General features: G+C 48.9%; 58 protein-coding genes (2 of these 58 cut by a window edge). 35 read left to right on the forward strand and 23 right to left on the reverse strand.

The window, feature by feature from the left end:
- The 15 genes from ftsY to AC9UEP_RS00380 all read left to right on the forward strand — a co-directional run.
- Window positions 1-575: the 3' portion of a signal recognition particle-docking protein FtsY gene (gene ftsY, locus AC9UEP_RS00310; protein ID WP_509542952.1), read on the forward strand. Its footprint begins 262 nt before the window's first position; only the last 575 of its 837 coding nucleotides appear in the window; its start codon lies off the left edge, out of view; it ends in the stop codon at window positions 573-575.
- A 156-nt stretch (window positions 576-731) separates the two neighbouring features.
- Entirely contained in the window at window positions 732-2,036 is a 1,305-nt protein-coding gene (locus tag AC9UEP_RS00315; protein WP_509543078.1) for an ammonium transporter, read from the forward strand.
- Window positions 2,033-2,371 (forward strand): P-II family nitrogen regulator, encoded by a 339-nt coding sequence (locus AC9UEP_RS00320; protein WP_509542954.1) that lies wholly within the window; start codon window positions 2,033-2,035, stop codon window positions 2,369-2,371. The genes AC9UEP_RS00315 and AC9UEP_RS00320 overlap by 4 nt, the downstream gene beginning before the upstream one ends.
- A gap of 39 nt (window positions 2,372-2,410) precedes the next feature.
- Window positions 2,411-4,672, forward strand: coding sequence for a [protein-PII] uridylyltransferase (locus tag AC9UEP_RS00325; RefSeq protein WP_509542956.1), 2,262 nt, complete (start codon window positions 2,411-2,413; stop codon window positions 4,670-4,672).
- 12 nt (window positions 4,673-4,684) lie between these two features.
- A complete protein-coding gene (gene ffh, locus AC9UEP_RS00330) occupies window positions 4,685-6,127 on the forward strand; it encodes a signal recognition particle protein (RefSeq protein WP_509542957.1) in 1,443 nt (480 codons plus the stop codon).
- Window positions 6,128-6,267: 140 nt separating this feature from the next.
- On the forward strand, window positions 6,268-6,852 hold the full coding sequence (gene rpsP, locus AC9UEP_RS00335; protein WP_509542958.1) for a 30S ribosomal protein S16: 585 nt from the start codon (window positions 6,268-6,270) through the stop codon (window positions 6,850-6,852).
- A 2-nt stretch (window positions 6,853-6,854) separates the two neighbouring features.
- Window positions 6,855-7,094 (forward strand): RNA-binding protein, encoded by a 240-nt coding sequence (locus tag AC9UEP_RS00340; protein WP_095674948.1) that lies wholly within the window; start codon window positions 6,855-6,857, stop codon window positions 7,092-7,094.
- A gap of 11 nt (window positions 7,095-7,105) precedes the next feature.
- Entirely contained in the window at window positions 7,106-7,609 is a 504-nt protein-coding gene (rimM, locus tag AC9UEP_RS00345; RefSeq protein ID WP_509542959.1) for a ribosome maturation factor RimM, read from the forward strand.
- Window positions 7,606-8,289 (forward strand): tRNA (guanosine(37)-N1)-methyltransferase TrmD, encoded by a 684-nt coding sequence (gene trmD, locus AC9UEP_RS00350; protein ID WP_509542960.1) that lies wholly within the window; start codon window positions 7,606-7,608, stop codon window positions 8,287-8,289. The genes rimM and trmD overlap by 4 nt, the downstream gene beginning before the upstream one ends.
- Window positions 8,290-8,326: 37 nt before the next feature.
- Window positions 8,327-9,295, forward strand: coding sequence for an acyl-ACP desaturase (locus AC9UEP_RS00355; protein WP_509542961.1), 969 nt, complete (start codon window positions 8,327-8,329; stop codon window positions 9,293-9,295).
- Between the two features lie 21 nt (window positions 9,296-9,316).
- Window positions 9,317-10,732: a tRNA (N6-isopentenyl adenosine(37)-C2)-methylthiotransferase MiaB gene (gene miaB, locus AC9UEP_RS00360; protein WP_509542962.1), complete on the forward strand. Its 1,416-nt coding sequence runs from the start codon at window positions 9,317-9,319 to the stop codon at window positions 10,730-10,732.
- The gene (gene miaA / locus AC9UEP_RS00365) at window positions 10,729-11,628 is read left to right on the forward strand and encodes a tRNA (adenosine(37)-N6)-dimethylallyltransferase MiaA (RefSeq protein WP_509542963.1); all 900 of its coding nucleotides are present in this window, start codon (window positions 10,729-10,731) and stop codon (window positions 11,626-11,628) included. The genes miaB and miaA overlap by 4 nt, the downstream gene beginning before the upstream one ends.
- A 4-nt stretch (window positions 11,629-11,632) precedes the next feature.
- Window positions 11,633-12,442, forward strand: coding sequence for a diaminopimelate epimerase (gene dapF, locus AC9UEP_RS00370; protein ID WP_509542964.1), 810 nt, complete (start codon window positions 11,633-11,635; stop codon window positions 12,440-12,442).
- On the forward strand, window positions 12,439-13,923 hold the full coding sequence (gene hflX / locus AC9UEP_RS00375; RefSeq protein ID WP_509542965.1) for a GTPase HflX: 1,485 nt from the start codon (window positions 12,439-12,441) through the stop codon (window positions 13,921-13,923). The genes dapF and hflX overlap by 4 nt, the downstream gene beginning before the upstream one ends.
- Window positions 13,924-14,032: 109 nt before the next feature.
- Complete coding sequence (locus AC9UEP_RS00380) at window positions 14,033-14,329, forward strand: DUF4193 domain-containing protein (protein WP_509542966.1); 297 nt, start codon at window positions 14,033-14,035, stop codon at window positions 14,327-14,329.
- Here AC9UEP_RS00380 and AC9UEP_RS00385 read toward each other — a convergent pair.
- Window positions 14,307-14,738: a DUF3093 domain-containing protein gene (locus tag AC9UEP_RS00385; RefSeq protein ID WP_509542967.1), complete on the reverse strand. Its 432-nt coding sequence runs from the start codon at window positions 14,736-14,738 to the stop codon at window positions 14,307-14,309. The genes AC9UEP_RS00380 and AC9UEP_RS00385 overlap by 23 nt on opposite strands.
- A 42-nt stretch (window positions 14,739-14,780) precedes the next feature.
- Here AC9UEP_RS00385 and AC9UEP_RS00390 point away from each other — a divergent pair, with 42 nt between their 5' ends.
- Genes AC9UEP_RS00390 through AC9UEP_RS00400 form a run of 3 tightly spaced genes read left to right on the forward strand, consistent with a single transcriptional unit; the run spans window position 14,781 to window position 16,428 of the window.
- Entirely contained in the window at window positions 14,781-15,365 is a 585-nt protein-coding gene (locus AC9UEP_RS00390) for a PaaI family thioesterase (protein WP_509542968.1), read from the forward strand.
- On the forward strand, window positions 15,362-15,802 hold the full coding sequence (gene dut / locus AC9UEP_RS00395) for a dUTP diphosphatase (RefSeq protein WP_509542969.1): 441 nt from the start codon (window positions 15,362-15,364) through the stop codon (window positions 15,800-15,802). Before AC9UEP_RS00390 ends, dut begins: the two co-directional genes overlap by 4 nt.
- Window positions 15,802-16,428, forward strand: a complete 627-nt coding sequence (locus tag AC9UEP_RS00400) for a DUF3159 domain-containing protein (RefSeq protein ID WP_509542970.1) — start codon at window positions 15,802-15,804, stop codon at window positions 16,426-16,428. The genes dut and AC9UEP_RS00400 overlap by 1 nt, the downstream gene beginning before the upstream one ends.
- On the opposite strand, the gene AC9UEP_RS00405 is transcribed toward AC9UEP_RS00400, so the two are convergent.
- Both AC9UEP_RS00405 and AC9UEP_RS00410 read right to left on the reverse strand, forming a co-directional pair.
- Window positions 16,425-17,087: a potassium channel family protein gene (locus tag AC9UEP_RS00405; RefSeq protein WP_509542972.1), complete on the reverse strand. Its 663-nt coding sequence runs from the start codon at window positions 17,085-17,087 to the stop codon at window positions 16,425-16,427. The genes AC9UEP_RS00400 and AC9UEP_RS00405 overlap by 4 nt on opposite strands.
- Before the next feature lie 3 nt (window positions 17,088-17,090).
- Entirely contained in the window at window positions 17,091-17,750 is a 660-nt protein-coding gene (locus AC9UEP_RS00410) for a potassium channel family protein (protein ID WP_509542974.1), read from the reverse strand.
- 51 nt (window positions 17,751-17,801) lie between these two features.
- Between AC9UEP_RS00410 and AC9UEP_RS00415 the strand changes: the two genes are divergently transcribed.
- Genes AC9UEP_RS00415 through dxs form a run of 3 tightly spaced genes read left to right on the forward strand, consistent with a single transcriptional unit; the run spans window position 17,802 to window position 23,638 of the window.
- Window positions 17,802-19,016: a class I SAM-dependent RNA methyltransferase gene (locus AC9UEP_RS00415; protein ID WP_509542976.1), complete on the forward strand. Its 1,215-nt coding sequence runs from the start codon at window positions 17,802-17,804 to the stop codon at window positions 19,014-19,016.
- A 33-nt stretch (window positions 19,017-19,049) separates the two neighbouring features.
- Complete coding sequence (gene acnA / locus AC9UEP_RS00420; RefSeq protein WP_509542978.1) at window positions 19,050-21,707, forward strand: aconitate hydratase AcnA; 2,658 nt, start codon at window positions 19,050-19,052, stop codon at window positions 21,705-21,707.
- A gap of 14 nt (window positions 21,708-21,721) precedes the next feature.
- A complete protein-coding gene (gene dxs, locus AC9UEP_RS00425; protein ID WP_509542980.1) occupies window positions 21,722-23,638 on the forward strand; it encodes a 1-deoxy-D-xylulose-5-phosphate synthase in 1,917 nt (638 codons plus the stop codon).
- Here dxs and AC9UEP_RS00430 read toward each other — a convergent pair.
- From AC9UEP_RS00430 to AC9UEP_RS00450, 5 genes are read right to left on the reverse strand one after another with little or no spacing between them, the layout of a single operon-like run.
- Entirely contained in the window at window positions 23,577-25,688 is a 2,112-nt protein-coding gene (locus AC9UEP_RS00430) for a 3-hydroxyacyl-CoA dehydrogenase NAD-binding domain-containing protein (protein WP_509542982.1), read from the reverse strand. The genes dxs and AC9UEP_RS00430 overlap by 62 nt on opposite strands.
- The gene (locus AC9UEP_RS00435) at window positions 25,688-26,887 is read right to left on the reverse strand and encodes a thiolase family protein (protein ID WP_509542984.1); all 1,200 of its coding nucleotides are present in this window, start codon (window positions 26,885-26,887) and stop codon (window positions 25,688-25,690) included. Before AC9UEP_RS00435 ends, AC9UEP_RS00430 begins: the two co-directional genes overlap by 1 nt.
- Window positions 26,888-26,944: 57 nt before the next feature.
- Window positions 26,945-27,766 carry an iron uptake transporter permease EfeU gene (efeU, locus tag AC9UEP_RS00440; protein WP_509542986.1) on the reverse strand — a complete coding sequence of 274 codons (822 nt, stop codon included), beginning with the start codon at window positions 27,764-27,766 and terminating at the stop codon, window positions 26,945-26,947.
- Window positions 27,767-27,821: 55 nt separating this feature from the next.
- Window positions 27,822-29,120 carry an HRDC domain-containing protein gene (locus AC9UEP_RS00445; protein ID WP_509542988.1) on the reverse strand — a complete coding sequence of 433 codons (1,299 nt, stop codon included), beginning with the start codon at window positions 29,118-29,120 and terminating at the stop codon, window positions 27,822-27,824.
- Window positions 29,113-29,697, reverse strand: coding sequence for a DUF3000 domain-containing protein (locus AC9UEP_RS00450; protein ID WP_509542989.1), 585 nt, complete (start codon window positions 29,695-29,697; stop codon window positions 29,113-29,115). The genes AC9UEP_RS00445 and AC9UEP_RS00450 overlap by 8 nt, the downstream gene beginning before the upstream one ends.
- Window positions 29,698-29,768: 71 nt before the next feature.
- On the opposite strand from AC9UEP_RS00450, the gene AC9UEP_RS00455 reads away from it, so the two are divergent.
- On the forward strand, window positions 29,769-30,611 hold the full coding sequence (locus AC9UEP_RS00455; protein ID WP_509542991.1) for an EamA family transporter: 843 nt from the start codon (window positions 29,769-29,771) through the stop codon (window positions 30,609-30,611).
- Here AC9UEP_RS00455 and AC9UEP_RS00460 read toward each other — a convergent pair whose 3' ends face one another.
- Window positions 30,612-31,103: a dihydrofolate reductase family protein gene (locus tag AC9UEP_RS00460; protein ID WP_509542993.1), complete on the reverse strand. Its 492-nt coding sequence runs from the start codon at window positions 31,101-31,103 to the stop codon at window positions 30,612-30,614.
- 321 nt (window positions 31,104-31,424) lie between these two features.
- Here AC9UEP_RS00460 and AC9UEP_RS00465 point away from each other — a divergent pair, with 321 nt between their 5' ends.
- Entirely contained in the window at window positions 31,425-32,582 is a 1,158-nt protein-coding gene (locus tag AC9UEP_RS00465; RefSeq protein WP_509542995.1) for a glycosyltransferase family 4 protein, read from the forward strand.
- Here the strand turns inward: AC9UEP_RS00465 and AC9UEP_RS00470 are convergent.
- Genes AC9UEP_RS00470 through AC9UEP_RS00480 form a run of 3 tightly spaced genes read right to left on the reverse strand, consistent with a single transcriptional unit; the run spans window position 32,575 to window position 35,552 of the window.
- Window positions 32,575-33,192: a response regulator transcription factor gene (locus AC9UEP_RS00470; protein ID WP_509542996.1), complete on the reverse strand. Its 618-nt coding sequence runs from the start codon at window positions 33,190-33,192 to the stop codon at window positions 32,575-32,577. The two genes, AC9UEP_RS00465 and AC9UEP_RS00470, sit on opposite strands and share 8 nt — an antisense overlap.
- Window positions 33,189-33,761, reverse strand: coding sequence for a sensor histidine kinase (locus AC9UEP_RS00475; protein ID WP_509542998.1), 573 nt, complete (start codon window positions 33,759-33,761; stop codon window positions 33,189-33,191). The genes AC9UEP_RS00470 and AC9UEP_RS00475 overlap by 4 nt, the downstream gene beginning before the upstream one ends.
- A 3-nt stretch (window positions 33,762-33,764) precedes the next feature.
- Window positions 33,765-35,552, reverse strand: a complete 1,788-nt coding sequence (locus tag AC9UEP_RS00480) for an AMP-dependent synthetase/ligase (RefSeq protein ID WP_509543000.1) — start codon at window positions 35,550-35,552, stop codon at window positions 33,765-33,767.
- A 69-nt stretch (window positions 35,553-35,621) separates the two neighbouring features.
- Between AC9UEP_RS00480 and AC9UEP_RS00485 the strand changes: the two genes are divergently transcribed.
- Genes AC9UEP_RS00485 through AC9UEP_RS00495 form a run of 3 tightly spaced genes read left to right on the forward strand, consistent with a single transcriptional unit; the run spans window position 35,622 to window position 37,757 of the window.
- The gene (locus AC9UEP_RS00485) at window positions 35,622-36,056 is read left to right on the forward strand and encodes an SRPBCC family protein (RefSeq protein WP_509543002.1); all 435 of its coding nucleotides are present in this window, start codon (window positions 35,622-35,624) and stop codon (window positions 36,054-36,056) included.
- A complete protein-coding gene (locus tag AC9UEP_RS00490) occupies window positions 36,057-37,001 on the forward strand; it encodes an ROK family glucokinase (protein ID WP_509543004.1) in 945 nt (314 codons plus the stop codon).
- A gap of 54 nt (window positions 37,002-37,055) precedes the next feature.
- Window positions 37,056-37,757 carry a lysophospholipid acyltransferase family protein gene (locus tag AC9UEP_RS00495; RefSeq protein WP_509543006.1) on the forward strand — a complete coding sequence of 234 codons (702 nt, stop codon included), beginning with the start codon at window positions 37,056-37,058 and terminating at the stop codon, window positions 37,755-37,757.
- On the opposite strand, the gene AC9UEP_RS00500 is transcribed toward AC9UEP_RS00495, so the two are convergent.
- A complete protein-coding gene (locus tag AC9UEP_RS00500) occupies window positions 37,754-38,452 on the reverse strand; it encodes a PD-(D/E)XK nuclease family protein (RefSeq protein WP_509543008.1) in 699 nt (232 codons plus the stop codon). The two genes, AC9UEP_RS00495 and AC9UEP_RS00500, sit on opposite strands and share 4 nt — an antisense overlap.
- A gap of 15 nt (window positions 38,453-38,467) precedes the next feature.
- Window positions 38,468-39,109 (reverse strand): LysE family translocator, encoded by a 642-nt coding sequence (locus tag AC9UEP_RS00505; protein ID WP_509543010.1) that lies wholly within the window; start codon window positions 39,107-39,109, stop codon window positions 38,468-38,470.
- A 119-nt stretch (window positions 39,110-39,228) separates the two neighbouring features.
- On the opposite strand from AC9UEP_RS00505, the gene AC9UEP_RS00510 reads away from it, so the two are divergent.
- The 5 genes from AC9UEP_RS00510 (at window position 39,229) to AC9UEP_RS00530 (ending at window position 43,970) form a co-directional block, all read left to right on the forward strand.
- A complete protein-coding gene (locus AC9UEP_RS00510) occupies window positions 39,229-39,765 on the forward strand; it encodes a PadR family transcriptional regulator (RefSeq protein ID WP_509543011.1) in 537 nt (178 codons plus the stop codon).
- Window positions 39,762-40,859 (forward strand): inositol-3-phosphate synthase, encoded by a 1,098-nt coding sequence (locus AC9UEP_RS00515; protein WP_509543013.1) that lies wholly within the window; start codon window positions 39,762-39,764, stop codon window positions 40,857-40,859. Before AC9UEP_RS00510 ends, AC9UEP_RS00515 begins: the two co-directional genes overlap by 4 nt.
- A gap of 83 nt (window positions 40,860-40,942) precedes the next feature.
- Window positions 40,943-41,686, forward strand: a complete 744-nt coding sequence (locus tag AC9UEP_RS00520) for an enoyl-CoA hydratase-related protein (RefSeq protein ID WP_509543015.1) — start codon at window positions 40,943-40,945, stop codon at window positions 41,684-41,686.
- 9 nt (window positions 41,687-41,695) lie between these two features.
- The gene (locus AC9UEP_RS00525) at window positions 41,696-42,526 is read left to right on the forward strand and encodes an SDR family oxidoreductase (RefSeq protein ID WP_509543017.1); all 831 of its coding nucleotides are present in this window, start codon (window positions 41,696-41,698) and stop codon (window positions 42,524-42,526) included.
- Window positions 42,527-42,560: 34 nt separating this feature from the next.
- Window positions 42,561-43,970, forward strand: a complete 1,410-nt coding sequence (locus tag AC9UEP_RS00530) for a purine-cytosine permease family protein (protein WP_509543019.1) — start codon at window positions 42,561-42,563, stop codon at window positions 43,968-43,970.
- On the opposite strand, the gene AC9UEP_RS00535 is transcribed toward AC9UEP_RS00530, so the two are convergent.
- From AC9UEP_RS00535 to glnA, 3 genes are read right to left on the reverse strand one after another with little or no spacing between them, the layout of a single operon-like run.
- On the reverse strand, window positions 43,945-44,739 hold the full coding sequence (locus AC9UEP_RS00535; RefSeq protein ID WP_509543021.1) for a Na+/H+ antiporter NhaA: 795 nt from the start codon (window positions 44,737-44,739) through the stop codon (window positions 43,945-43,947). The genes AC9UEP_RS00530 and AC9UEP_RS00535 overlap by 26 nt on opposite strands.
- Before the next feature lie 29 nt (window positions 44,740-44,768).
- A complete protein-coding gene (locus AC9UEP_RS00540; protein ID WP_509543023.1) occupies window positions 44,769-45,446 on the reverse strand; it encodes a TetR/AcrR family transcriptional regulator in 678 nt (225 codons plus the stop codon).
- Window positions 45,447-45,475: 29 nt separating this feature from the next.
- A complete protein-coding gene (gene glnA, locus AC9UEP_RS00545; RefSeq protein ID WP_509543024.1) occupies window positions 45,476-46,909 on the reverse strand; it encodes a type I glutamate--ammonia ligase in 1,434 nt (477 codons plus the stop codon).
- Between the two features lie 154 nt (window positions 46,910-47,063).
- On the opposite strand from glnA, the gene AC9UEP_RS00550 reads away from it, so the two are divergent.
- Both AC9UEP_RS00550 and AC9UEP_RS00555 read left to right on the forward strand, forming a co-directional pair.
- Window positions 47,064-47,450 carry an RDD family protein gene (locus AC9UEP_RS00550; protein ID WP_509543026.1) on the forward strand — a complete coding sequence of 129 codons (387 nt, stop codon included), beginning with the start codon at window positions 47,064-47,066 and terminating at the stop codon, window positions 47,448-47,450.
- 9 nt (window positions 47,451-47,459) lie between these two features.
- A complete protein-coding gene (locus AC9UEP_RS00555) occupies window positions 47,460-48,110 on the forward strand; it encodes a UbiA family prenyltransferase (RefSeq protein ID WP_509543028.1) in 651 nt (216 codons plus the stop codon).
- Window positions 48,111-48,113: 3 nt separating this feature from the next.
- Here the strand turns inward: AC9UEP_RS00555 and AC9UEP_RS00560 are convergent, their stop codons facing one another.
- From AC9UEP_RS00560 to lipB, 4 genes are read right to left on the reverse strand one after another with little or no spacing between them, the layout of a single operon-like run.
- Window positions 48,114-48,788, reverse strand: coding sequence for a DUF4191 domain-containing protein (locus tag AC9UEP_RS00560; protein ID WP_509543030.1), 675 nt, complete (start codon window positions 48,786-48,788; stop codon window positions 48,114-48,116).
- A gap of 5 nt (window positions 48,789-48,793) precedes the next feature.
- Complete coding sequence (locus AC9UEP_RS00565) at window positions 48,794-49,492, reverse strand: lysophospholipid acyltransferase family protein (protein ID WP_509543032.1); 699 nt, start codon at window positions 49,490-49,492, stop codon at window positions 48,794-48,796.
- The gene (gene lipA / locus AC9UEP_RS00570) at window positions 49,485-50,417 is read right to left on the reverse strand and encodes a lipoyl synthase (RefSeq protein ID WP_509543034.1); all 933 of its coding nucleotides are present in this window, start codon (window positions 50,415-50,417) and stop codon (window positions 49,485-49,487) included. The genes AC9UEP_RS00565 and lipA overlap by 8 nt, the downstream gene beginning before the upstream one ends.
- Window positions 50,414-51,085 carry a lipoyl(octanoyl) transferase LipB gene (gene lipB, locus AC9UEP_RS00575; RefSeq protein WP_509543036.1) on the reverse strand — a complete coding sequence of 224 codons (672 nt, stop codon included), beginning with the start codon at window positions 51,083-51,085 and terminating at the stop codon, window positions 50,414-50,416. The genes lipA and lipB overlap by 4 nt, the downstream gene beginning before the upstream one ends.
- A gap of 75 nt (window positions 51,086-51,160) precedes the next feature.
- Between lipB and AC9UEP_RS00580 the strand changes: the two genes are divergently transcribed.
- A complete protein-coding gene (locus AC9UEP_RS00580) occupies window positions 51,161-53,314 on the forward strand; it encodes an MMPL family transporter (protein WP_509543038.1) in 2,154 nt (717 codons plus the stop codon).
- Window positions 53,315-53,328: 14 nt separating this feature from the next.
- Window positions 53,329-54,474 carry an NAD(P)/FAD-dependent oxidoreductase gene (locus AC9UEP_RS00585; protein WP_509543039.1) on the forward strand — a complete coding sequence of 382 codons (1,146 nt, stop codon included), beginning with the start codon at window positions 53,329-53,331 and terminating at the stop codon, window positions 54,472-54,474.
- Here AC9UEP_RS00585 and AC9UEP_RS00590 read toward each other — a convergent pair.
- Both AC9UEP_RS00590 and sucB read right to left on the reverse strand, forming a co-directional pair.
- A complete protein-coding gene (locus AC9UEP_RS00590) occupies window positions 54,451-55,341 on the reverse strand; it encodes a TIGR01777 family oxidoreductase (RefSeq protein ID WP_509543041.1) in 891 nt (296 codons plus the stop codon). The two genes, AC9UEP_RS00585 and AC9UEP_RS00590, sit on opposite strands and share 24 nt — an antisense overlap.
- Before the next feature lie 3 nt (window positions 55,342-55,344).
- On the reverse strand, window positions 55,345-56,730 hold the 3' portion of the coding sequence (sucB, locus tag AC9UEP_RS00595; protein WP_509543043.1) for a 2-oxoglutarate dehydrogenase, E2 component, dihydrolipoamide succinyltransferase. Its footprint extends 267 nt past the window's final position; 1,386 of the gene's 1,653 nt are visible here — the last part of the coding sequence; its start codon lies off the right edge, out of view; it ends in the stop codon at window positions 55,345-55,347.

The following is a 56,730-nucleotide window of genomic DNA, read 5'->3' on the forward strand; positions in this document are numbered from 1 at the left end:
ATGGGACTGGAAAAACTACCTCGGTTGCCAAGCTAGCAACACATCTACATTCGCAAGGCAAATCCGTACTCCTTGCCGCCGCCGATACTTTCCGTGCTGCAGCAGTTGATCAGTTACGAACGTGGGGTGAACGCATTGGTATCGAAACTATTTCAGGTAAAGAAGGCGCCGAACCAGCAGCTGTCGCCTTTGATAGCGCTAAACGCGCTTTAGAAGTGGGTGCTGGTTTTCTGCTGATAGATACCGCTGGTCGACTTCACAATAAGAGTGCGCTCATGGATGAACTGGGCAAGGTAAAGCGAGTTGTAGAAAAGGTTGCACCGATTTCTGAAGTTCTACTTGTCATTGATGCGACCACTGGCCAAAATGGTCTTGCGCAGGCAAAAGTATTTAGCGAAGCCGTAGATGTCACTGGACTGATCCTCACTAAACTCGATGGAAGTGCGCGCGGTGGGGTAGCACTGGCGATTGAGAGCGTTCTGGATATACCTATTAAGTTCATCGGAACCGGGGAAGGTGCCACCGATTTCATGCCATTTGACCCTGAGAAGTACCTAGAGGGCTTGCTCGCGTAACCCACTTGTAACAATTGGGGCGCATTTGTGACACACCCTTAACCTGCATATCCATCGGCTGTAATGCGCCGGAGGCATCTTTGCGCCATCTCAACGACGAGTATCTCAATCGTATGCAATGGATTCTGACTAGTGGAATTCGGAAATGGACTCGATATGGAAGAAGTAGTTCTTAATAGCGGTGATACCGCATGGATGCTCGCAAGTACAGCTCTTGTACTTTTGATGACTCCAGGATTGGCATTTTTCTACGGCGGAATGGTTCGTACGAAAAGCGTTCTTAACATGATGATGATGTCTATGGTGACAATCGGAATCGTGAGCGTTCTATGGGTCATCTATGGGTTCGAATTAGCCTTTGGATATAAGTCAGATTCACCGTGGTATGGTGGAATAGGACTAAGTGATCTTGGTGGGCAGGTAAATGAGCTCACCAATAACGGTGGCGTGTACCCAATTCCAGTTCTTGTCTTTGCTGCGTTCCAGTTGATGTTTGCAATCATCACTCCTGCACTTATTTCAGGTGCAATTGCTGATCGTGCAAAATTCACTTCCTGGGCAATCTTTGTCGCGATCTGGTCAACAGTCGTCTACTTCCCAGTGGCTCACTGGGTCTTCGCATTTGGAAACAAGATTGGTGACACTGTTACTAGCACCGGATATCTCGCTGGTAAGGGAATTCAAGACTTTGCTGGTGGAACTGCCGTTCACATCAATGCTGGCGCCGCAGGTTTGGCACTTGCTATCGTTCTTGGAAAGCGCATCGGGTGGTGTAAAGAATCAATGCGTCCACACTCATTGCCATTGGTAATGCTTGGCTCAGGCCTACTGTGGTTTGGTTGGTTTGGCTTTAATGCCGGATCTTCCCTTGCTGCAAACGGAATCGCAGGACTTGCTTTTATGAATACTCAGGTTGCAACTGCTGGCGCAGTCATTGGCTGGCTCTTAGTGGAAAAAATTCGAAATGGGCATGCAACATCATTGGGTGCGGCATCGGGTGCGGTTTCAGGGCTTGTAGCAATTACACCAGCGTGTGCATTTGTTGCGCCATGGGCTGCAGTAGTAATTGGCTTCATCGCCGGAATCCTCTGTTCACTTGCAGTGAGCCTGAAGTACAAGTTCGGCTTCGATGATTCACTCGATGTCGTAGGCGTTCACCTTGTCGGTGGCATCTGGGGTTCATTAGCAATCGGTCTATTCGGAACTAGCGTTGTAAATAGCATCGGATTAGACGGAATCTTCTATGGCGGCGGCACTGCGCTCCTTGGTAAGCAAGCACTGGGCGTAGGTCTAGTACTTGCATACTCATTCATTGCAACTCTGATTATCGGATATGCAATCGAAAAGACTATCGGCTTCCGTGTCACACGTGAAGTTGAAATCGAAGGCATCGACCTAAAGGAACATGCTGAATCTGCTTATGAACTAGCAAGCTCATCACGTGGAGGTGCATCACTATGAAGTTGATTACCGCAATTCTCAAACCGTTCAAGTTAGATGAAGTAAAAGATGCTCTGCAAGCTGCAGGCATTAACGGCATGACTGTCTCTGAAGCTAGTGGCTTCGGACGTCAGCGTGGTCATACCGAGGTCTATCGTGGTGCTGAATACACCGTTGATCTCGTTCCAAAAGTCCGTCTCGAAGTTCTTGTAGATGACAAGGATGCGGCATCAACCGTGGATGTCATCATCAAAGCTGCATCAACAGGATCTATCGGTGATGGAAAGGTTTGGACAACTCCAGTAGAACAGGTTGTGCGCGTTCGAACAGGAGAGCGTGGACCTGAAGCCATCTAGAGAGGTCCAAATCAAGTAACTGGAAACTAAGATTGGTCCATGGGAACAAGAGAGCGAAGAACTAGATCTAACGAGGGAGATCTTCTTCTCACATCTTTGTTCAAAGAAAGTGGCGCCAATGTTGAAGAGGTAGCTATCGCCGCGGTCGGAGGTTTCGGCCGCGGCGAACTATCTCCAGGTTCGGATTTAGATATTGTTATTCTTCATAACGGATCTCTACCTGAAGCTCAATTAGGAGAGTTAGTAAATAAGATTCTTTATCCGATTTGGGATAAAAAGATAAAGGTCGACTACTCCGTTCGTACCCGCGCGGAGGTTCGAGCTGCGGCCGGCGATGATCTGAAAGTAATTCTTGGTCTATTAGATATCAGGCTTGTCTGCGGAAGTGCTGATCTTGTTGCCGGCGTACAAATTGATGCACTGGATGAGTGGCGTAAGAATTCCAAGGGCAGACTCGTGGAGCTAGAAAGTTCTCTGACCGAACGCCATCAACGTTTTGGTGAATTGGCATATTTGCTAGAGCCTGACCTTAAAGAAGCTCGCGGTGGATTACGTGACATCACCGCACTACGTGCAATCCATAAAAGTGGCACGATTTTGATTCCGATTGAAAAGATAAGTGTTGCTGAGTCAATTCTTTCCAACGCGAGAGAGGCCCTTCACACAGTAAGTGGGCGCGATAAGGACAAGTTATTTTTCCAAGAGCAGGACGATGTGGCAGCGCTCTTGGGTTATTCTGATGCCGATGCTCTCATGAGTGAAGTTGCCCAGGCGGCTCGTTCGGTTGATTACCTTCTAGATTCAACCTGGTATCGCTTTGCGCATAAGGGAAAAGATGGCGTAGGTCGATTCTTGCGTCGCGTGCGCACCACAACAATCTCGCGGGATATCAGCGTTTCAAATAAAGAAGTAGTTATTGATCCCAACGCAGATTTTGCAGGTGATCCGGTGATTGGATTACGTGCGGCAGCATCGGCTGCTCAATTGGGACTTCCATTGTCGATGGACTCACTTGAGCGTTTATCAGAATCACTGCGAAATGGAGTGGGACACTTGCCACATCCATGGCCACGCGAGGCTCGGGAGAACCTGATTTCACTCATCGGTGCAGGCTCTGCGATGGTGCAAGTCTTCGAAGCCCTTGATCAGGAAGAAGTTTTATTTGCCTGGATTCCAGAGTGGAAATCAGTTCGCTCTCTTCCGCAGCGAAATGTTTTACATCGCCATACCGTTGATAGACATATGGTTGAGACGGCTGTTCACGCTGCAGCTCTGACTCGAAAAGTTCACCGACCCGACCTGCTTCTCTTTAGCGCACTCTTTCACGACATTGGAAAGGGAAGCGAAGAAGACCATTCCGAAAGAGGAGAAAGACTTATCGAGCCGCTTGCTTTGCGCATTGGTTTTTCTCCGGAAGACACTGCAACGATAAAGCTACTGGTCAAGCATCATCTACTTCTTTCAGCAACAGCCACACGTCGAGACCTAGATGATCCTGCAACTATCACTTTAGTCGCAGAAGTAATTCCAGATTTGCAGTCCCTTGAACTCCTGCATGCCCTCAGCATTGCCGATGGGGAGGCAACCGGGCGGGCGGCATGGACAGATTGGAAAGCCTCACTTGTTGCAGAGCTGGTAAGGCGAGTAGAGCTAGCAATTACGGATTACACAGTTGCCAAGCAGCCTGAGCTCACAGTTGCTCAGCGAGATCGAGCGGAATCGGGGGCACTCTCCGTCAGCATTGAAGATCGTGGGGATGTCTATGCCATCGAGATAGTTGTGCCAGATAGCACAGGTCTGCTCTCTATTGTTGCTGGCATACTGAACGTCATGCGCCTCGACGTTAGATCTGCACGAACCAAATCTGTTTCACAAGCCGCTGTTATGGAATGGATTGTTATCCCAGACCCTAATGCGCCTGCCTTAACGCAAGAGAAGTTGCATCAAGAACTCACCAGAGCGCTGGAGAATAAGAGTTCACTGGCAGCTCGAATTCAAGAACGCATCGACACATATGCCCAATTACCAACTATTCCGGTTCCAGCACCCGTTGTTGAAACCTTCATGGATGCGGCAACTGATGCAACTGTTATTGAGGTAAGAAGCCACGATCAACCAGCGCTACTATTTCGTATCGGTGATGCAATTACCCGAAGCAATATTGATATTCGCTCTGCCATTGTCACGACACTGGGGGCGGAAGCTATCGACACCCTCTACGTGAGCGAAATTGGGGGAGGCCCACTTAGCGCTGAACGTGCCAATGAAGTGGCGATTCGAATTCGAGCAGCCCTGAAGTAGAGTTCCCCCACTATGTTTGATTCGCTCTCATCGAGATTTGCCGGTGCATTTGGTGCACTTCGTGCAAGAGGCAAAATTTTTGAGAAAGATATCGAACTCACCACCCTAGAGATTCGCCAGGCTCTTCTTGAAGCTGATGTTGCACTAGATGTTGTGGATAGTTTTACAGCACAAGTACAGAGCAAATCATTGGAGTTACTGTCAACGCTCCAGGCAGGAACAAATCAAGCACAGGCAATCTTCGATGTCGTAAACCAGGAACTCACGGAAATTCTTGGCGGAGGAGCCCGTCGAATTCGTTTCGCAAAGAAACCTCCCACCGTCATCATGTTGGCTGGTTTACAAGGGGCCGGTAAGACGACGCTCGCTGCAAAGCTAGCAAAGTTTTATAAAGACCAAGGTGAGACACCAATTCTTGTGGCATCAGATTTGCAACGCCCAAATGCGGTAAATCAATTGCAGGTAGTTGGTGCCTCTGTTGGAGTTCCAGTATTTGCTCCGGAATCAGGAAATGGTGTGGGCAATCCCGTAACCGTTGCACGAGATGCCATTGCATTTGCAACATCAAAACTTCATAGCATGGTCATTGTTGATACCGCCGGACGTTTAGGTGTGGATCAAGAGTTGATGAATGAAGCAATCGCTATTCGTGATGCGGTCACACCGGATGAGATCCTCTTTGTTGTCGATGCCATGATTGGTCAAGACGCCGTGCGCACGGCACAAGCATTTCAAAATGGCGTTGGCTTTGATGGAGTTGTGCTCACCAAGCTTGATGGTGATGCACGTGGTGGAGCTGCACTTTCCATCACCGCACTCACTGGGCGCCCCGTCATGTTTGCATCAACTGGTGAAAAAATCAGTGATTTCGATATTTTCTATCCAGAGCGTATGGCCTCTCGCATCCTGGGCATGGGAGATGTTGCCACGCTGGCAGAGCAAGCGAAGAAAGCGTTCGATGGTGACTCTGCCAAAAAGCTCGAGGACAAGTTCTTATCGGGGGAAGATTTCACCCTCGATGATTTCCTAGAACAGCTAGAGGCAATGTCAAAGATGGGCTCGATGGGCAAGTTACTTGGAATGCTTCCAGGTTCAGGAGCCATGAAAAAACAGATCGAGAATTTCGATGAATCTGAGATCACGCGCACAAAATCGATAGTGCAATCGATGACTCCAAGAGAACGGCGAGATCTGAAAGTGCTTAATGGTTCACGTCGCGCTCGAATTGCGTTAGGTGCTGGACGCAAAGTCGCTGATGTCAATGCACTGGTAGATAAGTTCACTGCGGCGCAGAAGATGATGAAGCAGATGAGAAATGGTGGCTCTATGCCTGGCATGCCTGCTGGAATGCCGGGTCTGCCTCCGGCGCCTCGTAAGGCTGCGCCACCGGCTAAGAAGAAGTCCAAATCAGGAAATCCTGCGAAGCGTGCGCTGGAAAATGGGACGATTTCTTAATTTTGAGCGCAACTGGCAAGATTAGCAACCTGTTACAGGGCCCTCTACCCCGGTAACAATCCAATCCACAGTTGGACCACGTAGCTACGCACCCCGCTGTAGCAACTTGGTATGACACACTTTTTAGGAGCACAAGTTCTTTGTCTACAAAAATTCGTTTAATGCGCATGGGAAAAATTCGCACACCTTATTTCCGCATCGTAGTTACAGATTCACGTAAAGCACGTAATGGTCTTTCAATTGAAGAAATTGGTCGCTACGTTCCAGGTCAAGAACCATCACTGATCGAAGTTAATTCAGAGCGCGCTCTGTACTGGCTTGGTGTTGGCGCACAACCATCAGAGGCAGTAGAGGCGCTTCTGAAGGTGACCGGAGATTGGCAGAAGCACAAGGGTCTTCCAGGAACCGAAGGAACACTTCGCGTTGCAGCTCCAAAGCCACACAAGAGTGTTGCTTATGAAGCAGCTGTGAAGGCTGCCGCTGCAGAACCTGCAGAAGGTGCAACAACTATGAAGAAGAAGGCACAGGATAAGTTAGCTGCAAAGGCAAACCCTGTTGCGGCAGAGCCAGTGGCTGAAGTTGTTGCGGAAGCTCCAGCTGAAGCTGTAGTAGAAGCTCCAGCTGAAGCTGTAGTAGAAACTCCAGTTGAAGTTGTAGCCGAAGAAACTCCCGCTGCAGAAGCGATAGCAGAAGATGCTGCTGTAGCAGAAACTCCCGCTGAATAAATATGATTGACGAAGCACTCGAACATCTCGTAAAGGGAATCGTTGATAACCCTGACGATGTCAATGTGAAGGAAAAGACTCATCGTCGAGGAACAACTCTCGAAGTTCGAGTTAATCCTGAAGATATCGGCAAGGTGATTGGCCGCAATGGTCGTACAGCTAAGGCGCTACGCACAGTCGTAAGCGCGCTAGCAGGACGCACTGTTCGTGTTGATCTCATCGATACCGACGAGGTTCGCTAACTTTTACTTCCATGAAATTAAACGTGGGCCGAATTGGTAGAGCTCACGGAATTTTAGGTGAAGCGACAATCGAAGTTCGCACTGACGAAGCTGAAGATCGCTTTGCCATCGGTGCAGTCTTAGAGACAGATAGCCATGGTGAATTAACTGTGGTTTCTGCTCGCGTTCACAATGGAATTCTTCTCCTTGGCTTCCAAGGTATTGAGGACCGCAATTCGATTGAAGCGCTGCGCAATGAACTTCTCTATGCCGAAGTTGATATCCAAGCGCCTGGAATTGATGAAGATGACTATCACGTCCTACAACTTGTTGGCTGCACCGCATATCTCGTTGACGGAGATGAATTCGGAGTTGTCACCGATGTTTTGAACTTGCCGGGCCAAGATGTCTTAGCAATCAAGAGCGCCGATGGCGAAGTGCTGATTCCATTTGTCCGTCAGTTAGTTCCAGTTGTCGATATTAAGGCGCAACGAATGACGGTAATCCCACCTGATATCGATGGAAGTGTGCGATGAAAATAGATGTCATTTCCATATTTCCTGAGTATCTATCGCCGCTGAAACTATCCCTACTCGGCAAAGCTCAAAGCTCAGGTTTACTTGAGATTGAAGTGCATGATCTGCGTGCTTTGAGTACCGATAATCACAACACAGTCGATGACACTCCTTATGGAGGAGGCGCCGGCATGGTGATGTTGCCGGAAGTTTGGGGAAAGACCCTCGATCCATTAATGGTTGAGAATACAGATCTCATCATCCTCACCCCGGCAGGTCGTCGCTTTACTCAGAAGATAGCTGAAGAGTTCTCGACCGCAGCCCACTTAATATTTGCATGCGGGCGCTATGAAGGAATTGATGATCGTGTGCGTCAGTATTATTCAACGGCAGAATTCCAGAACCGCAATATTCGCATTCATGAAATCTCTATCGGTGACTATGTTCTAGGTGGGGGAGAAGTTGCATCGATGGTCATGATTGAGGCCATTACACGACTTATTCCTGGGGTACTCGGTAACCCACAGTCTTTGTCGGAAGAATCACATAATTCAGAGGGCTACCTCGAATATCCAAACTTTACCAAGCCACAAGAATGGCGAGGTATCCCGGTACCGGAGATATTACTCAGCGGAAATCACGCAGAAATTGCAAAGTGGCGAAGCCAACAGGCAGAAAAACGTGCAAAAGATAATCTTTAACTCGAAAGTAATGGCACTTCTGCCTTACTCTTAGCCCATGAGTGAAGAGTCAGCAAAGATCCAGTCTCGATTAATTCGAGACCTTGAGCCTATTGTTGCAGTTGAACTCGAGCGACATATATCAGTTCAGAAGAATTGGTACCCACATGAATATGTCCCATGGTCTGAGGGACGCGATTATGCGGGCCCACTTAATGGAGATGCCTGGGAAGCAAAAGATTCTCGCCTGACTCCCGTTGCGCAAGATTCACTCGTACTCAATTTACTGACAGAAGATAATTTGCCGAGTTATCACACCGAGATATCAATCTCGATGGGCCGTGATGGCGCATGGGGTAATTGGATCGAACGTTGGACGGCAGAAGAAGCACGCCATGCGATTGTTATTCGTGACTACCTGATGGCTACTCGAGGTGTTGACCCTTACGAACTTGAAGATCTACGGATGGCTCATATGTCACTCGGATATCAGACTCCATATGAGAACGATATGTTGCACACAATTGCCTACGTCTCCTTCCAAGAGTTAGCAACACGTATTTCACACCGCAACACTGGAAAAATTTCAGAGGATCAGATTGCGGAAGGAATGATGCAGCGAATAGCGCTGGATGAGAATCTTCACATGCTTTTCTATCGCAATACTCTTTCTGCAGCACTTGATATGGAACCTAATGCGGCAATGCGCGCCATTACAGACGTAGTAACAAATTTTGATATGCCAGGGGCAAACATGCCAGGCTTTCGACGAAAAGCGGTGCAGATTGCGTTAGCTGGAATCTATGATCTTCAGCAACACCTCGATGATGTGATTGCTCCTGTTCTACGTGCCTGGAATGTCTTTGAAAGAACCGATCTTTCCGGTGATGGAATAAAGGCTCGTGATGAACTTCAGGCCTTCATGGATGAGACATATAAAGCGGCTTCTGTATTTAATGATAAGCGCGAAGTTCACTTCGAGCGTCAAATCGCTCGTGGTATTGCACCGATTCGCATCACTAACTGACTCTGAAATAAGATAGGTGCCATGTCGCGCACATATCTAGTTGAGACCTATGGGTGTCAGATGAATGTGCATGACTCGGAACGTATCGCTGGCCTGCTAGATGAAGCCGGACATATTCCAGTGGTTCCAGGTGAGCAAGCTGACATCGTCGTATTTAATACCTGTGCGGTCCGGGAGAATGCCGACAATAAACTCTATGGAAATCTCAGCTTCCTAGCACCGATTAAGAAGAAGAATCCTGCGATGCAGATCGCTGTTGGCGGATGCTTGGCGCAGAAGGATCAATCGATAATCCTAAAAAAGGCACCCTATGTCGATGTTGTTTTTGGCACGCACAATGTGGGCTCCTTGCCACTTCTACTTGAGCGTGCGCGAATCGAAGAAGAGTCTCAGATTGAAATTCTCGAATCGCTCGAGCATTTTCCATCGACTTTACCTGCACGCAGATTCTCAGCATTCACATCGTGGGTCTCTATCTCCGTTGGTTGCAACAACACCTGCAGCTTCTGCATCGTTCCCGCGCTTCGCGGAGTAGAGAAAGATCGAGCTGCTGCAGATGTGTTGAAAGAGATGCAGATGCTGGTAGATCAAGGCGTCATTGAAATCACTCTGCTTGGGCAGAATGTAAACGCCTATGGTGTCGAGTTTGGTGACCGTGGGGCCTTTGCCAAACTCTTGCGAGATGCTGGCAAGATCCAGGGGCTAGAACGAGTTCGTTTTATGTCCCCTCATCCTCGCGACTTTACTGATGATGTCATTGAGGCGATGGCCCAGACCGAGAATGTCATGCCACATCTGCATATGCCTTTGCAATCTGGGTCAGATTCAATTTTGCAATCTATGCGCCGCTCCTATCGCACCGATAAGTATCTTGGAATTCTTGATCGCGTACGCGCATCCATCCCACAAGCAATGATTACAACTGACATCATTGTGGGTTTCCCAGGTGAGAGTGAAGTGGATTTTCAGGGAACTTTGGATATCACCACGCAGGCGCGATTTGCCGCGGCATATACATATAAGTATTCAATTCGTCCTGGTACTCCTGCCGGAGTCATGCCAAACCAAGTACCGGAAGAGATTGTGGGAGGGCGATATACCCGTTTACATGATCAACAACAGAAAATCTCACTCTCGGTCAATGAAGAATCAATCGGCTCAACACATCGCGTGCTGGTCTCGGAAGTTGAGGGTCGAAGAGATGAATCTCGCTCCCGCATGACTGGAAAGTCAGAAGATTTCAGGCTCGTGCACTTCGATAACGATACTGACGCCCGCCCTGGTGATTTTGTTGATGTTCAAATTACCGAAGCATCTGCGCACTATCTCATCGGTAGCGCGCTCTCAGTGATTCGCACACGTGGGGGAGATGCCCATGCGGCAAAGTCCGCTCCAGCTTCAACATCGCTAGGTATTCCAAAGGTTCGCACTTCGTGAAAGTGATTGTCATTTGTGGCGCCACTGCAACAGGTAAGAGTGAAATGGCGCTAGATATTGCAGCGCAGATAGGTGCTGAAATTATCAACGCCGACTCGATGCAGTTATACACGGGTATGGATATTGGTACGGCAAAACTTAGCGTTGCAGAGCGTCGCGGTATTCCTCATCACCTACTTGATGTTTTGAGCGTGAAGCAGGATTCAACTGTAGCCTGGTATCAACAGATGGCACGCGAACGAATAAGTGAGATTCATTCGCGCAATCAACATGTGGTCTTAGTTGGCGGAACCGGGCTCTATATAAAAGCTGTTCTAGATGACCTTAATTTTCCAGATACCAATCCGGAAGTGCGAGCACGGCTGGAGTCTGAGGCAGAAGATTTTGGTTCAGATTCACTGTTCACGCGTTTGCAAGAGCTAGATCCAGCAGCAGCGCTGGCCATTGATCGGGCAAATACCCGTCGGATTATTCGTGCCCTTGAAGTCATTGAAATTACTGGAAAGCCATTTACCGCAAATCTTCCACGAGCAGATAGTTCGAGATTCCCAGATGCGCTGCAGTTTGGCCTGGTCATGGAGCGCGAACATCTTGGAGAGAGGATTGATCTTCGGGTTGAGAAAATGTGGGAGCAAGGTTTCCTCGCAGAAGTTGATGCACTCATTTCAGATGGAATTCTGGAAGGGTCAACTGCCCAACGTGCGTTGGGTTATTCAGCCCTGATTGCAATGCGCGCCGGGCAGATGGCGGAGGCAGAAGCAAAGGAAGAGACAAAACGCTCCACCCGCCAATATGCACGCCGGCAAGAGACATGGTTCTCGCGCGATGCCCGGATTCAGTGGATAGCACCTCATCAACCTCGCCTTGAAACCATCATGCAGAAGATAAACTCATAGCGTTATGTCGAATTCAATCATTGCCACATATGGTCACGGAACTGAGAATGATTTTGTGATTCTCTTTGATCCTGATAATCAAATCAACATTTCAACTCATCAAATAGCTGCAATCTGCAATCGTGAGAGTGGAATCGGCGCCGATGGCTTTATTCGTATTCTAAAAAATGGCAAACAATGGTTCATGGATTACCACAATGCCGATGGCTCACTTGCTGAAATGTGCGGTAATGGTATTCGAGTGATGGCTAAGTACCTGGTGACTCATGAGCATCAGCCTGAAGGAATCTTTGCAATTGATACCCGTGCCGGAATCAAGCACCTGCGTGTCCCACATGATGGCGATATCTCAGTGAATATGGGTCATGTCACTGATGAGATGGAAGAAATTACAGTAACCCAAAACGGACATACCTGGAGTGGATACAACATCAATGTGGGAAATTCGCATGCCGTAGTTTTTGTTGATGATCTAAATCTGGTGGGCTCACTAGAAGAAGCCCCACTTGTCGTACCTGCATCCTCTTATCCGGAAGGTGTCAATGTTGAATTTGTGCAGTTACTCCCAGGCAATGAAGCGCATATGCGTGTGCATGAGCGTGGCAGTGGCGAAACACGATCATGTGGAACTGGTACCTGCGCAGTGGCGTTAGCAGCATCAATGAAGACAGGTGTATCCCTGCCATCGCGATGGACAATTTTCCCACCAGGAGGTCGCCTAGTTGTCGATATTGATAACCATTCAAATGCGACCTTGATTGGACCGGCAGAGCTCATCAGCGAACACGACATTTCTTCCTACCTTAATTCATGACTACTTCAGAGGACGGCTACGACAAACTCTTCGAAGACCTACTGCGAGAAAGTGCGCGGGCTGCTACTGACTTTGACTCTGATGAGACCGAGTATGAAGAAAATGAGCAGCAAGAACTCTCAGATCGAAATGCACTTCGGCGCGTCAAAAGTTTCTCAACCGAACTTCAAGATATTTCTGAAGCCGAGTATCGTCAATTACAACTTGAACGTGTAGTCCTGGTTGGGGTGTGGACTGAAGGAACTGCCGAGATGGCAGATAATTCCTTAGCTGAGTTGAAAGCACTTGCAGAGACCGCTGGCTCAGAGGTCATGGAAGGGCTCATTCAACGCCGCGATAAACCTGACCCATCTACCTACATTGGTTCTGGAAAGTTAATTGAACTAAGACAAATTGTTATCGCTACTGGCGCCGACACTGTTGTATGCGATGGCGAACTTTCACCGTCGCAGCTTCGCACCTTGGAAGAGAAGTTAAAGGTCAAGGTTGTCGATCGTGTTGCTCTAATCCTTGATATTTTCGCCCAACATGCAAAGAGCAAAGAAGGCAAGGCCCAAGTTGAGTTAGCTCAGATTGCCTATCTTCTTCCGCGACTTCGAGGATGGGGAGATTCACTCTCTCGACAGGTCGGCGGTCGTGTAGCAGGCGGTGCTGGTATTGGCGGTAGAGGTCCGGGTGAAACCAAAATTGAAACTGATCGCAGACGCATCCGCGACAAGATGGCCAAGCTTCGACGTGAAATTGCTGAGATGAAGACCTCTCGCGACACAAAGCGACAAGAACGTAGGCGAAACAATATTCCTTCGGTTGCAATCGCTGGTTACACAAATGCTGGTAAATCCTCACTGCTCAACGCGCTCACCGGTGCAGGTGTATTGGTAGAAAACGCGCTCTTTGCAACTCTTGACCCCACAGTGCGCAAGTGTGAAACCGCTGAGGGTCGCATCTACACACTTTCAGATACCGTGGGCTTTGTTCGACATCTGCCGCATCAGCTAATCGATGCATTTAAATCAACGCTGGAAGAGGTCTCGGGCTCTGATCTGATTGTTCATGTAGTAGATGGATCTCATACCGACCCCTTTGAACAAATTCGCGCTGTACGCGAAGTCATTACTGAAATTGGTGGGGGACACATCCCGGAAATTATTGCTATTAACAAGGTCGATATTGCAGATCCTGCTGTCGTCCTTGAAATTTTGCGCAAGGAACCAAATAGCTACGCCTTCTCGGTTCGTTCCGGATTTGGAATGGAGGGACTAATTCGTGCAATGGAGAAGTCACTTCCTCATCCAAGTGTTGAAATCACTGCAGTAATTCCATATAACCGAGGCGATCTCGTTTCTGCTATCCACGAACAGGGCGAGATTCTGAGCGAAGAACATCTTCCTGAGGGAACATCGATTCATGCCTACGTGGATGCGGGGTTAGCGACAGCGATAGCAAAAGCAGAAGAAATCGCCGCCTCTATTCAGGAATAAATCCGACACGCCGGCGGTTGTATAGGCTAGATACCGGGTAATGCGCGACTATTCGCCCAGGTAGCGGACCATTCGTCCGCACATAGATAATGGAAGCGAGGTGAGATCAGTGGCAACAGATTACGACACACCCAGAAAAACCGACGAGGAGCTTCACGAGGAATCGTTAGAAGAGCTCAAAGCAAAGCGAGTAGATGCACAATCAGGACAGATTGATGTTGATGAGGCAGAAGCCGCAGAGAATCTTGAACTTCCAGGAGCAGACCTCTCCGGTGAAAAACTAGCCGTGCGAGTAGTGCCAGTGCAGACAGATGAATTCACATGCTCTAAATGTTTCCTTATTCACCACATTACACAACTAGCAAAAGGTGAAGGCGCGAAAGCTATCTGTCAAGAGTGTTCTTAAGCTCTTTACCTTTTTTACAACTTACAAGCCAATAAGGTGTGGGATCACGTTTATCCTTCAGCGTAATCTTCACACCTGTTGAGATCCAAAACTTAATCGCCAAGAAGGCAGCAGGATTAGCATCACGTGTGCGCATGAGACTCATGGCATCCTTATCAAGGATTTCTACATCAGCTAAATATTTGACTCCAATGTGAGCCTTGCCGATTACTAATTCATTCTCGATAACTCTAACTTCACTCTTTGCCATCACGGCAATTGCAAGTAGTGCAATGGTGAGGGTGATAAAGGTAATCAGCGCGCTGAGATTGCCCAGAGCGGCCCAGACTGCGATAACTAAAGATAAAAACATGAAGTAGATGAAGGCTAAGAGCCATAGTGGGGGACGTATCACTTCTTTAAAGAGCATAAGCACTAGGCTATCTCTTACTTCATCAAGTAACCTTGCACCATGAGTCGCGTTGCATCCACTACGCCGCCTGAGGGCTCGGTGATTCCAGATCGCCATCCGCTTTCACCGTCGACAGGTGACCAGATACCTTCGCACTTTGCACATTGTTTCGGGTGCGGTGAACTCCACCCCCTCGGACTGCACCTGGTTGCTCACGTCGGTAAAGGTGCAGATATCACAGCAGAATTCACTGTTACTGAAAATCACCAGGGAGCTCCTGGTCTTGCACATGGTGGTCTCCTATCACTTGCATTCGATGAAGCTCTTGGAAAATTGATGTGGCTCCTTCGCGCCCCCGCGGTCACTGCTCGCCTTGAAACAGATTTCCTAAAACCTGTGCCCATCGGAACCGTTCTTCATATTTCTGCCCAAATTACAGGTCAAGTAAATAGAAAAGTTTATTCAGAGGCAGTAGGGCGCATCGGAGGAAGCGATGGGGAAATCGCAGTGCGCGCAGCTGCACTCTTTGTCATCGTGCCTATGAAACATTTCCTAGAGAGTTCTCCCGCGGAATATCTAGCAGCTCTTCGCAAGAACCCAGAACTTTTCTCCTTTGTGGATCCCGAGTTTGATATCAACCCATGAGTAATTTTCAGGTTTTGATTAAGAGGCTTGACCCAGATCTGCCACTTCCAAAATACTCCAAAGGTGGAGATGCCGGAGCCGATATTTTCTCGCGGATTGACTTCACATTAGCGCCGGGGGAACGAGCACTGGTGCCAACCGGGATCGCCCTCGCTCTTCCCGATGGATATGTTGCACTTGTTCACCCACGCTCAGGCTTAGCAATTAAACATGGAGTCACTATGGTGAATGCGCCAGGCACCGTGGACGCGGGATTTCGTGGTGAACTACAGTGCATCTTGATTAATCATGATCCTCACGAAATTGTCAGCTTTAAACGTGGAGATCGCATTGCGCAGTTAGTCTTTCAGAAGGTAGAACGAGCAGAGTTTGTCGAAGTCGATTTGTTGCCAGGTTCAGGTCGCGGTGATGGCGGATTTGGATCAACTGGGAGATGATGAGCAACGATAACGAATTTAGGCCAGATGAAGATAGAGATAAGGTGATTTCTGCCTTTGGTGGCAAGAAGGGACTGATTGATTCAGGCATTCCTTCCGTAATCTTTCTAGTCATCTTCAATCTGCGAAAGGACTTGCAGACTGCTCTTATTGCATCCATCGCAGTATCTGCACTTCTGACGATTATTCGCTTAGCCAAGCGCAACACGGTGCAACATGCCCTCAGTGGCTTCATCGGTGTTCTCATTTGCGCCTGGTTTGCCAATAGAACTGGTAATGCCACAGATCTTTATATTCCTAAGTTATTTACCAACCTTGCTTATGGATCTGTATATCTGATTGCAAACTTAGCCGGTTGGCCTGTCCTGGGTCTAATGCTTGGACCAATCCTTGGTGAGAACTTGTCATGGCGCAATCATTTAGCACGTAAGCGTGCTTATATTCAGGCAAGTTGGCTCTGGGTAGCTATGTTCTTTACCCGAATTGCAGTGCAGTATCCAATTTATAGGAGCGGTAATGTCAATCTGTTGGGAACGGTTAATCTCGCAATGGGTTATCCGTTCTTTATTGCTACCGCCTACGGCTCTTGGCTCATTATTCGCCGCGTTCCCACAGTCAAGCCTTAAGAACGAGCGATAAAACAATCTCTAATTTTATCTTCAGCGGCAGTTGAAGCGACAAAAAGTAGCTCATCGCCTGCGATAAAGAGGTCACTCGGTGTAGGGGAGATTACCCGCCCATCTCGCACGATGGCAGCGAGTGATGCATCTTCTGGAAGCTCAACTTCTTCGATTGTTTTTCCGATACAAATTGAGGAATCTGGAAGAGTAATTTCAACGAGGTTTGCCTGGCCTTTTCTAAACGAAAACAGTCGTACAACATCTCCGACGCTGACAGCCTCTTCCACCAGAGCGGTAATGATTCGTGGAGTAGATACGGCGACATCAACACCCCATGATTGATCGAAGAGCCATTCATTCTTTGGGTGGTTGATTCGAGCAACAACTCGAGGAACTCCATACTCGGTCTTTCCTAAAAGTGATGCGACGAGATTGACCTTATCATCGCCGGTAGCGGCAACTAAGACCTGACAATTATTTAGTTGAGCGTTATCAAGAGATGCGATTTCACAAGCATCTGCCATCAACCACTCAGCATCAGGCACAGAATCAATCTTCAATGCTTTTGGATCGCGGTCAATCAGAAGGACTTGGTGGCCATTATCAAGAAGTTCGCGCGCAATAGCTCGTCCCACATTTCCGGCACCTGCGATAGCAATTCTCATTACTTATGCACCTGGGCCTTTCGATAGCACTGCTTCAGCAATCGCCAAATTTTCATCGACAATAGTCATGTGGACCAAGTCCCCATCCTGTAAGACGGTGTGCTCGTCGGGGATGAGTGCTCCACCCAAGCGAGTTAGAAAAGCCACGCGTGACGCTGCCGCTGCTTCAAGTTCAGAAATCGGACGACCATACCAATTCAGATGCGGGTGCACTTCCAGGAGTTGAACTGTGCCTGTGGCGTCGCGCCATTCTGAACGCGCCCCACCCGGCAAGATTCGACGCAAAATTTGATCGCTCGCCCAACTCACCGTTGCAACAGTCGGGATACCTAAACGCTGATAAATTTCTGCTCGCCCTGGGTCATAAATACGGGCCACCACATTGGTTACCCCATAATTCTCGCGAGCAACACGCGCAGCTAAAATATTAGAGTTATCACCATTACTCACGGCAGCAAATGCGTCAGCGCCATCGATTCCAGCTTCAAGTAAAGTGTCCCGATCGAAGCCAACCCCGAGAATGGTGCGACCCTTGAAATCAGCACCGAGTCGACGGAATGCATCTTTTGATTGATCAATAATTGCTACTGAGTGTCCGGCTGCTTCCAGGGCGGTCGCCAAAGATGAACCGACTCGTCCGCAACCCATGATGACTACGTGCACGGATCTAACTTACTACTCTTGCGCATATTTATCTCGACTACGCTTAGCCTTATGTCATCACCCAAGAAAGCGTCCGTCGAGGTTGGGGCACGAATAAGGGTTGAGATTGAAAAAGTGGCCCATGGCGGCCACTTCATCGCCCGCCATGAGGGCGCGGTGATCTTTGTTCGCCATGGAATTCCAGGTGAATTTGTTGAGATAGAAGTAACGAGTGTGGGTGCAAGCTTTAATCGAGCTGACGTTGTGGAAGTAATTACACCATCGGATGACCGGGTATCGGCGCCATGTAGATACGCGCACAGGCTTGGCTGCGGTGGCTGCGATTTCCAACACATTACACCGGCGCGACAGCGAGTGCTCAAGAGTGAAGTAATCTCAGAACAATTTTTAAGGATTGCAAGGATGGAAATTGACGTTGAGGTAGAAGAGGTAAGTGCGCCCCTGGGATGGCGGACCCGGTGTTCGGCTCACTCAACCAAGAGCGGCGCCCTAGGTTTCTATCAAGCACGCAGCCACAAAGTTACCCCAGTAGATGATTGCAGAATTCTAGTTCCAGAAATGAAGTTTGCAGAACTTGCCCAACGTGGAGTCAAAGGCGATCAACGGCTAGAGATTTCGATATCTAACACTGACGAACGCACAATCGCTACCGCTAATTCCCGTGATGAGTCACCGATGCGACTTTCTGATGGCCCAGATATTGCCCACTATCGCGTGGGCGAGAAAATCTTTAACGTGAGTCAAAAATCTTTTTGGCAGAGCCATAAGGATGCACCCCGCGTCCTAAGCGAAGTGGTTATCGAACTATCTGATATCAAACCAGGCGATCATGTTCTAGATCTTTATGGCGGGGTTGGGCTATTTACTGCAGTTATTGTGCCAATAGTTGGGGAAGAAGGTTCCGTAGATATTGTCGAGGCAAGCAAAGCTGCAACTGCCGATGCCAGTAGTAATTTCGCCGGCAACAGCAATGTCACGGTGATTACTGCCGATGTGGCCAAGGCCATCACCCGATTTACCCAAGCTGATGTGATTGTTTTAGATCCACCGCGAGAGGGTGCCGGAGAGGAAATATTGCAGAATTGTGCACGGATGGCCCCGCGCGTAATTGTCTATGTGGCGTGTGACCCAGCGGCGCTGGCTCGGGATAGCGCATATTTGCGTGAGTTCGGATACACGTTAGAAAAAATACGTGCCTTTGACCTCTTTCCCATGACACATCACATCGAATGTGTTGCCAGATTTGTCGCCGATAAGGTATCTTGACATCAAGATAAATTCACTGAAGGAAGTTGCATGATGAGTAAGAATTCATTGGGGACCAAGCGGAATCTCACTGTCGGTGGTAAAGATTTTGAAATCTTTGATATCTCAGCTGTTGCAGGTGGCGAAAACCTACCCTTCTCCCTCAAAGTACTTCTGGAGAATTTACTACGCACGGAAGATGGTGCAAATATCACCGTCGATCACATCAAGGCTCTTGCCCAGTGGGATCCATCGGTAGAGCCAGATACTGAAATTCAATTCACTCCCGCTCGCGTGATCCTGCAGGATTTCACAGGCGTTCCATGTGTCGTAGACCTGGCCACTATGCGCGAAGCGATTGTCGATCTTGGGGGAGAGCCAAGCAAGGTAAGCCCTCTTGCTCCGGCCGAACTAGTCATTGATCACTCTGTCATTGCCGATTTCTTTGGCACAAACGATTCTTTTGAGAAGAACACAGATATTGACTACGAACGCAACCATGAGCGCTACCGATTCTTGCGTTGGGGTCAGGGTGCCTTTGATGAATTCAAAGTAGTTCCACCCGGAACAGGCATTGTCCACCAAGTTAATATTGAATACCTAGCACGCGTTGTTATGACACGGACCATTGATGGTGTTCTTCGTGCATATCCAGACACTGTGGTTGGTACCGATTCACACACGACGATGATAAACGGACTCGGAGTTCTAGGGTGGGGAGTTGGCGGTATTGAGGCAGAAGCCGCTCTTCTTGGTCAGCCAGTTTCGATGTTGATTCCACGCGTTGTCGGCTTCAAACTTTCGGGCCAGCTTTCTGTTGGAACAACCGCTACAGATTTGGCGCTAACAATTACTGAGATGCTTCGTAAGCACGGAGTGGTTGGAAAGTTTGTCGAGTTCTACGGACCCGGTGTGGTCTCTGTCCCAATGGCCAACCGTGCAACCATAGGAAATATGTCGCCAGAGTACGGATCGACTTGTGCCATCTTCCCTATCGATGAAGAGACGCTTCGCTACCTGAGACTTACCGGACGAAGCGATGAGCAAGTGGCTCTCGTGGAACAGTACGTAAAAGCACAGGGCATGTGGCATGACCCAGCTAAGGCACCACGTTTCTCAGAACATATCGAACTCGATCTCGCAACCGTAGTCTCATCAATTGCCGGCCCAAAGCGCCCACAAGATCGCATCTCACTTACTGATTCAAAGGGTGCATTTGAAAAGATTCTTCCAACCTATTTCACTGACAAGACTGGAAAAGAAGCGTATCCAGTACATGTGGGAGCTAATGCGACAACAATTAAAAACGGAGATGTGGTTATTGCATCGATTACATCGTGCACAAATACATCTAATCCATCCGTGATGATTGGAGCAGCTCTTCTTGCCAAGAAAGCAGTAGAGAAGGGGCTGACATCTAAGCCATGGGTGAAAACCACCTTGGCTCCTGGTTCAAAGGTTGTCACTGATTACTACGATCGCTCTGGACTTACCCACTACATGGAAGCACTTGGATTTAACCTTGTTGGCTACGGATGCGTGACCTGTATTGGAAACTCTGGACCACTACCGATTGAAATCAGTAAGGCAGTCAATGAGAACGACCTTGCCGTTTCGGCAGTACTTTCTGGGAACCGAAATTTTGAAGGACGCATTAGCCCAGATGTGAAAATGAATTACCTAGCTTCACCTCCTTTGGTAGTTGCATACGCGCTAGCTGGAACGATGAATCACGATTTTGAAAGAGATGCGCTAGGTACTGATAAAGAGGGGAAGCCAGTGCTCTTGAAAGATATCTGGCCAACAGAGGCAGAGATTCAATCAGTCATTGATTCGTCAATCTCCTCTGAAATGTTTAAGAAAGATTACTCCTCTGTCTTTGAAGGCGATCACCGTTGGAAGTCACTTGATACTCCCACTGGAAAGACATTTGAGTGGGATCCGAAATCTACCTATATCCGTAAACCGCCATATTTCGAGGGTATGCCAGCGCAGCCAAAGCCGGTTACAGATATTGCTGGAGCACGCGTCCTTGCAATTCTGGGTGACTCTGTAACCACTGATCACATCTCACCGGCTGGAAATATCAAGGCTGATTCACCTGCCGGTAAGTATTTAGAAGACAATGGCGTTGACCGTAAAGACTTTAATTCTTACGGTTCACGTCGTGGAAATCATGAAGTGATGATTCGTGGAACATTTGCAAATATCCGTTTAAAGAACATGCTTCTTGATGGCGTCGAAGGCGGATTCACCCGTAACTTCTTAGCAGATGGCACACAATCAAGTATTTATGATGCATCTGTTGCCTACCAGGCAGCGGGAGTGCCGCTAGTAATTCTTGCTGGCAAAGAGTATGGATCAGGTTCTTCCCGTGACTGGGCGGCTAAGGGAACAGCGCTCTTAGGTGTACGAGCAGTGATTGCGGAAAGTTTTGAAAGAATTCACCGTTCGAACCTAATTGGTATGGGTGTTCTACCTCTGCAATTTGTTAATGGCCAGAGTGCAAAATCACTCGGTATCAAAGGCGATGAAGTCTTTGCAATCACAGGAGTGATGGCACTGAACAACGGCAGCGTTCCTAAGGAAGTGACCGTCACGGCGGGGGATATCACCTTCACCACAAAGGTGAGAATCGATACACCTGGTGAGGCAGATTATTATCGCCACGGCGGCATCATGCAGTATGTGCTGCGCCAACTGCGTGGCTAATCTAGACTGAGCGGATGCTGGAATCAATTAAGAGCCCTACCGATCTTCAGGGGCTCTCTTATGAGCAACTCACTGAGCTCAGCGCTGAGATTCGCCAATTTCTGATTACCAAGGTTTCAAAGACTGGCGGTCACCTTGGACCCAATCTTGGAGTTGTTGAACTCACGATTGCAATTCACCGAACATTTGATTCACCGAAAGATGTAGTCCTCTTTGATACAGGTCATCAATCCTACGTTCATAAGATTCTTACCGGTCGTGCTGATCAATTCGATGGATTGCGCCAACGTGGAGGAATAGCCGGATATCCCAACCGGGCAGAGAGTGAACATGATGTCATTGAAAATTCACATGCATCAACTGCACTCTCGTGGGGCGATGGAATTTCTCGAGGGTTTGCTATCACCAACCAACACGATCGCAGCGTTGTAGTAGTTGTTGGAGATGGGGCACTCACTGGTGGAATGTCATGGGAAGCGCTCAACAACATTGCAGCATCAAATGAACGCAATCTTGTCATTCTTGTTAATGACAACGAGCGTTCATATTCACCGACTATCGGCGGTTTAGCAACATATCTGGCAACCCTTCGAGTCACTCGTGGCTATGAGAAGTTCCTAGATTGGGGCAAAGAGGTTCTTACCAACACTCCGGTTGTTGGAAATCCCATTTATGAAACCCTTCACGGAATGAAGAAGGGAATTAAAGACATCATTGCACCGCAAGGTATGTTTGAAGACCTTGGACTTAAATATGTTGGTCCTATTGATGGACATGATTTAGTTGCTATGGAGCGCGCACTCTTGCAGGCGAAAGAGTTTGGTCAACCAGTATTAGTTCATGTGATTACCGAAAAAGGTAAAGGACATGAACCTGCCGTTGCAGATGAGGCCGAGAAGTTCCATGCCGTAGGCGTACTCGATCCGGAGACCGGAATGCCTCTGGCTAAATCATCCACAAGCTGGACCAATGTTTTCTCGGAAGAGATGCTCGCCATCGGTGAAGAGCGCACAGATATTGTTGCTCTTACGGCAGCAATGCTCGGTCCTACTGGCCTTGATAAATTCCAAGAGAAGTTTCCGACGCGCACTATTGATGTGGGAATAGCCGAACAACATGCCGTCACAAGCGCGGCCGGGCTGGCATTTACCGGCCTTCATCCTGTCATTGCGGTGTACTCAACATTTCTTAATCGTGCATTTGATCAACTCTTACTAGATGTTGCCTTACATAAGGCGGGAGTCACATTTGTACTCGATCGTGCAGGAGTCACCGGTGACGATGGACCCTCACACCATGGCATTTGGGATCTCGCGCTGACTGGAATTATTCCAACAATGCGAGTTGCCGCACCGCGCGATGCCTCACGGTTACGTGAAACATTACGTGAGGCAATCGATGTCAGCGATGCACCCACAGCGATTCGTTTTCCTAAAGGCGCCGTTACTAAAGATATTCCGGCCTTTGAGCGTCGCGATGGCGTAGATGTGCTCTATCGTGGAGAAAGTGCCGATGTACTGCTTGTAAGTATCGGTGCCATGGCAGCAATTGCCGTAGAGGCTGCCTCACAGGCTTACCGTGAAGGCGTGGGCGTAACAGTTATTGATCCGCGTTGGGTAAAGCCAATACCAGAATCACTGATCACGATGGCACGTCGCTATAAAAGTGTTGTCGTCTTAGAAGATGGGATTAAGCGCGCCGGAATCGCAAGTTCAATCTCTGAACAATTTCGTGAAGCTGGACTTAATACTGCAATTCACAGTATTGGCATCCCGTTGGAGTTTATTGAGCACTCTAAGCGATCAGAGATTCTGGAAGACCTTGGAATTAGCGCACAGAAGATTTCACGTGACATCGTCGCATGGAATTCTACTGTGGAAGAGATGCAATTCCCGGAGCATGAAAACGTTGACCGCACACAGAATCGCTGATTCCTTCGCGATCTAAGTACGGCAAAATTCCACCTAAGTGCAAGGGCCAACCGGCTCCCATCAACATGCAGAGATCAATCTCTGCCGGGCTGGAAACCACGCCTTCATCAAGCATCATCCGTGCCTCTTCTGCCAAAGCTTTGAGTGCACGTAGTCGAACTTGCTCAGCTGTTGATGGTGCATCACCCTTGTGAACGAGGGCAAGAGCTGCCGGGTTGGCACCATATGTTCCATCATCGTTTTTGATGTAGAAAGTCTTCACGCCCTCTTTCACCATCGCCTGCATCGTGGGTGATATGCGATATCGCGGACCTAGGTTTGCATGCAACGTTTCGGCAACGTGCACAGCAACTCCTGGACCAACAAGACCCAATAATTCAAAGGGAGACATTGGAAAACCGATACTGCGCATTGCATTATCAGCTATCTGCGGATCAGTTCCCTCATCGACGGCATCGGTGATTTCGCCCATGAAGCGTGTGAGTAAACGGTTAACGACGAAGCCTGGAGCATCTTTACAAATAATCATGGTCTTTTTTAACTCTTTGCCGATACTGACCGCAGTTGCAGTCGTCGCATCATCGGTATGTGATGTTCGAGCGATTTCAAGAAGGGGCATCACCGCAACCGGATTAAAGAAGTGAAAACCAACTACTCGCTCTGGGTGTTCTAAGCCTTCGCTCATGGCCTGAACTGAAAGTGATGATGTATTTGTCGCCAGTACGCACTCTGGTCCGACAATCTTCTCCAATTTTTTGAAGAGCTCTTGTTTCAGTGAGAGTTCTTCAAAGATAGCTTCGATTACAAAGTCACAACCAGCAAAGACGCTTTGATCTGCAGACCCGCTGATGAGCAGGGCAAGGCGGGCGGCAGATTCTGCGCTCATGCGCTTCTTTTCTACCAACTTAGCGAGCTCATTTTTTACCCAAGCAACTCCTTTATCCGCACGCTCTTGGTCAATATCGGTCATGACAACTGGACATTTAAGGTTGCGAAGCAGAAGCAACGCCAATTGCGAAGCCATCAGACCAGCACCAACGACTCCTACTCGAGCCACCTTCCGTGCTACTGCCGGCTTTGGCGCTCCTTCAACTTTCTTACGCTTCTTTTGAATGACATTAAAAGCGTAGAGCGAAGCACGCAAGGGATCTGACATGGTGAGGTCTGCCAGCACTTGATCTTCGGCATCAAAACCAGCCCCACGAGAATTTGTCTTGGCAGCTGCTATGAGTTCTAGCGCCTTAGTGGGTGATGCCATTTCGGCGCCGCCAAATTTCTTTAGCGCAGTTGCGCGACCAGCAGCAAGGGCAGCATCCCAAGCTGGGTCAGCTGAATAATCTTTTCTTTCGATTTTCTGCGAGCCACTTAAAATGCGAGCTGCGAAAGAGATTGATTTTTCTAGGAAATCTGCTGGTTCATAGACGGCATCTACAACACCAAGTGCTAGTGCATCCTTTGCTTTCATCATGGTGTTGTTATTCAGTGAATTACCAATAATCACCTGCACCGCACGTTCTGGCCCAATTAGCTTAGGAAGAATGGTGGCACCGCCCCAACCTGGAACGAGTCCAAGGAATACTTCTGGGAGAGCTGTAAAAGCGGTAGTGGCAAGCGTGCGGTAATTACAGTGCAGTGCAATCTCTAGGCCACCACCCAGGGCTAGTCCATTTACAAATGCGAATGTCGGAATTCCTATTTCATCTAGGCGCCGAAAGACATCGTGGCCTAACTTGCCAATGGCCACTGCTTGATTTCGGGTATTAAGAAATGCAAGTCCTGATAGATCAGCGCCAGCCGCAAAGATAAATGGCTTTCCGATGATTGCAATCGCAGCAGGTGTGCGAGCGGTGGCATCAGTGATGGCGGCATCTAGTGCCGTCAGTGATTGTGGTCCTAGCGTGTTGGGACGAGTGTGATCAAGTCCGTTATCAAGTGTGATTAAGGCAAGTGAACCCTTAAAGCCGAATGGCGCGAGATCCACATCGCGCACTAGCGAGTGGGTAATTACTTCTTCTGGCGCACCCTCAGGAAGAGTAATTGTCGTTGCCATTATTTAGCCCCGCCTGTGAAATGCGGATTCTCCCAAATAACAGTTCCACCCATTCCTAAACCGATACACATCGTGGTAACTCCGTAACGAACATGTGGTGATTCTTCAAATGTGCGAGCTAAATTAAGCATCAGGCGCACACCGGATGATGCAAGTGGATGACCAACAGCGATGGCCCCGCCATAAGGATTTACACGCGGATCATTATCTGCAATTCCAAAGTGATCTAAAAATGCCAGCACTTGCACGGCAAATGCTTCATTTACTTCAAAGGCTCCAATATCTTCAATCTTAAGTCCCGCTTTAGCAAGTGCCTTAATTGTTGCCGGAACTGGGCCATATCCCATCACTTCTGGCTCGACCCCAGCAAATGCAAAAGTTACAAGCCGCGCCTTAATCGAAAGTCCAAGTTCTTTCGCCTTAGCTTCACTTGCTAAAAGCGCTGCAGTTGCTCCATCGTTGAGTCCAGATGAGTTTCCGGCAGTGACCCGACCTGCTGGCCGGAAGGGAGTTTTTAATCCGGCAAGTCCTTCAATAGTTGTTGTGGGGCGAGGTGATTCATCAACAGTTGCAATACCCCAACCGGTCTCAGGATGACGGGCCGCTGTTGGAATGAGATCTCGCTGAATCTTTCCATCTGCATATGCCTTCGCAGTCTTCATCTGAGAATTAAAAGCATAGGTATCTGCCCGCTCTTTTGTTAAATGTGGGAAGCGATCATGTAGGCGTTCTGCGGTTGCTCCCATCGCAAGAGCATCTTGTTCGACTAACTTTTCCGCTAAGTAACGCGGATTAGGATCCATCAGTTCACCCATCGGATGATTTCCCATATGCTCAACACCGCCAGCGATTGCAATATCGATTGCTCCCATCGCAATAGCACCTGCAATCGTGGTTGTTGCAGTTAGCGCACCAGCGCACCAGCGGTCGATGGAATAGCCAGGAACAGTCTTAGGTAGCCCAGCCAGTAGCGTTGCACTGCGACCGATATTCATTCCTTGATCACCAGTCTGGGTTGCCGCAGCGATAGCAACATCGTCGATCAGTTCTGGCGAGAGGCCAGGGTTGCGTTCTAGCAGCCCACGCATCGCTCGCACCATTAAGTCATCGGCGCGAGTGCCTGAATACAGGCTGCCCGCTTTTCCAAATGGAGTGCGCACTGCATCAACTAGAACGACGTTGTGAAGTTGGGATGTCATAGAACTTCCTTTACCTGGTGAGTATGAAGCTAGGTTACTCGCCAGTAGCAAGAAGCGCTATGCGTTGATGGGAGTTTTTACCCTCTTAGCAGGGGCGAGGTAGAACTTCAGCGTCAATCCAATGTAGGTAAGCCATCCTGCTAGTTGGAGCCAGGATGTCGTGGTGTCAAAGCCGATCATTCCACCCAAGAGCCCAGCAACGAGTGACTCCTTTGGCATCCAGGAAGTGACATCCCAAACAAATGCATCTGGGCCAGGAAGAATTCCGAACTCTTGGAACTCGTGAATACCGTATGAGAGAACTCCGGCGGCAACAACCACGAGTGCCACGCCAGAGTAGGTGAAGAACTTTCCGAGCTTGAGTTTAATTGAGCTCTTGTAGATTCCAATTCCAAGTCCTACAGCGAGTGCTAAACCAAGAATTAAGCCCAGGGTCGCACTTGATACAGCGCCCACTGTCTTAAAGTTTGTATAGAGAAAGAGCGATGTCTCAAGGCCTTCCCGGGCAACGGCGAAGAAGGCCGCCAATGCCAGCGCGATGGAACCGGCGCCAATTGCAGACTCTGCCTTGGTCTGTAGTTCATTGCGAAGGCCACGAGCTGCACGCTTCATCCAGAAGACCATCCAGGTAACGAAGCCGACAGCTATGAAAGATGTGGTCCCGGCAAAGAGCTCCTCACCACGTGATGAGAGCTCGGCAGATGTGTACGACAGGAATGCGCCGAAGGAGAGACTGGCAATAATTGCTACCGCCACACCACTCCACAGCGCTCGCAGGTGTTGCCGGCGCTTGGTCTTAACCAGGTAGGCAACCAAAATTCCGACTATGAGTGAGGCTTCTAGCCCTTCGCGAAGGGCGATGATGAATGTACTTAGCATGGAGTGAGAATAATTGACTCCTCGTAATTACGTAACTTTAATGTTGCGTAATTCATTACTCCTGCGCGGACTCTGAAGTTGGCTCTGGCTCCCCATCGGGCTCGGCAATCTCCAGCGCCTCACTCTCTAGTAGGGCTGCCTGCAGGATGGGAGCGGCTATTTGCGCCTGCCAGCGACGGGCACCAAGTGCTTCTAGCGCCGCCAGAACTGAGCTCTCCGGCGGAGACCAGCAGATACGGCGAACAAGTTCCGGGGAGATCAAATTCTCAAGCGGGATGGAGAGCTCTTGCGCCTTAGCTGCCAAGTTAAAGCGGGCATGGGAAAGCGGAATGAATTTCTCAGGAAAGCGCTCGCGCCATAATTTAATCGGCGGCAAGGAATCACTTTTAGAACGTGCCTCTGGCCACTGTTCCTCGGGCAATTCCAGCGCAGTGGTGATCGAGGTAATCCAGGTGGATGCGTTTTCTAACCATCGCGCTCGCAGACCGAGGGGGCGCAAGATTTTTTCCAGATGTTTGCGATTAGTAATAGGGGACTTCTCCGCATTTTGTGCGAGTTCAGTGATAGCCGCATCAGATAACAATCGACTGGGCGAGACATCTGCGCCTTGCGCAATATCATCACGGGCCTGCCATAACTCGCGCACTACCGCCATCTGTAGTCGTTTCTTAATTTTATGCATTCCAGATGTGCGTCGCCACGGATCGATCCGAGGTGCGGGTGCGGGAGCAGAAATGATTGCCGCAAAATCTTCTTGTGCCCAGGACCATTTCTTTGCATCCACTAAGAGCGTATAGACCTTATCGCGCAGCTCCACGAGCAGTTCCACATCAAGTGCTGCGTAGTTAAGCCACTCTTCGGGCAATGGGCGCTTAGACCAATCGGCCGCTGAATGTTCCTTGGCAAGTGAAACTCCCATCTGTGATTCTAAAAGTGGCCCTAGTCCTACCCGAGCCAGGCCAGCGATACGTCCACCCAATTCTGTATCAAAGAGAATCTGCGGATTAATTCCTAATTCACGCAGACACGGTAGATCCTGGGTACTGGCATGCAAAATAACTTCTTCATTCGCAATTAGGTTATTTAACTCTGCAAAGCAACGATGACCAGGACCAAAAGGAATAGGGTCGATGAGGTGTAAACCGCCACCTATACGTTTTATTTGAATCAAGTATGCGCGGGCACTGTACTTAAAACCGGATGCACGTTCGGCATCAAATGCATACGGACCAACACCTTGCGCCAGAGCGGTGAGAGCCGCATCGAAAGCTTTCTCGGTTTCGATGATTGCTGGAACTCCCGCTGCGGGATGCAGCAAGGCAATAGCGGCCGGAATCTCTTCTTCTTCAGGCACGACGTCTTGCTAAACCAATAGTGGCAACACCTTCTGGAAGCGGTGGCAATCCGGAGACTTCAGTCATTAGATTGCACCAGGCCTGCACGTGCGGAAAGATCTCTTCAATCTGAGTAATAAGCGGAGTCCACGATGCTCTGATTTCAATTTCAGAATCACTATTTCTAGGAGTTAACTTTCCAAAGGAGGCGCTAGAGACTCGCGTCACCGTTCCACTAGGCGCGTTGAATTGCGCGCCCGTTGCGCCAAGGCAATCAAGTAACCAGTTCCAGCCCACTTCAGGAAGCAAAGGGTCTTCTTGCATTTCACTATCAACATCGGCTCGCATAAATGTCACGCAACGAAAGTCGCCCTCCCAGGTTTCTTGACCACCTGGCTCGTGCAAAACCACAAATCTACCTGATGCAATTTCACTCTCAGCATCACCGGATAGTCCATTAGAAATATCAGCTGTGAAAGCAAATGAGTATGTAGCTAATTTCTGGGGCGCCGGAACTTCTTCCAGAATAATTTCTGCTCGCGGAGTGAAGGTACGAAGAAGTTCAATCAATTCATTAAAGGCAATTGGCGACTTCACTGCTCAATTCTAAAGTTTGCCCTGCGATTTACGGGGGAGGCTAAGCCGATAGCGCGGTAGAGTCTGGCCCCATGGCCAGCATCCTCGCTCTCTTCTCGAGCGTTTTATGGGGAAGTGCCGATTATCACGCTGGCAAGCTGAGTAAGAGATTTCCCACGATCGCAGTTCTAGCCGTTACTCAGGCCATCGGCTTTATAACTGGCGTTGTGCTCGTTCTTGTCAGTCGCAGTTGGGATGCCGAACCCTTCGGTAGCGGTGGATATTTACTGCCTGGAATATTTGCCGGCATATTTGGATATCTCGGTCTCATTTGCTTGTATGCCGGACTTTCAACCGGTCGCATGGGAGTCGTTTCTCCCATTAGCTCGCTGAGTGCGCTGATTCCACTTGGATACGCGCTCTACTTTAAGGGTGATGATCTATCTACGATTATTGGTATCGGAGTATTCATTGCCATGCTCGGTGGATTCCTGGCAAGTGGTCCGGAAGTTTCACAAGGCCTTCCACTTAAGCCAGTTCTTTTAGCTTTAAGTGCAGCAGTTTTCTTTGGAAGTGCACTGGTGTGTATGGCAATTGGTTCTGAGAGCAGCGCTCTGATGACCATGACAACGATGCGCACCACAACCCTGCTTGTTGGGATTTCACTGTTTATTCGTTACCGCAACATTGGTGGCTTGGGTAAACCCGAATTACCGATTCTCACTTTTATTGGGGTAGCAGACTTCGTTGCAAACTTACTTCTAGGAGTTGCAACAACTAAGGGTCTAGTCTCAATTGCAATGGTACTTGGTGCCCTCTATCCGATTGCGACTTCGCTGCTAGCCTTTATCTTTCTCCATGAGCGGCTACACAAAGTTCAATATGTCGGAATAATTTTTGCAGTCCTAGGGGTATGTATTATTTCCGTCCTTTAATTACTTCGATGCTGAGACAAATCTCGTTCCATCAACGACTCGTTCTTCACGCGTTGTAAAAGCTCCCAATAAAGAATCAATATCGACTCTCATCTCTCCGCCAGTGGCGCTAGTAATGCTCAGTTCAAACTGGTCGATCCGGCCGGCGGCAATAAGTTCGCTGATTATTGATGCACCGGCTTCGACATGAATACGAGGCCCAAAAGTCTCTATTGCTTTCGCTAGCCCAGCTACAGGTGAAAGGCTCCATAGGCGGGCCAATGGATTACTCGCTAATGGATTATCTAGTTGACGTGAAATCACCACTACCGGAACCGGAGTGCGAAGGTATGGCTCGGTACGTGCAGTGTTGCCACCGATGAGGATGCAATCAGCCAATCTGCGATGTTCAAGAAAATGTGCTCGATCAGCGCCACTTGTGACCCCCTGCGAGGTGCCGCCTTTTGTGGTCGAGCCATCTGCGCCCACTACCAGCGTTGCGATAACAGCCATAAGCGGAGAATATTCTTTTTCTCACATGATTATCATGGGTATTTGACGCTTAAAATTGAAAATTGGCGATGAGGGGCATTAGCCTTTGAAACATGCGGAATCCGATGAGTGCTGCCACATGGGGTAGGACCCTCATCACTCTTCTCTCTCTTATACGGGTGCCCACCTCACAGGCGGCCCAGACTCTGGCGCAAATCCAGGCTGGGATTGTGGATGCGATTTCAAAGACTTTGGGTGCTACCACCCTCAACCAGAATCGCGTGTAAAAGTTGCAACGACTGATAAGAGACGTAAGCGTCTGGTCGCAATACGCCGGTTCTAATGCCTGATAATAATTTAGAACATCCAAAAACCCTCTGTCTCACTAACGACTTTGGGCCGCGCGCCGGAGGTATCGAAACTTTTATCATTGGATTAATCCAGCGCTTGCCCAAGAATTGCGTCATCGTCTACACCGCTTCCCAAGCGGGTTCTGCGCCCTTCGATGCGATGTGGCTGCGCGATTATGGCGTTGTAGTGATTCGAGATCCTTCCAAGGTATTACTCCCATCGTTTCGGGTGGGAAGGAAGGTAAGAAAGTTAGTGCGAGAGCGCAACATCGAATCTGTTTTCTTTGGCGCGGCAGCTCCGTTGGCGCTACTTGCCCAGGGATTTCGCACGGCTGGAGTGAAGAAAATTGTTGCACTCACCCACGGGCATGAAGTTTGGTGGTCCCGGCTCTGGCCGTTTTCATGGGCAATCGCCCGCATTGGGCGCGCAGTTGATTCCCTTACTTACCTTGGAGATTTCACACGGGGAGAAATCGTCAAGGCGTTAGCTCCTGGCGATGTTGCAAAGCTAGTTCGTGTCGCACCGGGTATCGACACTGATCATTTCAATCCGCGCACTGATGCCCAGGGTCTCCGGGAAAGTTTGGGGTTAGGTGATAAGAGAGTGATTGTCAGCGTTGGGCGTCTGGTGCACCGGAAAGGACAAGATGTGTTGATTGCGGCAATGCCAGAGATCATCACAGCTATTTCTGATGTCCATCTGCTCTTCATTGGCGAGGGTCCATATAAGAAGGAACTTGAGAAACGAATTAAAAAACTAGGTCTAGAAAATCGAGTTACTTTTGTAGGTCGAGTGCAGTACTCGGATCTACCGCGATATATCTGTGTGGGTGAGGTCTTTGCGATGCCATCTCGTTCTCGTCTTGCTGGCCTTGAAGTTGAAGGACTTGGAATTGTTTACCTTGAAGCAAGTGCATGTGGACTGCCGGTCATTGGCGGAATTTCCGGGGGAGCGCCGGATGCAATTTTGCAAGGCGAGACGGGCTTTGCTGTCGATGGGACATCGGCGCATGAGGTTGCTCAGGTGCTCGTGAAAGTGCTTGCAGATAAAGAACTAGCGCAGAGATTAGGAACGCGCGGGCGGCAATGGATTATTGAACAATGGCAATGGCAGATCTGGTCAGAGCGGTTTAATCAGCTACTTAAGTAAGTCCGGTGACACGTGCCTTTTCAACAGCCTGCAAGCGACTATGCACATCTAATTTGCGATAGATGCTGGAAAGATGGGTTTTCAAAGTTGCCTCTGTGATGAAAAGCGAAGAGGCAAGCTCTGCAACAGGGGCAGCCTTATGAAGTTGTGTGAGAATCTGCAGTTCTCGCTGTGATAAATCGAATCTATCCCGCTTTCGCTCCACGGTTTTCACGGTTTCACGAGATGAGAAGGTAAGGGGTGCAATAAGAGAGTGATCTATTGCGGCTAGAATTTCAAAAAGTGGCGCAGATTTATTCAGATATGAAGAGGCACCCGCCTTCATGGAAGCGAGAAGAAAGTCATCATGTTCGTTGAGGGTCAGAACTATGATTGCAATCGTCTGTGAAATCGAACGTGCCCAGGAAACTAGTTCCAAACCGCTGCCATCGGGAAGATTGATATCAACAACAATCACATCAGGATTTACTTTCGCCATCTGTGCAAACGCCTCTGACTTTGAAGCCGCTTGAAATATGGTGAAATCTGCTCGTCTTTCTAACGCGGCACAGATTCCTGCTCGAACGATGGCGTGGTCATCGATTACCAGAACCCGGATTGAGGTGCTCATATTGAGATTGAAATATGAGTGCCGTCTCTATCTTCAATTGTGCAGCTGCCGTTGAGAGCGCGAATTCGTTCTGTGATTCCTGGCAATCCCCAACGGTTCTCTTTTATCACTGCGCCACCATTTCCGTTATCGCTAATCTCCAGACAGTTGTGATTGTTGACCCAGTAGAGCTTGATGAGAATGAGGGTAGCCCCAGAGTGGGCAACGATGTTTCGCAGGATCTCTGCTGCAACTGCCAATAGTTCACTTTGCGCAGTGGCATCTACCGCTACCTCCTCAATCTCAAATGAGACTTCCATCCCAGCGCAAATTTCTTTGGCACACCTCTGCAGAAGCAGGTGAAATGAATCTTCGGAGTCTTTTCGTAGCGCAAGAATTTCAGCGCGGACTTTGATGATCAGAGAATCGATATGTAACCGTGAGGCTCGAACCTGATTTCGTGAGAGTTCACTCAACTTCGAATCAGCCAGTATTAGATCGAGTTGATACCCAAGCCCCACTAGATCCTGAGCGATTCCATCATGTAACTCCCGAGCAATTCGTAGTCGCTCGGGAGTATTGGTAGCCACAAATTACTTTGTAAAGAGCGCTGAAATTTCAGCAGCAAATTGCTGCGCGATAACGTGACGCTTAAGCGATAGCTTTGCGGTGAGCTGTCCACCTGCAATGGTGAAATCAACCGGCAGAATTGTAAACTTACGAATTGATTCTGCCTTTGAAACAGCTTTGTTTGCCTCATCGACCGCAGTTTGAATGACAGCAATCAAATCTGGGTCATTTCGCAGCGTCTCGATTGTTGCGCCAGTCTTTGCATTCGTAGCAATCCAGCCTTTGAGCATATCTTGGTCGATAGTTATCAGAGATGCGATAAATGGCTGGTTATCACCAACGACCATGCACTGACTGATAAGAGGATGAGCACGAAGACGATCTTCCAAAACTGCTGGCGCTACATTCTTGCCACCTGCGGTAACAATGATTTCTTTCTTGCGGCCGGTGATGTAGAGATAGCCATCATCATCAAGTCGACCAAGGTCGCCAGATCTAAACCATTCACCATCGAATACTTCTTGATTCTCGGCATCGTTCTGCCAGTATCCGCGCATCACGATAGCTCCGCTGATTAGAACTTCGCCATCATCTGCAATCTTGATGGAAGTTCCAGGAATTGGCTTACCGACTGAGCCAACACGGAGAGAATTGGTGAGATTTAAGGTAGCTCCAGCGGTAGTTTCGGTGAGTCCATAGCCTTCGAGCACTGTGATGCCCGCTCCACGATAGAAGTGTCCGAGTCGTTCACCAAGGGGTGCACCACCAGAGATAGCTGCCTCAACTGCGCCACCCATACCGGCGCGAATCTTTGAATACACAAGCTTGTCAAAGAGAGCGTGCTTGAGAGTCAGAAGCGGATTAAATCCACCTTTATCTTTGCCCTCGCTATATGCGATAGCAACATGAGCAGCTGCTCTAAATATCTTTCCTTTACCGGCAGCTTCTGCCCGTGCTTCGGCGCCGTTGTAAATCTTTTCAAAGATGCGAGGCACAGCAAGTACAAAGGTTGGTTTAAAGGATGCCAGATCTTGCGGCAAACGCCCGACTGGATCACTGCAATGCGCTAAGTGAAGACCGGCATGGATTGATCCAATTTGAACCATTCGACCAAAGACGTGTGCGACCGGTAAGAAGAGAAGGGTAGAGCCGCCCGGCTTTTTAAAGAGATCACTTGCCGCTTCCACAACATTTCCACATTCGGCCAGGAAATTTGAGTGGGTAATTTCCACACCTTTTGGACGCCCGGTTGTTCCAGATGTATAAATCAGTGTCGCAAGAGTTGATGGCGCTAATGAACTGCGACGACGTTGAATTTCTTCATCAGTGATCTGCGCACCGGAGTTACGAAGTGCAGGCAGGACATCCTCGGTCATAACCCATACGTGCTTCGTATGAGAGGGAAGAACTGGTGTGACAAATTCTTTCAACAGTGGAGTTTCAACGATGATGCCAACAGCGCCTGAGTCTTCAAGGATCCATTGAACTTGCTCAGTAGAGGAAGTTTCATAAATTGGAACTACCGAACCACCGGCATACCAAATTGCGAAATCTAGGACAGTCCACTCATATCGCGTGCGCGCCATGATTGCTACGCGATCACCAACGGCTATACCTGCCGCGACCAGACCCTTTGCCGTGGCGCGAATTTCTACTTCCAATTCCTGTGCTGTCATAGGTTGCCAGCCATCGCCAAGCGGGCGCGAAATTGTGATTCGATCTGGTTCAGTCCTTGCACGGTCAGCGATGAGATCAGTGAGATTTCCGGCAGTTGCAGCGGCGATCATGGCGGGTGTGGAGACTAGATTCATGGTGTTAACGTTATACGGCAGATGATAGAAATGGGAAGATGCTTTTCAAATAATTGATAGCCTTCGGCCATGACTGAGAAGAGCTCTTCCACAACAATCATCGATGCCCCACTTGCCGACGTACAGGCGGCCCTATTTGATATCGCCACCTATCCCGAATGGCTTACCTCCATTAAGAAGTCCGATGTCTTGGAAAGGGATGATCAGGGGAGAGCTATCAAGGCCAAGCTCGCTATCGATGCGGGCATGATGAAAGATCGTGTCACTCTCGATTATGACTGGAGCGCGGCTCCCGCAAGTTTGTCATTTACTATGGATGAAGCAGATTTACTCACGCAAATGGATGGTACCTATCTGCTTAAGGCGATAGATGCAGATTCAACGCAGGTAACTTATGAGCTCACTGTGGCAGTCTCACTACCTGTGCCAGCAATGATGATTACCAAGGCCCAACAACAGACTATCGATGCAGCCCTTAAAGAGTTAGCCGCGCGAGTTTCCTAGATGGGCTACACGGTAGGCATCGACATCGGTGGAACGAAAGTTCTTGGCGGAGTTGTCGATGAGACAGGTGCGCTCATTAGACGAGCGCGTAGAGATACACCTGCCGAAGGTGGCCTAGCGCTCACACAGGCTATTGCAGATGTTGCGCTAGAACTCATGAAAGATGATGAGATTAAATCTGTTGGAGTCTCTGTGGCCGCCTTCATCTCTGCAGATCGTAAGACAATTCTGGCCACGCCAAACATTAAAGATTGGAATGAAGTCAATCTTGATTATGAACTCACCTCGCGTATTGGTTTGCCAGTGGTCATTGAAAATGATGCCAACTCCGCAGCCTGGGGTGAATTTAAATTTGGTGCAGGTCGCGGGAAAGACAATATCTTAATGCTCACCGTTGGAACCGGAATTGGTGGCGGAATCGTAGTAAATGGCAATCTCCATCGTGGATCATTTGGAATTGCGGCAGAGATTGGTCATTTGCGGATTGTGCCAAACGGCCTGCTCTGTGGCTGCGGCGCACATGGATGCTTTGAACAATATGGTTCAGGAACTGCCCTGCTTCGCCATGCGCGCGAAGCTATTCAGGTGAATCCCGATCGCGCCAGCAATATTCTTAATCGCGGTGATGGCTCAATTGCAGGAGTCAAAGGCAGTGCCATTACCGAAGCTGCGCACGATGGTGATGAATTAGCATTGTCAATCTTTGAAACAACTGGTGATTACATAGGTGCGGGTATCGCATCCCTTGCTGTCATTCTTGATCCAGAAGCAGTTGTTATTGGTGGGGGAGTAATTGATGCAGGTGAGATTCTGCTCAACCCGATTCGCACTAGCATGGATAAGTACATGCCTTTTGCGGGAAAACATCCGCATCCGCAGATAGTTGCTGCGCAGTTGGGTAATGAGGCTGGATTGGTCGGAGTTGCCGATCTTGCACGCATCTAGAGCGCAGGGCTGGACTTTTTACACAATAGAAGAGATTCGCGGTAAATTACTTCGGTGAACAACCTTCCTTACGGAACGCTTCGTGCGTTCCTGACTCCCTTCTTGATGTTGTTGTTCAGACCAAAGGTAAAGGGTCTACGTAACGTTCCTGTTTCCGGACCGCTCATTCTTGCCTCAAACCATTTATCCTTTAGTGATTCCATCTTCATGCCCTTAGTCGTTCCACGTAAAGTGACCTTCCTTGCTAAGAGTGAATACTTCACTTCACCTGGACCTAAGGGTTTTATTAAGAAGCTCACCTTTATTGCACTTGGACAAGTACCAGTGGATCGATCGGGTGGAAGGCGTAGTGAGGCTGCCCTGATTACTGGTCTGCAAGTTCTTTCAGCCGGAAATTCACTAGGTATTTATCCAGAAGGAACCAGGTCCCCTGATGGTCGTTTATATAAGGGCCGCACTGGAATCGCGCGCCTGGCAATTGAATCTGGCGCACCGGTTATTCCAATTGCAATGTTTAACACCGACAAGATTCAACCGACTGGAACGGTTGTTCCCAAGGTGATGCGGGTAGGAATTACATTTGGCGAGCCGATGTATTTTGAAGGCGATTCAACTGACCTGCAGTATTTGCGCGAGATCACAGACCAAATCATGAAGCGAATTCAACAGTTATCCGGGCAAGAATATGTTGATACCTATGCGGTGAAAGCGAAGAAGTCTAAAATCAAGGACGAAAATAACGAAGAGAACGATTAATCAATCTGTAACTCTGCACGTTTAAGCAGGTAGTTACAGACGGTGCACTCCGCTCCGGATGCCGGCATCCCACCTTCGATAGTTGAAATGAGCTCTTCCAGAAGTGCGGTAAATGTTGCGGTGTCACGTTCGACTGGAACATAGTGTTGGTTTACTCCGAAGCCGTGAGAATTCGACGCCAGCTCACTGGCGGATGTCTCTGTCACCCCTGCCAGCTTCCAAATCAGCAGACCCATTGAGGTGACAGGAAATGGCTTTCCCTTATCGGGGTTCTCCAGCGCATGCGCATATGCCTCAAGCTGGGGAGCATAAAAAGGCCCGTTATCACGATCTGAATCAGAGACCTTGCAATCAATAATTCCGACAGTGCCATCTTCGTAATGACCCAATAGATCATAAATTCCTAATATTTTCCAACGTGTTTCAAAGCCATTGATTTTAATGGGAGAACTCTTTACCCATTGCCCCCATTGCTTGACTACACCGGGCTTTAAGGTGGAAGAAATATCTGGCATTGATGCGCGCCGGAAATGCTCTTCCTGTGAATCTGCCAAAGGTTTGACCAGTGGAAATTCTTTCTTCATATCAAATTTGAACCAGTACTTGAGCCAGAGGCAGCGCTTACACGTTGATAATCCGAAGGTGAGATCAGATGGAGCAATCGTGTCGCGGGCCGGAACCTCTGGTTTATTCATAGCGACATTCTCTCGCTATGAACTGACAACTGCGCTAATCAGCACAAGAATTCCAAGCACAATCATGACCGTTCCACCGGTTGCACGTAACCCTTCAAGGCGCCGGGCATCAGTAGCTAGCCACTGCCTGGCAGTGCCGGCAAGTAGACCCCAAGTACCATCAGAGATAAATGCCAGAACGCAGAAGACCAAGCCCATAAAGAGAAGTTGCGCGGTGACATTGCCACCATCGATATCAACAAATTGGGGAAGGACAGCGGCAAAGAAGACGATTGCTTTGGGATTAAGGACTCCCACCCAGAATCCATCCCGGATCGAGCGCCCAACACTTGGCACACGCGGTCCCTGATTGGTCATATCAGCTGCATGCTCAGAGCGTTTCCTAATCGCATCGATACCGAGGTAGATCAGATAGAGCCCGCCACCCCATTGCACCGCCAAATAGGCAAGATCAAAGCGCGCAAGTATCGGACCGAGTCCCAAGGCAACGAGTGTAGATAAGACGAGTGAGCCCGAGACATTTCCAGCAACGGTCAATACGGCAACCTTGCGCCCCCAGGAGATGGCTCGGGCAATGACGAATAGGACGCTGGGTCCTGGAGCCAGGATGATGATGATCGCGGCCACCATGTATTCAAGCAGGCGCGTTGGAATCACCGGCACAGGGTAGCGCCGGGGCGTGTCGATTTGCGATTGGCGCCTGATTCCAGTTAACTATCGCCTAGATATATCGATACGATATATACAGTAGTTATAACCATTTCGGAGGCAGAAAAATGCGATCACGCGCAGATTCACTGGAGTTCGCCCTTCTCGGTCTGCTCTCAGATTCTCCGCTGCACGGGTATGAGCTCCGTAAACGATTGATGACAATTTTTGGCCCATTTCGGGCGCTCTCATTTTCAGTCCTCTACCCGCAACTTAAGCGCATGGTGATAGCTCAAAGCATTGAAGCTAAAGAGGTCGGTGTGACATCACGTCGCACCCGCATCGTCTACACAATTACCGAAAAAGGCCGGAAGCGTTTTGCTGAACTCAACGGTTCTGTCACTGCAGATGCTTGGGAAGATGAAGGCTTTGGAGTGCGTTTTGCATTCTTTAGCCCGACCACAATGAATAACCGAGTAAGAATTTTGGAGGGGCGCCTGCGTCGCCTTCAAGATAAGGCAGAGGCGCTGCGTACTGATCTTCAGGCGCAACCTCTGGGGATAGATAAGTATCTCGAAGAGTGGCGACGCTTTTCACTCGAGTCACTCGAGCGCGAGATTTCATGGTTAGAAACAATGATTAAGAGTGAAGGGAAAGTAAAGTGAATATAAAGACTGGATCTGGAGACATTCGCGTTGCGATTGTTGGAGTTGGAAACTGTGCCAACTCGCTTGTGCAAGGTGTTACCTATTACAAGGATGCAGCTGTGGATCAGGAAATTCCTGGACTTATGCATGCAGTAGTTGGCAGCTATCACGTCAACAATACTAAGTTCGTAGCAGCCTTTGACGTTGATGCCAAAAAAGTTGGGTTAGATCTCGCCGACGCCATCTGGGCCAGTGAAAATAACACTATTAAATTCTCTGAGGTCGCCAAGACTGGCGTCACTGTGCAACGTGGAGTCACCCTCGATGGGCTTGGTAAGTACTACAAGGAGACTATCGCTGAATCTACCTCCGTCCCAGTTGATGTCGTAGCAACCCTGAAAGAGGAAGCCGTTGATGTATTAATCTGCTACCTTCCTGTTGGCTCGGAAGAAGCGGCAAAGTTCTATGCCCAATGTGCAATCGATGCTGGTTGTGCGTTCGTTAATGCGTTGCCGGTATTCATTGCATCAGATCCTGAATGGGCGAAAAAGTTTGAAGATGCCGGCCTTCCTATCGTGGGCGATGACATTAAGAGCCAGGTCGGTGCCACAATTACTCACCGCATTATGGCTAAGCTATTTCAAGATCGCGGAGTTCACCTTGATCGCACCTACCAGCTCAATGTGGGTGGAAATATGGACTTTAAAAACATGCTGGAACGCGATCGACTTGAATCAAAGAAGATTTCTAAGACAAATTCAGTAACATCACAGCTTGAGCACGACTTAGGCAAAAAGAATGTACACATCGGGCCATCTGATTACATCCCATGGCTTGATGACCGCAAATGGGCTTATGTTCGTCTTGAGGGGCGCGCATTTGGCGATGTTCCTTTAAACCTCGAATACAAGCTTGAGGTATGGGACTCACCAAACTCAGCGGGAGTCATTATCGATGCCCTGCGCTGCGCAAAGTTGGCTCTGGATCGCAAGATTGGTGGAGCGCTGCTTTCTCCGTCATCCTATTTCATGAAGACTCCGCCAATTCAATATACAGATGAGCAGGCTCGTGTGGCTGTAGAAGAATTCATTTCAGGAGTTCTGGTTAGCTAAAATAAGTTGAAGAAAAACCCCGGGTTCTGAATTAACAGAATCTGGGGTTTTCTTTCTTCCCAATCTCGCTTTAGGATGAGGCAATGAGTGAGATCACCAGCACCCGCATAGGCCAAACACAGGTAATTCGCCTCAATCGCCCTGCGAAAATGAACGCGATCACCCGCGATATGTATGCGGAGTTAACTTCTGCGCTCAATGAGGCTGCCGGAGATTTTGGCGTGCGCACGGTAGTTATTACCAGCGAAGGTGATCATTTCACTGCCGGAAATGACATCAAAGACTTCATGGCCAATCCACCAACGGAGGATTCATCAGAGGTCGCACGCTTCTTAGCTGCTCTCCTTGAATTCCCAAAACCACTGATTGCTGCCGTAAAAGGAAATGCGGTCGGAGTGGGAACAACGATGCTCTTGCACTGTGACATCGTGATAGCTGCGCCTAGTACCAAATTTTCAATGCCATTTACCTCACTAGGTTTAGTCCCGGAAGCAGGCTCTTCAAAGTTATTTCCCGAACTCGTGGGTTATCAGCGAGCTGCTCGGATCTTCATGACAGGTGATGCATTTTCTGCCGATGAAGCTAAAGAGATGGGGCTAGTCGAGAGTATTGCTACGGATCCAGAGAAAGTGGCGATGGAGATCGCCGAGCGTATAGGGCACCAACCACTGCAAGCGGTCATCAATACAAAGGCGCTCATGAAGGCCGGCAAACATGACGCTGTTGCCGCGGTAATGAAAGCAGAGTTTCAGATCTTCGCACTTGCCTTGCAATCTGAGGAAGCGGCAGAAGCGTTTATGAAATTCATGTCCAAGAAGAGCAAATAGGGGAGAGCGATGTCACTACAAGGAAAGAGAATCTTCATTACTGGAGGCTCTCGCGGCATTGGTTTAGCCATCGCACTACGAGCTGCTGCAGATGGGGCTCATGTCGCGATTGCGGCTAAGACTTCGGAACCCAATCCAAAGTTGCCTGGAACAATTCATTCGGCAGCCGAGGAGATTCGGGCCGCTGGCGGAACAGCCCTACCTATTCAATGCGATCTTCGTGATGAGAATCAGATTGCAGATGCAGTTGCGCAAGCTGCCAAAGAATTTGGTGGCATAGATATTCTGATCAACAATGCCAGTGCGATTAATCTGACTCGCACCGAAGATACTCCAGCAAAGCGATTTGATCTTATGTTCGACGTCAACGTGAGAGGCACCTTCCTTACATCCCAAGCCGCGTTACCGCACCTTCGTGAATCAGCCGGAGCTGGGCGCAATCCACACATTCTCACCTTGTCACCTCCACTTTCTATGAAAGCTAAGTGGTTTAAGAATCACGTTGCATACACCATGGCTAAATATGGAATGAGTATGTGTGTTCTTGGCATGGCTGAAGAGTTTAAGCGAGACGGAATTGCCGTTAACGCGCTCTGGCCTCGCACCGCAATTGATACTGCTGCGCTGCAAATGATTCCTGGAGTGGATACCGCTGCCTGCCGCAAACCCGAGATACTTTCAGATACCGCCTACATCATCCTAAATCGCAATTCAAAGGAATGCACTGGCAACTTCTTCGTTGATGATGAAGTTCTGGCATCAGAAGGAATCACAGATCTGGAGAAGTATTCGGTAGTTCCCGGAACGAAAGATTTCTTGCTCGATTTCTTCTTAGACTGAGCAAATATTGGTTAGGTCATCTAAACTCCCGTACATGAACCTGGAACTCAACGGCACTAACGTAATCGATGAGAGCGAGCGTGGCGGTAAAGCGTCCTCGCTCTTCTGGCCTTGGTGTGGGGCAAATGTTTCGTTACTGGCCCTCTCATATGGCTCATTCTTCCTAGGCTTTGGTATCTCGTTCTGGCAGGCAAGCGCTGCCGCTTTTCTGGGAACCGTTCTCTCCTTTCTTCTCGTTGGCGTCAGTTCACTTGCCGGTAAGAAATCAAATGCGCCAACGATGGTTCTATCTAGAGCAGCCTTTGGAGTAAAAGGCAATCTTCTTCCGGGACTGCTTTCCTATCTAATCTTTGTTGGTTGGGAGACAGTTCTTGTCTCTCTTGCAACGTTAGCTACCGGCACCGTTTTCGTGCGCGTTGGCCATCTGGATCGTGACACCGCGATGGTCCTTGGTTTTGCGATAGCCGTTGCACTGACTGTCTCAGCTGGCGTACTGGGCTTTGGCGTCATCATGAAACTTCAGCGCTATCTAACAATTATTACCATCACCATGACCTGCGTATACATCGCGCTGACAATCAACAAAGTTGATTGGAGCCTTGTGACATCTATGAAAGCCGGGAGCGTGCAGGGCTTTATTGGAGCACTGATCTTCGGTGCAACCGGAATTGGCTTAGGTTGGGTAAATTCTGCTGCTGATTACTCGCGATACTTGCCTAGAACGATCTCCAGTAGAAGTGTGGTTGGTTGGACCGTTTTAGGAGCATCAGTGGTACCAATCATCTTGGTTATCTTTGGTGCTGCCCTTTCTGCTAGTAGTGAAGATTTGGCGGGTGCGATTGCCAGTGACCCCATCGGCGCCCTCACGACAATACTTCCCACCTGGTATCTCATTATCTTTGCTCTCGTCGCAATTTTAGGTTTGGTCGGTGGAGCGATACTTAATCTCTACTCATCTGGACTCACGCTGATTTCATTGGGTTTGCCTGTGAAACGACATGTTGCCGCTTCACTTGATGCATTGATCATGCTAATAGGAGCTATTTACTTTGTTTGGGTTGCAGATGATTTCTTCTATCCATTCCAAGGATTTCTCATCACACTGGGCGTTCCAGTTGCCGCTTGGTCTGCAATATTTGTAACTGATGTATTGCTGCGAAAGCGTTATGACCAGAATGATCTCTTTCGCATAGAAGGTCGATATGGCGCATGGAATTTAGGATCAATTGGTCTTTTAGTTTTTGCAACAATCGTTGGCTGGGGATTTGTCACTAACGGATTTGCTAGTTGGCTAACATGGCAAGGATATTTCTTGGGCGCACTTGGTGGCAAAGAGGGGCAGTGGGCATATGCAAATCTGGGAGTCTTCTTTGCTCTCGTAATTGGTTCTGTTGGATATGGCTTACTCGCGCGAAAAACTATCGTGCAACAGGAGAGCGCTTAAGCCAGAGGAGTCCAAGAAGGCCAGAGATTAGAGCTGAAATAAAAAGCCCAGCTCGAACCTGATCAAGCTCAACATCAGATTTCACCGTAATTTCGGCGATCACCATCGAAACTGTCAGACCCATGCCAGATAGGAAGCCGATTCCGATGATGTCGGTAAGTAGGACATTTCTCGGATAGTCAAGAGAGGCAATCTTCACAATTAGCCGGGCGGTGAGAGTTATGCCGAGAACTTTTCCAGCAACTCTGGCTGCAATAATTGAAAGTGAGATGGCAGATGTTGCCTGCGAGAAATCTAATTGAGCCAGCAGATTAATGGCAATGTAAAGCGGAATAATCAAGAAAGTAACGACGGGTGAGAGAACTCTGATGAGTTGGGCGCGAAAGGGGAGCAGGCTTCCAATGGCTGCGGCGCCTAGGGTGTAGATAAAACTATCAAGGTGCAGTTCGGATCTAAAGAATATGCCGATTACTACTAGCGAGAAGAAATCATCAGCAATCGCAAGTGTGAGAAGAAAAAATCTCACTTCAGGTTTAATCCGTTTTCCAAGGAGTGAAAGTGCACCCACGGCGAGTGCCACGTCGGTGGGCATGGAAACTGCCCAAGCGGGTGAGTCTGGATTCAGGGCGATAAAGATAATTGCTGGTAAAAGCATCCCGCCCAGTGCGCAAATCCCCGGCAAGATCGCATCCTTAGGTTTTTCCAGTCCATGTCGGATTTCAAGTCCGATTAATAGAAAGAAGATAAAAGTCAGGATGTGCGAGAGCATGAACAAACTCTAATGGTTAAGCGAGGTGGTTAGAGAGTTAGGCCCGCCCCGGAAAGGGCTCGAAGCCCCGCTATTGCATAAATCTGTGCGCTTCGAATCTCCAACTCCGAATCGTTACCAGATTCAATTCTTACGGAGGCTGCTTCGATAGTGTTTTGGAGATAACTCATGGCACCGCGGATATCGGTAAGGCCAATTTCTTGTAGTGGCGCAGAAATTGTCGTCATCAGATTTCTATGGCCCTGAGAGATTTCATCTCTTCGAAACTCAGGAATCGTTACTGCGTTAAGGCTTTTAATCAGTATGTGACGACCATCGACTACATACTGCAGAGCCTCTGCTATCCAAAGCTCTATATGTTGGTAAGGATCTTGCGTTCCAATAACAGCATGGGAAAGACGCTTTTGGTAGAGGGCAAGTTCCTCAATAACTAAATCGGCGACGAGATCTGCAGAGGAGGAGAAGTATTCATAGATGGAAGAACGAGCAAGTCCCGCTCTCTGCGCAACTGCTGCAACCGTGATACTTGCGGGCCCAGATTCCAGTGCGATAGCAAGTGCGGCATCAATGAGTTGGCGCTGGCGCATGGCGCGCTGCTCGACAATTGTTGCTGCCTGAATCTTTGGGGACACGGCGTAATTATTGTATGCATTTCCAGGTGATGCCACCGGAAGTGATGTGATGTTGGAAATAGAAAACCCCGCCATCGCTGACGGGGTTTTCCTAACGCTATCTCTTAGATGTCGTAGTAGAGCTCGAACTCAGCTGGATGTGGACGCAGGCGCACATAATCAACTTCATTCTTACGCTTCCACTCAATCCAGGTTGAGATGAGGTCCTCTGTGAAGACTCCACCCTTGGTGAGGAATTCGTGATCCTTTTCCAGGCTGTTAAGAACTGCGTCCAGTGAACCTGGAACCTGAGGGATACTCGCTGCTTCTTCAGCTTCTAGTTCATAGAGATCCTTATCAACTGGAGCAGGTGGTTCAATTTTGTTCACGATTCCATCAATGCCAGCCATCAGCATCGCAGCAAATGCAAGATATGGATTAGATGATGGATCCGGGCAACGGAACTCAACGCGCTTAGCCTTTGGTGATGATCCGGTAATTGGAATACGGATACATGCAGAACGGTTACGAGCTGAGTAAACCAGGTTTACTGGCGCTTCATAACCTGGAACCAGGCGACGATATGAGTTCACAGTTGGGTTTGTGAAGGCAAGTAGTGATGGAGCGTGCTTTAGAAGTCCGCCGATATACCAACGTGCTATATCTGAAAGATCGCCATATGTGCCAGCTTCGAAGAAGAGTGGCTTGCCGTTCTTCCACAGTGACTGGTGAACGTGCATACCAGAACCGTTATCTCCAAAGAGTGGCTTTGGCATGAAGGTGGCGGTTTTGCCACCTTCCCATGCAACGTTGCGAATAATGTACTTAAACTTCATTAGCTCATCACCAGCAGAGAGAATGTCGGTGAAGCGATAGTTGATTTCCATCTGTCCTGCAGTACCCACTTCGTGGTGTGAACGCTCGACCAGAAGACCTGCGCGACCGAGTTCCATCACCATTTCATCTCGAAGATCTGCAAACTGATCTGTTGGTGAGACTGGGAAGTAACCACCCTTGATGCGTGTGCGATAGCCACGGTTAGGTGTTCCATCTGGATCGGCAACGATGCCGGTATTCCAAGCACCTTCATATGAATCTATGTGGTGGTAAGCCTCGTTGATGCCAGTCTTAAAGCGAACCGCATCAAAGACGTAGAACTCAGCTTCTGGTGCAAAGAACGCCTGATCTGCAATACCAGTTGACTTCAAGTAATCAACAGCCTTCTTCACTACACCGCGTGGGTCGCGTGAGTAAGGAGTGTCATCTGTTGGGTTGTGAACAGAGAAGATTATAACGAGAGTTTTTTCAAGACGGAATGGATCAATAAATGCTGATTCTGGTACCGGGAGCAACTTCATATCTGACTCATGGATTGATTGGAAACCACGAATCGATGATCCGTCAAACATAAGCCCATCGGTAAAAACAGCTTCATCAAATGATTCAATTGGAACGTTGAAGTGATGCTGGATACCTGGAAGGTCGGTGAAGCGAACATCAACAAGCTTCACATCTTCCTTCTTGATGTATGCAAAAATTTCGGTTGAATTCTTAAACATAGTTACTCCCATTTAAGGCTAGTGATTGCCCAGCGAAATCGTCTTTGCGAGCTCAACTTTGAGTGCGCCTGATGGAGTGAAGGTTAGTTCTGTTGCGTAAAAATGTCATATTCCCTGTGTTACAGCCGTGTTACATCACACTAGGCTTAAGCCCATGACTGAACAGGCATATCCGCGGGTGAGCCAAGGCCGTCGCCTTGCGGGCATCACCATTGATTGGTTCGCCTGCTATGCGATAGCTCTTGGCTTCTTTGCCGGATCAGGCACTTTGGCTGATCGAGTGCCTAACGCTCGAATCCCGCTTCTTATCCTGCTCTTTGCGGAGTACTCGCTCTTGATCGCACTTACTGGAGCATCCTTTGGCCATCGCTTAGTGGGGCTTAAGGTCGTCCGCTTTTCAGATGCTGGACCGGTAACTCCTGTGCAAGCTCTCATTCGGACGGCGTTTCTTTTGCCACTGGTTACCGCGATCACCTTCGATGAAAATGGTCGAGGGATTAATGAGAGGTTTTCCAATACCGTTTTAGTGCGTAGTAGATAGTTATTGCTTGTGTCGAAAATATCTGCGCTCCTGAAAGCATCACACTTTGGCCCCACCGTGCTTGTTACAACGATTTCCTTCTTCTTCGCCCGCCATTATTGGTGGGAAGGTCCGGCATGTGTGATTGCATTTGGAGTATTCGTGGGTCAGCTCATTGTTGGTTGGAGTAATGATCTATATGACTATCAGGATGATCTCTCGCACCAACGGATGAAGAAGCCACTAGTATCTCAGACAATTACATTTGATAAACTTCGCAAGTGGACCTTCTGGATGATTCCGTCTGCTTTCTTTGCAAATCTTTTTGGCCCACTGGGCATAAAAGGCGGCCTGGTATATATGTTGGGAATCGCCTGCGGAGTTGGTTACAACTTCTACTTTAAGTTCACAGCACTGTCTCCGCTTCCCTATGCAGTTGCATTTGCGGCGCTTCCTTCATGTATTGCGATATCGAAGGAGATTACGCCGCCACTGTGGATGTGGCTTGGGGGAGCAATCTTCGGCGTGGCAGCACATTTCATCAATGTGCTAAAGGATATGAAGAAAGATCAGCAAAGCGGAATTCGTGGCCTGCCGCAACGACTAGGTAGCACCGGCTCAATAATTACAGCTGGTGTTCTGATTATTGCTGGAGTTCTTCTACTTCTTTACTCCCGCTAGGGCTTAACGAATCTTTATACCTTTTGGCATTGGACCCTTTGGAATCGGCATTGATAGACCGCCAACTGCCTTAAGACGCGCACGAACTTCACGCATTTGATGAGCAGATAACTTCTTCGGAAGTTTAGCTACGTGCTTTTGTAACTTACGAATCGAAACTTGGCCATCGCCATCGCCCACAATGATTTCAGTAATTGGTACACCTGGCGCAAAGCGTTCAGCCTTCTTCTTTTCGTCTTGAATCATCTGACGCACTGCAAAGCCACCTTCGCCGGTAAGAACAATTCCGGCGCGACCAACGCTGCGATGGACCATATCTTGTTGGCGATTGACTGCAACAGCGGGAGTTGTTGTCCATCCTTTACGAATTGCCATGAGAACACTGGCACCTGCGCCCATTTGGCCTTCAATATTTGCATAGGCAGCAGAGCCCGCAACGCGAGTAAAGAGAAACATTGCAGCGAGCACAGCCACGGGAATTGTGACAAAGCCGCCATAGACAGGATGATTAAAGATAATTCCAAGCGTAATTCCGATTGCCAGAACAATGAGGAATGTAACAATGAGGACAAGACCGATCCATGGTTTTACTGATTTGGTGACCGAATAAGCATCACGAATCGTCTTAAAACGTGGAGTCTTGATTTTGGCTTCTTTACTCTTATTTCGCTTAAACATGGGCGTTAGTTTAGGGGAGCGGGGGCGCTACCACCAAGGCGGAGCGGGGCCCAGCGTTGACGTTGGTGTGAATCGGGATACTTCTGCTGCACCTCATAGAGCATTGCAATCATGGTTTCGCGCAGCAAACTCTCGCTAGCTGCAACATCGCTCTGCTTGTTAAAGAAGAGCGGCTCACCGAAAGCCACAGTGACGGGAATCTTCTCGTGCCTTAGATTACGTTTGACCTTCTTGGTCCAAATTCGCTGCGAACCCCAGACAATTGTGGGAATAACTGGAACGCCAGCAGCCATTGCCAGTCGCACGGCGCCGGATTTCAATTCCTTTATTTCAAAGCTGACCGAGATAGTCCCTTCCGGAAAGATGCCGACCACTTCACCGGCGCGAAGGGCGCGTAGTGCTGCTACGAAAGATGCTGTGCCACTACTTCGATCAACGCTGATGTGGTGCATTCCACGCATGAGCGGGCCGGCTAATTTATTGTCGAAAACTTCTTTCTTTGCCATAAAGCGCACATAGCGACCCGTGGGAAGCGCGGCTGTTCCGGTGAGTGCGAAGTCTAAATAGCCCACGTGATTGATGGAAAGAATTGCTCCACCTTTCCGTGGAATGTGGTGAACGCCCTGAAAATCAAATCGAAGTCCCAGATATTTCCAAAAAAGTTTAATGGCTACGACAACTGGTGGATAGACAAGATCAGCCACGCAGTGATCTCTTCTCCTGTGCTTGCTTGTATAGGCGACCAGCCCGATAAGAGCTACGCACCAGTGGGCCACTCATCACGCCACTGAAGCCAATGTCTTCGGCCTCTTGTGCCAGCTCAACGAATTCATGAGGCTTAACCCATCGCTCAACTGGGTGATGCTTACTTGTGGGACGCAAATATTGCGTGATGGTGATGAGGTCGCATCCGGCAGCATGTAGATCTATCAGTGCCTGTGAAATTTCTTCCCGAGTTTCACCAAGGCCAAGGATGAGGTTTGATTTTGTTATCAGGCCATAATCCCGCGCCTGGGTAATGACATTGAGCGAGCGTTCATAGGTAAATGCCGGACGAATTCTTTTGAAGATACGAGGAACTGTCTCGAGGTTGTGTGCGAAAACTTCCGGGCGGGTTTCAAATACCTCATTGAGATAGATCGGATTTCCGCTGAAATCTGGGGCAAGCATTTCAACGCCGGTACCAGGGTTGAGTTCGTGCACCTTGCGAATTGTCTCGGCATAGAGCCAGGCACCTTCATCCTCTAAATCATCGCGAGTAACTCCTGTGATGGTGGCGTATTTAAGGCCCATCGATTGCACTGACTCTGCAACTCGTCGTGGTTCATCTCGGTCTAGTGGGTCAGGTTTACCAGTATCGATATTACAAAAATCGCAACGACGAGTGCATTTTTCGCCACCAATGAGAAAAGTCGCTTCCTTGTCTTCCCAACATTCAAAGATATTCGGACATGCTGCTTCTTGGCAGACGGTATGCAGGCCTTCGGATTGAACGAGTGAGCGAAGCCTTGTGTATTCCGGGCCCATGTTGGCACGAGTCTTAATCCACTCCGGCTTGCGTTCAATAGGGGTCTCAGTATTTTGAGCTTCAATACGTAGAAGTTTGCGGCCTTCGGGTGCGATTGTCATGCGCTCACCTTCGCTAAGTGTTGGCAGAGAATCTCTTCGACAACAGGTTGCACTTCATTAATAGTAATCGCTCTACCTAATTCCTTTGTCATTGAGGTAACTTCGGCATCGTTAATCCCACAGGGAACAATCTTGGTAAAGGCCGCTAAATCAGGATTTACATTGATGGCAAATCCGTGCATGCTCACACCCGATGCCACGCGGATTCCAATGGCTGCAATCTTGCGCGCACCGCTTGAATCTTCCACCCAGACCCCAGATCTTCCGATGATGCGTCTACTTTCAATACCGAAGTGATTGCAGACTTCAATCAGCGCTGCTTCAATTTCGCGTACGAAACCAACTAATTCGCGTGGGTTTGCGAGTTTAACAATGGGATATCCAACTAGCTGTCCAATTCCGTGCCAAGTAATTTTTCCACCACGATCAACATCAATTACTGGTGTTCCATCTGTTGGCTTCTCTGAATCGAGAGTCCTTCTGCCAGCGGTGTAGACCGATAAATGTTCAACAATGAGTAGCGTGTTTCGAGCGAGCCCTTTGGTTACATCTAGATGAATTTTGCGTTGCACTGCCAGAGCTTCCAGATAATCACGCGTACCTAGTCGCTGGGTCGCGATGGCTTCTGCGGATATTTGCGACTCGAGGTCGGGGCTAACTACTGGCACGGGAACAGCCTAAAGGTAGGCTAGGGCTCTAGCGAATCTCACATCCGCGCAAGCCCGAAAGGTCTGGCCATCTCCATGTCTATCAACACTGCCCAAAAATCTCGTAAGCCTTTTGCCCTTGCAATGCTGGTGGTCATCATCTGGTTCCTGATTGTGGGCATCTTCGGACCGCTCTTCGGCAAGCTCACCTCGGTTCAAGAGAATAACAACTCTTCATTCCTGCCAAAGGGTGCTGAAGCCACACAGGCATCTGAAGTTATTCAAACATTCTCAGGCAAGGACTCATTTAACTTGCCAGCGCTGGTTCTCTTTGAGGGTAAGACAACTCCCGAAACTATCGCACAGATTAATGATCACATGCTTGGTGTTGGTGGACTGACTTTAGGCGGAACTGAGAAGAAGATCTCTGATTACCTAGCTCCAGATCAGGTGATTACTGTTTTCCCAGCGGCAGATGGTGAAGCCATTTTGGCAAATGTTCCACTTGATGGAAGCGCTATAGGCGAGCTATTGCCTAATGACGAGCCAGTTCTACCAGCAGTGGTTGAAGCTCTACGCGAAGATGTCAAGGAATTTGCCCAAGGTGCTGGCGTCACTCAATATGTGACAGGACCTGCTGGATTACTCGGTGATCTCTTTAAAGCATTTGGTGCAATAGATTCGGTTTTACTCTTGGCAACACTCGGCGTGGTGGCAGTGATCCTGATCTTTGTTTATCGTTCTCCGATTCTTTGGATTATTCCCTTACTTTCATCGCTATTTGCTCTGGCAACTGCCGGTGGAATTATCTATCTCTTGGCAAAAAATGACATTCTTGATGTGGATGGACAGTCGCAGGGAATTCTTTCAGTTCTAGTCATTGGTGCGGCCACCGATTATGCACTGCTTTTGATTGCTCGCTATCGAGAAGAGTTGCACCATCATGAAAATAGATTCGATGCCATGCGCGCTGCCTATAAAGGTGTGTGGGAGCCAATCTTGGCTTCTGGTTCCACCGTTGCAATCTCGCTTATGGTTCTTCTCTTTAGCCAATTAACCAACACAGCAAGCTTGGGTCCTATCGGAGCTATCGGAATTGTTGTCTCAATGATCACCATTCTGACTTTACTGCCAGCTCTGATGTTGATTTTCGGTCGCTGGTTGTTCTGGCCGCGTGTGCCACATAATGATGGCGATGATCATGTGCTGGAAGGCATGTGGTCAAAGGTAGGAAATTCTATTGGTCGCAATCCACGTAAGTCTTGGATAGTAACTGGAGCCATTCTTTTACTCTTTGCATTTGCATCAACTACTTTGAAAACCGATGGATTAGGAACGGTAGATACATTTACCGGAAATCCAGAATCAGTTGTTGGCCAGAAACTACTTGAAAAGCACTTTCCGGGCGGTCAAGGTGACCCCACACAGGTTGTCGTCAGTGCCGATAAAATTCAAGCGGTAACGGATGCGGTCAGGAACGCCCCTGGAGTAACAGATGTCTCTCCACAATTAGATGGCTTCCCGGTTCCGGGTCAACCACTGCCGGCGGTAAAGATTGTGAACAATAGGGCGATGTTGAATCTGACCCTGAATAAGGCACCAGATAGCGTTGAAGCGGGTAATGATGTTCCTGAGATTCGCCGACTTGCTAAGGCGGCAGATCCCACCGCTTTAGTGGGTGGAACAAGTGCGGTGTACTACGACGTACGTCAGGCAAATGATCGTGATAACAAGACAATTATTCCAATCATCTTGATTGTTATCACCATCATCTTGGGACTTCTCTTGCGAAGTATTCTTAGTGCAATAGTTCTGCTTGGAACTGTAGTTCTCTCATACTTTGCAACCTTGGGGGTATGCGCACTTGTCTTTAACCATGTATTTGGTTTCGCCGGCGGAGATAATTCATTCCCACTCTTCGCCTTCATCTTCCTGGTAGCTCTTGGAATTGACTACAACATCTTCCTTATGACGCGTGTGCGGGAAGAGTCGACCAAGATTGGAACACGTGCTGGAGTTATTAAGGGCGTGACCGTCACAGGTGCCGTGATTACATCTGCTGGAATTGTGCTCGCTGCTACCTTTGCCGTCCTTGGCTTGCTGCCGCTGGTTCCACTTGCGCAACTCGGCTTTGCCGTCGCATTCGGAGTACTGCTTGACACCATTATCGTTAGATCAATTTTGGTGCCGGCACTGGTTCACGAAATTGGACCAAAAATCTGGTGGCCTTCAAAACTTCAAAATAAGTAAGCCATAATCACTTCGTGTCTGATAAACCTGTAGCAGTAATCGGGGCTGGCCTTGCCGGGATCAGCGCCGCACTTACCTTGCAAGAGGCAGGACGCGAAGTCGTTATCTATGAAGGCAGCGATCGAGTGGGTGGACGGGTAGCCACGGATTACATCGATGGATTCACACTCGATCGCGGCTTTCAGCTGATCAATGCGAAATACCCGGAGCTCATTCGACTCGGATTAGTTGATGAATTGGAATTCATTTTTGCTCCTCGCACTATTGATGTTTGCGTAGGAGAGAAGACAATCGCGCTAGGAGACCCGCGCAGTAATCCGTTCGCTAGTTTGAATCCGGCAACTGGAAGCTTGCTTCAGAAGCTCGGGCTGATTGCCTATCTCTTGCGCACGGCTGATGCTGAGAAATCTGTCGAAGAAGAACTAAGCCATCTAGGAAATCTTTATTCACGAGTACTCAAACCATTTCTCTCCGGAGTCTTCTTAACATCACCAGCATCGGTCAATGCAGTAATAGGAAAAGGATTGATTACATCGTTCATTTCCGGAAAGCCTGGGCTACCGCGTAAGGGGGTGGGAGCACTCCCAGCTGCACTTGCTGCTCGGATTCAGAAGATTGAGCTGAACCACCGAATCGACTCGTTATCGCAGTTTGAGAATCAAGAAGTAATCGTTGCCACAGATCTCACGACGGCTGCGCAATTACTTGATATTGCAAATGTTCCAAAGTTGGCCGGTAGTACGACCTGGTACTACGAAGTACCCCAGGAACTCACCGGATCTGCGCGCTTGCTTATTGATGGTGAGCACCGGGGCCCAGTAATTAATTCGATAGTGATTTCCAATTTTGCCTCGTCCTATTCACCTGCCGGGCATTCACTCTTGGCTAGTACCACGCTAGATTTTGCATCAGAGTCAGAGGTGCGCAGACATCTAGCGCTCATGTGGGGAGCCCACACAGGTGGATGGTCCCTAATTGCTAAATATGACATTCCAAAGTCGCTGCCAATCTTTGCAATTGGTAATCAAAGTGCAGCATCATCACAATTTTCTAGAGACATCTATGTGGCGGGGGATTACAGAACGGCACCCTCGCAAAATGGAGCGCTTTTGTCAGGTCGCCTTGCCGCGCAGGAGTTACTCCTCGATCAGGGCCGTTAGCGCAGTTGTGATGTGTGGGTAATCCCAGGTAAAGCCAGCTTCGGTAAGAGCCTGCGGAGTTACCTTCTTATTTCCGAGGACTTCACTTGAGAAACCACCGAGTGCGATCTTTAGCGCAAAGGCTGGTGCTGGGAAAAGAGCTGGGCGGTGCATTGCACGAGCAAGAGCTGATGTGAATTCTTGGTTGGTCACAGGATTCGGTGAGGTGAGGTTAACCGGACCAGATATTGGTTTTTCTAGAATAAAAGTGATTGCGTTGATGAGATCGTGCAAGGTGATCCAAGACCACCATTGTTTACCTGAACCAAGTTTTCCACCAAGACCTAAACGAAACAGTGGCAACATCTTTCCTAGTGCGCCGCCAGTTGGATCGAGAACCAGACCGGTGCGAATCTTTACGGTGCGCACACCCATTGCAAGATCTGCAGCACCTTCCCACTCGCGGCAGACAGCAGCTAGGAAATCATCGCCCACGCGATCACTTTCAACAACCGCGCGGTTTCCTGATTCGCCATACCAACCAATAGCACTGGCTGATATGAAGACTTGTGGTTTCACTTCTGTCACGGCATTTGCAATCGCAGTCGTTCCAAGCAGACGTGAGTTAAGGATTTCCGACTTATATTTTTTGCTCCAACGCTTATCGCCAACGCCAACTCCGGCCAAATGAATCACCGCATCGACGCCACGTAGGGCTTCGATATCTACATACCCAGTCTTTGGGTCCCACTGAATTTCATCAGGTGCAACAACGGCGCGGCGGACAAGGCGCTGCACAGTGTGGCCTTCACTTTTAAGATGACCAACCAGTGCGGTTCCGATAAGACCGGAAGCACCAGTGATTGCAATACGTTGCGGAACTGACATCTATTAGAGACCTAGGTCTGCTTCGAAGGAACCACCTTCTAGCCGCTCTTTGAGTGTTACCAAGAAGCGAGCTGCATCTGCGCCGTCAACAACTCGGTGATCATAGGAAAGTCCAAGGTAGACCATGGAGCGAATCGCAATAGTTTCTCCACCATCTTCACCTCTGACGACCATCGGACGTTTCACAACTGCGCCTAGTCCAAGGATTGCAACCTGTGGTTGGTTAATGATTGGAGTATCAAAGAGCGCGCCACGTGAACCGGTGTTAGTGATTGTAAATGTTCCGCCACCGAGTTCATCTGGAGTCACCTTGTTATCGCGAGTACGCGCAGCAAGATCTGCAATCTTTCGGGCAACGCCCCCCATGTTCAGATCACCCGAATTATGGATAACTGGAACCAAAAGACCGCGATCGGTATCAACGGCAATAGCTAGGTGCTCTGCGCCGTGGTAAGTAATCTGGTCACCTTCGACAGATGAGTTCAATACCGGATGTTGCTTCAGGGCTTCACATACTGCCACCGCAAAGAACGGAAGGAATGAGAGCTTGACGCCTTCACGAGCTTCAAATGTTGCCTTTGATTTATCACGCAAGCGTGCAATCTTGGTGACGTCTACTTCAACCACAGTGGTCAATTGTGCTGATACTTGTAGTGATTCAACCATGCGGGATGCAATAACTTTACGCAGGCGAGACATAGTCACGGTTGTGCCGCGAAGAGGCGATGCGGCAACTGGCGCTGCTGCTTTCACTGGCGCCGAAGCAGCAGGTGCTACTGAAGCTGGCACAGCAGGTGCGTTCTTCGGAGCAAGGGCTTCAATATCTTCCTTACGAATTCTTCCACCGATACCGGTTCCCTTAACTGATGCCAGGTTTACCCCGAGATCGTTAGCGAGTTTTCGAACAATAGGAGTGACATAGGCATCTGTTGGCTGTGAGACAGGGGCAGGTGCAACAGGTGTTGGCTCAACGGGAGTCGCAACAGGTGCTGGGGCTGCAAATACTGGAGCTGCAACTACTGGAGCTGGCGCTGGGGTTGCAACTGGCGCAGGTGCGCCACCTTGAACTCCAATAAGTCCTAGACGCGCACCGACTGCAACAGTTGTATCTACCGCTACATCGATTGCTAACAAGACTCCTGCGACAGGAGATGGAATCTCGGTATCGACTTTATCTGTAGAAACTTCAAGAAGTGCTTCATCAACTGCAACCGCATCACCAATGTTCTTAAGCCAACGCGTAACAGTTCCTTCACTCACCGATTCACCGAGTGCCGGCATGGAAATCACAATTCCACTTCCACTGGCAGCAGCAGGCGCTGCAACAGGTGGTGGAGTTGGTGCGGCAACTGGTGCTGCAACAGGAGGAGTTGGTGCGGCGACAGGTGC

Origin of the sequence: Candidatus Planktophila sp. (genome assembly GCF_040402315.1) — a bacterium.
Taxonomy (GTDB): domain Bacteria; phylum Actinomycetota; class Actinomycetes; order Nanopelagicales; family Nanopelagicaceae; genus Planktophila.

What these genes read in the sequence shown, in the direction of transcription:
- trmD (WP_509542960.1), top strand. Translation starts at nt 7,606, where the DNA reads ATGAAAATAGATGTCATTTCCATATTTCCTGAGTATCTATCGCCGCTG.
- AC9UEP_RS00415 (WP_509542976.1), top strand. Translation starts at nt 17,802, where the DNA reads ATGTCATCACCCAAGAAAGCGTCCGTCGAGGTTGGGGCACGAATAAGG.
- AC9UEP_RS00465 (WP_509542995.1), top strand. Translation starts at nt 31,425, where the DNA reads ATGCCTGATAATAATTTAGAACATCCAAAAACCCTCTGTCTCACTAAC.
- AC9UEP_RS00405 (WP_509542972.1), bottom strand. Translation starts at nt 17,087, where the DNA reads ATGAGAATTGCTATCGCAGGTGCCGGAAATGTGGGACGAGCTATTGCG.
- AC9UEP_RS00500 (WP_509543008.1), bottom strand. Translation starts at nt 38,452, where the DNA reads ATGAATAAACCAGAGGTTCCGGCCCGCGACACGATTGCTCCATCTGAT.
- AC9UEP_RS00480 (WP_509543000.1), bottom strand. Translation starts at nt 35,552, where the DNA reads ATGAATCTAGTCTCCACACCCGCCATGATCGCCGCTGCAACTGCCGGA.
- AC9UEP_RS00510 (WP_509543011.1), top strand. Translation starts at nt 39,229, where the DNA reads ATGCGATCACGCGCAGATTCACTGGAGTTCGCCCTTCTCGGTCTGCTC.
- AC9UEP_RS00355 (WP_509542961.1), top strand. Translation starts at nt 8,327, where the DNA reads ATGAGTGAAGAGTCAGCAAAGATCCAGTCTCGATTAATTCGAGACCTT.
- dut (WP_509542969.1), top strand. Translation starts at nt 15,362, where the DNA reads ATGAGTAATTTTCAGGTTTTGATTAAGAGGCTTGACCCAGATCTGCCA.
- AC9UEP_RS00540 (WP_509543023.1), bottom strand. Translation starts at nt 45,446, where the DNA reads ATGGCGGGGTTTTCTATTTCCAACATCACATCACTTCCGGTGGCATCA.
- dxs (WP_509542980.1), top strand. Translation starts at nt 21,722, where the DNA reads ATGCTGGAATCAATTAAGAGCCCTACCGATCTTCAGGGGCTCTCTTAT.
- acnA (WP_509542978.1), top strand. Translation starts at nt 19,050, where the DNA reads ATGAGTAAGAATTCATTGGGGACCAAGCGGAATCTCACTGTCGGTGGT.
- AC9UEP_RS00430 (WP_509542982.1), bottom strand. Translation starts at nt 25,688, where the DNA reads ATGGCAACGACAATTACTCTTCCTGAGGGTGCGCCAGAAGAAGTAATT.
- AC9UEP_RS00485 (WP_509543002.1), top strand. Translation starts at nt 35,622, where the DNA reads ATGACTGAGAAGAGCTCTTCCACAACAATCATCGATGCCCCACTTGCC.
- efeU (WP_509542986.1), bottom strand. Translation starts at nt 27,766, where the DNA reads ATGCTAAGTACATTCATCATCGCCCTTCGCGAAGGGCTAGAAGCCTCA.
- AC9UEP_RS00315 (WP_509543078.1), top strand. Translation starts at nt 732, where the DNA reads ATGGAAGAAGTAGTTCTTAATAGCGGTGATACCGCATGGATGCTCGCA.
- AC9UEP_RS00525 (WP_509543017.1), top strand. Translation starts at nt 41,696, where the DNA reads ATGTCACTACAAGGAAAGAGAATCTTCATTACTGGAGGCTCTCGCGGC.
- AC9UEP_RS00435 (WP_509542984.1), bottom strand. Translation starts at nt 26,887, where the DNA reads ATGACATCCCAACTTCACAACGTCGTTCTAGTTGATGCAGTGCGCACT.
- AC9UEP_RS00560 (WP_509543030.1), bottom strand. Translation starts at nt 48,788, where the DNA reads ATGTTTAAGCGAAATAAGAGTAAAGAAGCCAAAATCAAGACTCCACGT.
- AC9UEP_RS00470 (WP_509542996.1), bottom strand. Translation starts at nt 33,192, where the DNA reads ATGAGCACCTCAATCCGGGTTCTGGTAATCGATGACCACGCCATCGTT.
- AC9UEP_RS00400 (WP_509542970.1), top strand. Translation starts at nt 15,802, where the DNA reads ATGAGCAACGATAACGAATTTAGGCCAGATGAAGATAGAGATAAGGTG.
- AC9UEP_RS00390 (WP_509542968.1), top strand. Translation starts at nt 14,781, where the DNA reads ATGAGTCGCGTTGCATCCACTACGCCGCCTGAGGGCTCGGTGATTCCA.
- rimM (WP_509542959.1), top strand. Translation starts at nt 7,106, where the DNA reads ATGAAATTAAACGTGGGCCGAATTGGTAGAGCTCACGGAATTTTAGGT.
- lipA (WP_509543034.1), bottom strand. Translation starts at nt 50,417, where the DNA reads ATGACAATCGCACCCGAAGGCCGCAAACTTCTACGTATTGAAGCTCAA.
- AC9UEP_RS00520 (WP_509543015.1), top strand. Translation starts at nt 40,943, where the DNA reads ATGAGTGAGATCACCAGCACCCGCATAGGCCAAACACAGGTAATTCGC.
- hflX (WP_509542965.1), top strand. Translation starts at nt 12,439, where the DNA reads ATGACTACTTCAGAGGACGGCTACGACAAACTCTTCGAAGACCTACTG.
- AC9UEP_RS00580 (WP_509543038.1), top strand. Translation starts at nt 51,161, where the DNA reads ATGTCTATCAACACTGCCCAAAAATCTCGTAAGCCTTTTGCCCTTGCA.
- miaB (WP_509542962.1), top strand. Translation starts at nt 9,317, where the DNA reads ATGTCGCGCACATATCTAGTTGAGACCTATGGGTGTCAGATGAATGTG.
- ffh (WP_509542957.1), top strand. Translation starts at nt 4,685, where the DNA reads ATGTTTGATTCGCTCTCATCGAGATTTGCCGGTGCATTTGGTGCACTT.
- AC9UEP_RS00590 (WP_509543041.1), bottom strand. Translation starts at nt 55,341, where the DNA reads ATGTCAGTTCCGCAACGTATTGCAATCACTGGTGCTTCCGGTCTTATC.
- AC9UEP_RS00320 (WP_509542954.1), top strand. Translation starts at nt 2,033, where the DNA reads ATGAAGTTGATTACCGCAATTCTCAAACCGTTCAAGTTAGATGAAGTA.
- AC9UEP_RS00455 (WP_509542991.1), top strand. Translation starts at nt 29,769, where the DNA reads ATGGCCAGCATCCTCGCTCTCTTCTCGAGCGTTTTATGGGGAAGTGCC.
- glnA (WP_509543024.1), bottom strand. Translation starts at nt 46,909, where the DNA reads ATGTTTAAGAATTCAACCGAAATTTTTGCATACATCAAGAAGGAAGAT.
- AC9UEP_RS00325 (WP_509542956.1), top strand. Translation starts at nt 2,411, where the DNA reads ATGGGAACAAGAGAGCGAAGAACTAGATCTAACGAGGGAGATCTTCTT.
- AC9UEP_RS00460 (WP_509542993.1), bottom strand. Translation starts at nt 31,103, where the DNA reads ATGGCTGTTATCGCAACGCTGGTAGTGGGCGCAGATGGCTCGACCACA.
- dapF (WP_509542964.1), top strand. Translation starts at nt 11,633, where the DNA reads ATGTCGAATTCAATCATTGCCACATATGGTCACGGAACTGAGAATGAT.
- AC9UEP_RS00340 (WP_095674948.1), top strand. Translation starts at nt 6,855, where the DNA reads ATGATTGACGAAGCACTCGAACATCTCGTAAAGGGAATCGTTGATAAC.
- AC9UEP_RS00385 (WP_509542967.1), bottom strand. Translation starts at nt 14,738, where the DNA reads ATGCTCTTTAAAGAAGTGATACGTCCCCCACTATGGCTCTTAGCCTTC.
- AC9UEP_RS00490 (WP_509543004.1), top strand. Translation starts at nt 36,057, where the DNA reads ATGGGCTACACGGTAGGCATCGACATCGGTGGAACGAAAGTTCTTGGC.
- AC9UEP_RS00535 (WP_509543021.1), bottom strand. Translation starts at nt 44,739, where the DNA reads ATGCTCTCGCACATCCTGACTTTTATCTTCTTTCTATTAATCGGACTT.
- AC9UEP_RS00550 (WP_509543026.1), top strand. Translation starts at nt 47,064, where the DNA reads ATGACTGAACAGGCATATCCGCGGGTGAGCCAAGGCCGTCGCCTTGCG.
- AC9UEP_RS00530 (WP_509543019.1), top strand. Translation starts at nt 42,561, where the DNA reads ATGAACCTGGAACTCAACGGCACTAACGTAATCGATGAGAGCGAGCGT.